Below are 57,671 nucleotides of genomic sequence, written 5' to 3'. Positions count from 1 at the left end.
ACGCCGGCAACCGAGGAATTTGCGCCGGCAACCCACGGATACGCGACCGCAATGAGTTTCGCGCCGACAACCCGAGTTTTCGCGCCGGCAACCGAGGATTTCGCGTCGGCAACCCATGGATTCGCGCCCGCAATGAGTTTCGCGCCGACAACCCGAGTTTTCACGCCGGCAACCGAGGATTTCGCGCCGGCAACCGAGGTTTTAACGTCTGCAACCCGGCAATTCGCGACGGCATCAGATTACACGCCGGGTTACACGCCGGGAACTTCAGTAATGTGCGCCTCCTTCATTAACGGCCCGTCCGTCGCATACGCTGTAAGAAACGAAGCACTGACTGGAGGCGAATCAGTTGGACATCCTGGATAAGGCAAAACGACATCGTGAAGAAGAGGACCGTCTAAAGTGGGAAGGGACATTCGCGGATTATCTGGAGATTTTAAAGGAACGGCCGGAAGTGGCGCAGAATGCACACTCGCGTGTTTACAATATGATCAAGAGCCACGGCATTACGGAAGTTGACGGGATTCGCAGATACGGCTTTTTCGGTGAGCAGATTTTCGGTCTCGAGGAAGCGGTGGAGCGGCTTGTCGAAGAGTATTTCCATCCTGCGGCAAAGCGGCTGGATGTGCGCAAGCGGATTCTGCTCCTGATGGGACCTGTCAGCGGCGGGAAATCGACGATCGTCACGCTGTTGAAACGGGGGCTTGAGGCCTATTCCCGGACGGATGAGGGGGCGGTTTACGCCATTAAGGGCTGCCCGATGCACGAGGACCCGCTGCATTTGATACCGCTCCATCTTCGCGAGGAATTCCGTCGGGCATACGGAATCCGGATCGAAGGGGCACTATCTCCTTTAAATTCAATGCGGCTTGATCGGGAGTTTGGCGGCCGGATCGAAGACATGCCGATCGAACGTATCTTCCTGTCTGAAGATAAGCGTGTCGGTATCGGTACGTTCACGCCGTCCGATCCGAAATCCCAGGACATTGCAGACCTGACCGGCAGCATCGACTTTTCGACCATTGCGGAGTTCGGGTCGGAATCGGATCCGCGCGCTTACCGGTTCGACGGGGAATTGAACAAGGCGAACCGCGGGCTGATGGAGTTCCAGGAGATGCTGAAGCTGGATGAAAAATTCCTCTGGCATCTGTTGTCGCTCACCCAGGAAGGGAACTTCAAGGCAGGGCGGTTTGCGCTCATCAGTGCTGATGAGCTGATTGTCGCCCATACGAACGAGACCGAGTATCGTTCGTTTATCGCAGACAAGAAAAACGAAGCGCTGCATTCCCGGATCATTGTCATGCCGGTGCCGTACAACCTGAAGGTTTCTGAGGAAGAGCGAATTTACCGGAAAATGATTTCGGACAGCGACATGGCCCATGTGCATATTGCACCCCATGCGCTCCGGGTTGCCGCCATCTTCTCCGTGCTGACCCGCTTGAAACCATCCAGGAAACAGGGTGCGGACATCGTTAAGAAGATGCGGCTCTATGACGGCGAGAACGTCGAAGGCTTCAGTGCGGTTGATGTCAATGAACTGAAGAAGGAGTTCTCGGATGAAGGGATGAGCGGGATCGATCCGCGGTATGTCATCAACCGCATTTCGTCCGCCATCATCCGGAAAGATGTCCCGGCCATCAATGCGCTTGACGTGCTGCGTTCGCTCAAGGACGGGCTGGCCGATCATGCATCGATCAGTGACGATGACCGGACCCGGTACATGGAATACATCGGTATCGCACGCCGGGAATACGATGATATCGCGAAAAAGGAAGTCCAGAAGGCGTTTGTCTACTCCTATGAGGAGTCGGCGAAAACCCTGATGGACAATTACCTGGATCACGTAGAGGCGTTCTGCAATAAAAACAAGCTGCGCGACCCGCTCACCGGCGAGGAGCTTCCGCCGGATGAAAAGCTGATGCGCTCGATTGAGGAGCAGATCGGCATTTCGGAAAACGCGAAAAAAGCCTTCCGCGAAGAGATTCTGATCCGAATTTCCGCCTATGCAAGAAAAGGCAAGCGGTTCGACTACAACTCCCACGATCGTCTGCGTGAGGCCATCCAGAAAAAGCTGTTCGCCGACCTGAAGGACGTTGTAAAGATCACCACTTCGTCGGCCACGCCTGATGAAGCGCAACTTAAGAAAATCAACGAAGTCGTCGCGAGGCTTGTGGATGAGCATGGTTATAACTCCACCTCAGCAAACGAGCTCCTCCGGTATGTCGGGAGCCTGCTGAACAGGTAAGTGATGGGAAATTGAGGGAAAGGCAGTAAGTCTGTATAGCAGGGGATCGCCGGGCCAGGGATAGTGGACGGCGCCCCTGCTATTTGTTCGTTCAAGCCACATATTCTGTCTGACCCGGCCGCTGCCCAAAATTGTTTTATATTCTTTCATAATTCAGAACATTGTCAAGCGTTCGCACCGTACTGCATAAGATAATGGAAACTCTAAAAGAGAAGAGGCGGGTGGAGCATGAACAAATATGGCCGGTTTGTCGTGTCGCAGGATGATTGGAGCCTCCACCGGAAGGGCCACGAGGACCAGAAGCGTCACATGGACAAGGTGAAAAAGGCAATCCGGGATAATCTGCCAGATCTGATCAGTGAAGAGAATATCGTGATGTCGGACGGGCGCAAGGTTGTGAAGATCCCGATCCGCTCGCTCGATGAATATAAAATCCGCTACAACCATTCGAAGTCGGAACATGTCGGCCAGGGAAAAGGAGACAGCCAGGTCGGCGATGTCATAGCGAAAGACGGCAGCGGACGCCCGGGACAGGGCAAGGGCAAGGAAGCGGGGGACGCACCGGGGGAAGATGTCTACGAAGCGGAAGTGTCTGTAGCCGAGCTGGAGGAAGCCCTGTTCTCAGAGATGGAGCTTCCGAACATGGAGCAAAAGGAACAGGCGGACATCGTCACTGATAAAATCACATTTAATGACATCCGGAAAAAAGGCCTCATCGGAAACATCGATAAAAAACGAACAATCGTCTCCGCATTAAAGCGGAATGCAATGGAAGGACGCAGCGGGATCATGCCGATCCTTGACGACGACCTCCGATTCAAGACTTGGGAAGACGAAAAACGTCCGGAGTCCAGGGCTGTTGTGATTGCAATGATGGATACCAGTGCCTCCATGGGCGCATTCGAGAAGTACATGGCAAGAAGTTTCTTTTTCTGGCTTACCCGTTTTCTGCGTACCCGGTACAGTTCCGTCGATATCGAATTCATCTCCCACCAGACCGATGCCAAGGTGGTGACAGAAGAGGAATTCTTCACCAAGGCCGAAAGCGGTGGTACACGATGCTCGTCCGCCTACCGGCTGGCAATGGAACTGATCGGTGAAAAGTACAGTCCGGCACGCTACAACATTTATCCGTTCCATTTCTCAGATGGGGAGAACATGACATCCGACAACAAGGAAGTGCTCCGGCTGACAGATGAGCTGCTGGGCGTCTCCCGCATGTTCGGATACGGGGAAGTGAATGAACATAGCCGCTATTCAACGATGCTGACGGCGCTCCGGACAGTGGACGATCCGAAGTTCAGGCACTATGTCCTGAAGGAAAAAGCGGACGTGTACCATGCGCTGAAAAGCTTCTTCCGGAAAGGGGAGGCGATCGGATCATGACCGATGCAAAGGCACTCGAGCGAGCAATCGCGGAAATCACCGAGGTGGCGGAAGGATTCGGGCTCGACTTTTATCCGATGCGCTATGAAATCTGCCCGGCCGATATCATTTATACATTTGGCGCATACGGAATGCCGACCCGGTTCAGCCACTGGAGCTTCGGCAAGCAGTTCCACAAGATGAAGCTGCAGTATGACCTCGGACTCAGCAAAATCTATGAACTCGTCATCAATTCGGATCCGTGCTACGCGTTCCTTCTCGACTCCAACTCGCTGGTCCAGAATAAGCTGATTGTGGCACACGTTCTGGCACACAGTGATTTCTTCAAAAACAATGTACGGTTCGCCAATACGCGGGGCGATATGGTGGAAAGCATGTCAGCGACAGCAGACCGGATCGCTGATTACGAAATCACCTACGGCAAGGACCGGGTGGAGCGGTTCCTCGATGCGGTGCTGGCCGTCCAGGAGCATGTCGATCCTTCACTGATCATTGTGGATTCCGATGGAGAAGCGGGGGAAAGTCCGCAACTCAGGACGACGCCATATGATGATCTCTGGGCACTTGACCGGGTTCCGGGCAAGGATGCCCGCCAGCAGACGCCTGCGAGAAAGAAAGTCCCGGAAAACCCGGAAAAAGACATCCTCCATTTTATCCAGGAACACGGACGTGAACTGGAAGGCTGGCAGCGCGATATCCTCACGATGATGAGGGAAGAAATGCTCTACTTCTGGCCTCAGCTTGAAACGAAAATCATGAATGAAGGCTGGGCGACATTTTGGCACCAGCGCATCATGAGGGAACTTGACCTGACCCCCGCCGAGACGATCGAATTCTCCAAATTGAATGCAGGGGTCATCCAGCCGTCCGCCACATCGATCAACCCGTATACGCTGGGGCTGCGGATTTTTGAAGACATCGAACGCAGATACGATCACCCCGATGATCGCATGAAGCAGAGGGGCGTCGAGCCGGGCAGCGGCAGGGAAAAAATGTTTGAAGTCCGTGAGATCGAGTCGGACACCTCGTTTATCCGCAACTACCTGACAAAGGAACTGGCGGAGCAGGAAGATATTTATCTGTTCGGCAAACGCGGCCAGGAATATCGGATTACGGAGAAGGATTTTGAGAAAGTGAGTGATCGGCTCATTTCCTCCAGGGTCAACGGAGGCTTCCCTTATATCGTCGTGGAAGATGGGGATTACCTGAGAAATGGCGAGTTGTACCTGGCCCACCGATACGAGGGAACCGAACTGGACCTGCCTTATCTTGAGCACGTGCTGCCACATCTGCATGTACTGTGGGGGCGTACCGTCCATCTTGAAACGATTGTGGAAGGAAGAAAAATCTGTTTCTCCTGTGATGGCAAGAAAGTGACCCGGCGGGCCTTATAAAAACATGAAAAATGATCCTCCTTTCTGTTATTGGAAGGAGGATTGTTTACATAATGGGATTATTTATTCGACAAGCAGTTTCTTGGCATGGCGGTGGGGCAGGGCGGTATGATGAAAAAGAGAGAAGGAGTGATCCGATGAATCTGATACGAGAAAACGCGAAGAAATTCGAAGGGATTCCCCTTTCAGTCCTCGACCTGGTTCAGGTCCGGGAAGAAGATACACCGGCTGATGCGATTGAAAACAGCGCAAAGCTGATCCGGCGTGCGGACGAGCTGGGCTATAACCGTTACTGGCTCGCCGAGCACCATAACTTCGAGGGCATCGCAAGCTCCGCAACAGCGGTCCTGATCGGCCGTCTTGCTTCGGAGTCGAAAGAAATCCGGGTCGGCTCCGGCGGGGTCATGCTGCCGAACCACGCGCCTCTGATTATTGCCGAGCAGTTCGGCACGCTTGATGCCATGTATCCGGACCGCATCGACCTCGGACTCGGCCGCGCGCCCGGGACCGATCAGCAGACGATGTGGGCGCTCAGAAGGAATTTAAAAGGCGGAGCGGACGAGTTCCCGAGGGATGTGGCGGAACTGGAAGCTTATTTCGAGGGCGGCGAGGACATGCCTGTACGCGCATTCCCGGGAGACGGACAGGATATCCCGATCTGGCTGCTCGGTTCCAGCGGTTTCAGTGCACAGCTGGCCGCAAGAAAAGGCCTTCCTTTCTCGTTCGCAAGCCACTTTGCACCGGGGTACATGGCTGCTGCGCTTGAGCTTTACCGGAACGGTTTCGAGCCTTCGGAGAAGATGAAAAAACCGCATGCCATGCCGGGCGTCAACGTTCTGATCGCCGATACGCAGGAAGAGGCGGAATACCTGATAACGACACATATGCAGCAGTTCCTCTCCATCATCCGGAACAACCGCGGCAAGATGCAGCCGCCGGTCGAGGACATCGAAGCACTGTGGACACCTTATGAACGTCAGTACGTCATGCAGACGCTTGATCCGCGGACCACGCTGTTCGGCACAAAGGACAAGGTCCGGGAAGGTCTGCTCAGAATGATTGAGGAGACGCAGGCGGACGAACTTATGGTGAATACCGTCGCCTACGACACCGACAAGCGGATCCGGTCCTACGAACTTCTCGCCGAAATGATGGATTGAAGAAAAGCCCCTCTGCTTGAGCAGAGGGGCTTTGTTTGGACTTATTTGGCTGCCACATCACCGACAGGAGCCGGATCGTTCTCTTTGATGTCTTTTTTCGACCAGATCGTGGCAATGATCGGCCCGGAAATATTGTGCCAGATGGCGCCCCACACACTCGGCAGTGCGGCAAGCGGGCTAAAGTGAGCGGTTGCCAGCGCGACACCAAGACCGGAGTTCTGCATGCCGACTTCAAGCGAGATCGCACGGCGGTCGTTTTCTTTCAGGCCGAATGCCCTGGCAAGCAGGTATCCAAACAAAAGACCGGCACTATTATGAAGGAATACCGCGATAAAGACAATGAATCCGGCGGACGCCACATTGCCTGCATTAGCCGCCGTAACAGCCGCGACAATGATCAGGATGGCGATGACCGAGATCAGCGGGACGACTGCAATGCTTTTTTGGACGAGTCCGGGAAGGAAACGCTGTACGATAAACCCGAGAGCAATCGGGATGATAATTACCTGGACAATGGAAAGGAACATTGATTTGGCGTCAACAGGAAGCCATTGGCCTGCCAGTAGAAGCAGGATTGCCGGTGTAGCAATCGGGGCAAGAAGTGTTGAAATCGACGTCATCGCGACTGACAGAGCAACGTTTCCCCTAGCCAGGTAGACCATCACGTTTGAAGCCGTTCCGCCCGGCACACAGCCAAGGAGGACGAGGCCTGCAGCCAATTCGGCAGGCAGCTGCAGGAGCGTGGCAATGACAAATGCTGTAAGCGGCATAACCGTGTACTGGAGCAGCACACCGGTGATCACGGGGATCGGATTCGTGAAGACCAGTTTAAAGTCAACAGGTTTTAATGTCAGGCCCATGCCGAACATGACGATTCCCAGCAGGATGGTGATATAAGCGCCGAAGGGAAGGAACGGATCAGGAACCAGGAAAGCGATGATGGCCGCTGCGATGACAAAGATGGCGAAGTTCCGGCCCGCAAATGAGCTGATGGTTTCAAGGACTTTCACTTACACATCCTCCTTGGGCGGGCTGAACAGTTTGCCCGGATTCATCAGGTTCTGCGGATCGAGCGCCCGCTTGATGGTTTCCATGACTGCCAATGAAGCGCCATGCTCACGCGCCTGGTATTTCAGTTTGCCCACACCGACGCCGTGTTCACCGGTGCAAGTACCGTTCCGGTCCAAAGCGTAACTGACAATGACTTCATTCAATTGCTCAGATTTCTTCACTTCCTCGGGATCGTTCATATCGATCATGAGGATAATATGGAAGTTGCCGTCACCCACATGGCCGGTGATCCCGCCGATGAGTCCCATTTTGTCCACGGTTTCACGCGCATGGTGAACCGCTCCGGCAAGTTCGGAAATCGGCACGCAGACATCGGTGACCATCATCTTGCGTCCAGGATGGCTGTGGATATAGGAATAGGCAAGGTGATGCCGGGCTTCCCAGAGCCGGTTCATGCCTTCCTGGTCCATCTCGAACTCCAGGTTGTCGCAGCCGAGATCCGAGACAATTTCCTCCGTAAACTCGATATCCTGACGGAGACCGGCCTCGTTGCCGCTGAACTCGAGAAACAGGGTCGGCTTAACCGGATAATCGGTCCCGGCGTGGCGGTTAACCTGTTGCATCGATGGCTCATCAACAAGTTCCACACGCGAAATCGGCACGCCGGCCTGCTGGATCGACACAACTGCAGTGACTGCTGCATCAATTGTCGGGAAGGAGGCTCTTGCCGCTGCGATCTGCTCGGGAATGCCATATATACGCAGGGTCAGCTCAGTGAAGCAGCCGAGCGTCCCTTCCGATCCGACAAACAGGCCGTTCAGGTGCAGGCCCGAGGCAGATTTGGCAGCAAGGCTTCCGGTATGGATGACGGTCCCGTCTGCCAGGACGACTTCGAGGTCACGCACCTGGTCGCGCATGACGCCGTATTTCACGGTAGTCGTGCCGCTGGCGTTTGTTGCTGCCATGCCGCCGATTGTGGCATCTGCACCCGGGTCAACGGAGAAGAAGAGCCCCCGTTTTTTCAGTTCTTTGTTTAGCTGGGTTCTTGTGACTCCCGGTTGTACCCTTACAAGAAAGTCGTCTTCCCGGATTTCAAGAATCTTGTTCATCAAGGAAAAATCTATGGTAATACCGCCTTGGTAAGGGATGACATGCCCTTCCAGGCTCGAGCCGAGACCGAACGGGACGATCGGTATCCGGTGTTTGGCGGCCGTTTTGACGACTGCACTCACTTCATCCGTCGTTTCCGGGAAGACGACAATGTCCGCCGGTCGGACGGTATGGTAGGATTCATCCCTTCCATGAAGGTCACGGACGGTGTCGTTTGCCGTCGCGCGTTCGTTTCCCAGCAACTCCCTGAGTTCGCCCAATATTAGATCGGTTGATTGTAATGCCAAAATACTCCACTCCTTTTCCTGTTGCAGCATGCCAAAGATGAATAATACTGAAAATTATACATGTACATTTACGAATTTCAAGGCGATTTAAAAAGTAGTCATTATTTTAACGACTTTCATTTATTAAATTTGAGTAAAGCCTTACAAAGAAGCAAAATCATTACATAATCGGGAACGAAATAGCCATCATAAGCAAAAAGGAAAGGAGGAAAAACACATGAACAAACTTCTGTTGGGTCTTGCTTCTCTGGCACTCGTTCTGGGTCTTGCGGCGTGCGGCAACAATAATAACAACGATCCGTCCACGACTTCGAACGGACACGAGGAGAACGATGTCGGAACCGACACAAATACCAACAAGAACGACAACAACATGGACAACGGTGCGATGAACGACAACGGGGATGGTAATAACGGGGAAGGGAACGCGAACAACCTGGAACACGATCGGGAGGCTGCTGACCGCGTCACCGCCGTTGACGGAGTGGAAGGTGCGACTGTCCTGATGTCCGGCCGGAACGCTTATGTCGCCGTTAATCTTACTGAAGGCACGGATGAGACCGATGAGTTGAAAAATAAGATCCGTGATGAAGTAAAGGCGGCCAAGCCAGATGTTGACAAAGTTTACGTATCGGCTGATCCGGACTTTACAAAGCACTTCGAGGATTATGGCAATCGAATCGAACAGGGAGAACCTGTTGAAGGATTCTTTGATGAATTCCGTGATATGGTAAAGAGAACATTCCCTGACACTAAGTGATTATTCATAGCATTTGAAGCAAAGCCGAAACGGGTCATTGGACCTGTTTCGGCTTTGCTTTGTTATTAAAGAATGGTTGTTTAGACTGGGCAAATGTGAACATTTATCGAATTTCACAAACTTGCTGTTTTTCGACAAACATTGCACAAAACGCGTTGTATGATGAACAAGCTGCTTAAAACCATCATAATCATACAAATACGGAGGCCAATTGGACATGTATGTGTCGAAGAAGATTTTGAAGAACCGGATTTTCTGCAGAAGAATGCTCATGTACTGGAAGGCTCGTCAACATGGATTGACTCATCCGAAAACCGTCAAGTGCAGTCAGTTGCTTGATGACCTGCTTAACAGGTACCAACAGTACGACCAACATTTTTCCTGATTCAGAAATATAAAGGAAGGCGCCGATCCGGTTATGGATCGGCGCTTTAACCTTATTATAAGAAAAAACCCACCGTAGTCCGCGTTGGATCAACGCAGACTGCGGCGGGCTTATAACGATTAGCGTCCCAGGGGAGATTCGAACTCCCGACCTACACGGGAGGCCTTCGCTATAAATTCGCTTCCTTTAACGGTAAGTGTACGGTCACTGCTCGAACTTCAGACCTATTGTATCATTATGGGCTTCTAGATGGCAGCAAGCGCTGATGCTATATCTTTGCTGGCACGTGACGGAAGCGTTCTAAGCGATTGTTGTAAAGCGTATGTTTGCCAGTTATGCCCGCGGTGCCACAGCAAAACTGCGGAATACACTAACGCATAGCCGAGCGCGGTACCTGTTTGTATGTTGTCTTTAGTGTTGTGTCGTGCAAAGAATATTCCTTTGTTAAATAATTACAGGTATAATGTTATTTGATATTAAAAATAGTGATTACTCAATTTAAATTATTGAAAGGAAGTTTTCAATTTGACTATTTATATCAAGCCATTCGAGAACATTGAGAACGTTAAATTGTCATTATATAGAAAAGACAATCCTCTTGCTGAATATCAGATACCAGAGGGGTTATTTGATAAAGAAGGAAGTTTCTTATTAATGCTTAAGGGAATCGATGTGTTTCATTGGAAGCGTCTTCTTAGGAATCGACTCCGTAGTCTTGACGTTGATTTTGCATACTCTATGTATTACTTCGAGAAAGGTATTCCGGATGATGAATGGGTTATCTCTCCCGGATTACAAGGGCAATCAACTCAATATTTTCCTCATTTCAGGGATGAACATTATAGTAATCAATATAATTTTAACTTTTTTGTGGATACATTCTTCCTTAAAGCTTTTACGGTATTTGAAACGATTGGTCACCTTCTATACAAATATGATGATTTACCGCTTAATAAAGATGACTTTAGGGACAAAGTAAGCTTTAACAGCGCTATTTATAAGTTGAAAGGAAAAAATGTTCCTCTGCAAGAGGAGTTGTATCGTATTAAAAAGTCCGAGAAATATAAGGAGGGTATCCGTATGAGAAATGATATTGCTCACAATCATCCTCCATATCAAATTACATCAGGAGTTACAATTAGTGGGAAAGCGGGTTCTTTCGGAGTTGGAGCATATGTCACATCAAAAGAAATTCGTCAAATTATGATAGGTTTGCTGGAGAGTATTAAGGAAACGTTTGAGGCATTAGAGACTCATTTAATACCAAATAAGAACTAAGGATATCTTTGTTAGGTAATGGTACTTTAGCACGCTAAAGCGTTTCTAATCGGCAATATGCGCCGAGCCTTAAGCCTTCCTAGCGCCTTTTAATCGCCTTTCTAAGCGTTCAAAGGGCGAGAGTACCCGGAAGGGCGCAAAAGGTCGCAGAGAGGCGCATACGGCGTTCTAGAGTTATGCTATGCCGCTATGAAGCCGGAGGAAGTCCGAAGCGGCGTTCTAGGGCGTTTGTAAGGGGGCATATAAGGGGCAGGCGGCAAAAGGTATAGAACGCCACAGAGAGGCTTATACGGCTTTCTAGGCGTATTCATGCCGTCTACTGCCGTTCGGACCGCTTATGGAACGCAGGGAAGGGGAGCATACAAAAAAAGGCCGATTCGCAGGTTCCGTAAGTAACCCGCGACCGCCTTCCTCCGTGATTAGATATTTTCAGTCGCTCTCTAGTATGGCGTCAGCCTCGGCCCTCTTACTTAGAAGAATATCTATCATTTCGCCTTTCCACTTATAAAAGCAATAACTTTTCCTCACTGTCATAACACCGTATTCCGCATAATCTCCGGTAGGTTGCCACCACTTGCCGTCTAAATTATATGATTTGCCGTATACCAGGGTTTGAATACCCAAATCCTGCATGAGTAAATTTAATCTATGGGGGTCAAGATATTTGTATTCATCAGTGGCTTCCTCCAGTATTTTCAGTATATCTGTAACCTTGTGAGTCGGTTCAGACACGAAAAGACCCCTTCCAGTTGTAATCACTTAAAGGCGCTTGCAACAAAGGGACGTTTTTCGATACATTTCTATGCTTCTTCCCATTACATAATTCCAAATGTTCCTTTTGACTTCTATCATGATACGGCTTTCTAAGCGTAAATAGACGTATCGCATATTGCCGCCCGGGCCGTTGCCTTATCGTAAGATCGTAAGAAGGCGCAGGAACGCCGGCAATAGCGTGGGGAGGCGCAAGGATTACGGGGCAGGCTTATAAGTATTGGCAATAGACGCTTTTGCCCTCGGGTTTGAAAATTTTGTAGCAATTTTTCGCGTACCCGGCGGCGGCCCCGCCATTTGACCTCCCCCCGGGGGTTGTCTGCCGCGGGTCTATTGCTTGCCCTGCGCTTGCCTGCGCTATTATGCCGCCTTAGGCCGATGGCCTTACCCCTTAAATGCCTCTATCGCGTTCTAACGGCGTCTATGGCGCTTTTAACGTTCAAAGAACGCACGCAGGCATTTTAGCCGTGTCTGTCGCGTCTGAGTGCCGATATTCATGCCGCCAAGCCAATCGTAGATGCTATTTATATCCGTATCCCCTAATCGCTCTATGCCGGTTTTCTTCGCATAGTCCTTTACATGGCGGTTGTAGTCCTCTAAAGTGCGCTCGCGCCGACTTTCAACGCGCATTTGCTTCTCGACGATTTCCAGCGCCTTCAAAATGGTTAAGTCGGCAACAGAAGAATTTCGCGGCAATTCTGCCGGCGGCCGCGTTACAAGCCCCTCTAATTCGCTGATGTCCACCGAGAATGCCGGTTTACCTTAGACATAAAAAATACGCCTCTTTCCGTTGAGTGTTCGAGTCACTGACCGACACTTTAAACGAGAAAGAAGCGTGATTTCATGCGGTTTAGACCGCATTTCAATAGCGTCCCAGGGGAGATTCGAACTCCCGACCTACAGCTTAGGAGGCTGTTGCTCTATCCTGCTGAGCTACCAGGACACGATAACGACGTTTCTTATTATACACGAAAGACCTGACATACAAAAGGGTAAATTTTCATTGAAGCTAAGGAAAGCTGGTGATCGGCAACCTGAAGCTTTATAATCCTCTCGCATTCCCGCAGTTGGAAGAACTCCGGTAAAGTTTCTAAGGATGCAAAATATCCTGACTATTCTACATGAATTTTGCCTTTACCGGCAAAAATTTTTAGATTATGATCGATACAGCGCTTTCATTTATGCTTCAAGGGGGAAACAGCATTATGAATTCTGTCGGTCAAAAGCAAGATAACGGCAATAAGCAACGGGAGTTTACTCTTTTCTGGGCTCTGCTCCCTTTGATCGTCATGATCGGGGTGATGCTCTACACAGTGGTGGAGCTTAAACAGGGTCCGCATATTCCATTGATCATCGGCACCGTGACGGCAGGTCTTGTCGCACTGAAGGCAGGATTCAAATGGAAGGAAATTGAGGAAATGATGTACAAGGGGATCCGTCTGGCGCTCCCGGCGGTGGTCATCATCATCCTCGTCGGATTGATCATCGGCTCCTGGATGGGCGGCGGAATCGTCGCTTCCATGATCTTCTTTGGCCTTAAGCTGCTCAATCCTTCCTTCTTCCTGGTTGCGATCTGTCTGATCTGTGCAATCGTCTCGATTGCAATCGGCAGTTCCTGGTCAACGATGGGAACGATTGGTGTGGCCGGCATGGGCATCGGGATGGCCATGGGGATTTCTCCAGGGATGGTAGCCGGAGCGGTGATCTCGGGGGCTTATTTCGGTGACAAGCTTTCGCCGCTTTCAGATACGACCAACCTTGCATCCGGTCTGACAAACACCGATCTGTTCGACCATATCAAGCATATGTTGTGGACAACCATTCCTGCACTGGTCATTGCGCTCGGGATCTACGCTCTCCTCGGTCAGAATGTCAGCGGAAATATCGACGCCGCACAGATCGCGAATACTTCCTCGGTCATGCAGGAAAGTTTCTTTATCTCACCATGGCTCTTGCTTGTCCCTGTTATTGTAATCGGAATGGTCGCCATGAAAGTCCCGGCAGTTCCGGCACTCGTTGTAGGTGCAGTTCTCGGATTTCTCTCTCAGGTGTTCGTGCAGGGAGACACTGTCACCGCAGCCCTCACCGCTTTGCAGGAAGGCTATGCGATTGAAACCGGGAATGCCCTCGTTGACGACCTGTTCAGCGGCGGCGGCCTGGACTCGATGATGTACACCGTAAGCATGACCATCGTGGCGATGACTTTTGGAGGGATCCTAGAGTACTCCGGTATGCTCAAGTCCATCATGAACCAGCTGCTGAAGCTCATCCGAAACACCGGCTCTCTCATTGCTTCCACAATCGGTGCTGCGTTCATCACGAATGCATCCTGCGCGGAGCAGTACATCTCCATCGTTGTGCCATCCAGAATGTTCGCAAATACTTACCGGAAGATGGGGCTTGCATCGAAAAACCTCTCCCGGGCCCTTGAAGACGGCGGGACGCTCACATCAGTCTTCATCCCATGGAATACATGCGGAGTGTTTATCCTCGGTACGCTCGGTGTCGGTGTTTTTGAATATGGCCCTTATGCTCTGCTGAACCTGCTGTGCCCGATCATTTCCATTATTTACGCATTCACCGGATTTACAATTGCCAAGATTGACGATGGAGGCGGCGGAACCGGCGGAAAGAAAGAACCTGCAGAAGTGAAAACAGAACTGCAGCACGTATAAATTGGAAAAGAAGCCCCTGCAGAGGGGCTTCTTTTTTTGATTCGCGGACATAATTTCATCATTCATGAACATCATTTCAGCATTCGGGGCTGCGATCTCGTCATTCGTCCGGACAGTTCATCTAAAAGATTAATGAATGACGAAACCCCGGTCATTAAGACTGCAACAAGTGTACTCGTATATGAGCGGGACTGCCAGGCGGCAATTCACAATGACCGGCCCATGAGTTAAATGACGATGGAAGGGGCGGATTCAGCGCTCCTTTTTTCTTTGGATGGCCAATGTCCCGTCCGGCAGGTATTCTGCATAAAACACATCCGACACAGATGTGATGTTTTGCTTTTTCAGTTCACCGATCACCCAATCAGGCGATAATCCGAGTTCGTCCATTTCATGGTTTGCCATCTGACCGTCCAGGATGATGGTGGTCGGAAGATTTCTGTGTACTTTCTGGGGAACCTGCAAATCCTCTTTTGTAACGGGAAGTTTTTCGGGTTTCAACATGACACTGAGCTGTCCGTTCGGCTCAAGAATGGCGTATTCCACTCCTGATATGGAAAATGCTTTTTTTTGGCGAAGCATCATGCTCAAGTCATTCATGTTCAGTCTGACCTGGGAAAGCACATCTTCCTGGACGATTCCCTTTCGGATAAGGATGGAGGGTTCGCCGTCGATAAGCAGTCGGGTTTTCTTTGATTTTAACCCGGCAACGCCAAGGAGGATGACTGCACCGCCCCAAACAATCAGGGCGATCAGGTCATGAAGGGTATTATCCCTGTCTGACCGGACTGCCAGGTCAGCAGTGATTGAACCGATGGTGATCCCCGCAATGTAGTTGAAGTAAGTCAGCTGGCTCATCTGTTTTTTGCCCATAATCCGTGTGAGGAGAAGAAGGGTGAAAAATGCAAACAGCGAGCGCAGAATGGTGACCAAGTATTCCAAATCGGACCACTCCCAAAATTGTTATCAGTATAGGGTGTGGATTTCGAATCAGACTATACAAAAAAGCACCGGCTTTCCAATTGGAAAGCCGGTGCCGTTAGCGGAGATGAGAGGATTTGAACCCCCGCGGCGCGTGAACGCCCTAACTGATTTCGAGTCAGTCCCCTTCAGCCTCTTGGGTACATCTCCATATTTTGATGACAAGAAAAATTATAGCATCCTGAAAAAAAGGACGCAACCCTTCTGGCCATATTTTTTTCAGCAGGGCGTAAGGTCATGTCCGACTGGTCAATCTGCCCCATAGCTTTATGAAGAAATCCTCTGAATTCAAGCCGATTGAACCACCACTTTATCCTGATTTCAAGGGGAGGTGAGACTGCTATGATGAAACTGTCTGAATAATGAGATGAAGGAGGCAGTCAGATGAAGAAGAAGGCAATTGCGTTTTCACTCGCTGCGATGCTGGCAAGCGGCGTTGCAATTCCAACAGCGGTGATCGCCCAGCCGATTGAAACCGGATATCAGGAAGCGCTCGATCAGTTTGACCAAAAAGCCATCCGAAAAATCGATGTGGACCGAATTTACAATCACATCGCGACACTTTCTGAAGCGCCGCGTGTGGCCGGGACGGAAGTGGAAAACCGATCTGTGGAATACCTTAAAAACGAGTTCGAATCGTATGGCTATGACGTAGAAGTACAGCCGTTCACGTACACCGGATACACGGAGCCTTCCCGAATTGACCTTCACGTTCCTGGCATGGAATCTGAGCTAAGTCCGGGCAACTTCACATATGGCGTTTCCGGCGATGTGACGGCTGGACTCATTGATGCAGGTATCGGCTCGCCGGCTGATTATGAACGCGTCAATGCTGAAGGGAAAATTGCAGTTGTCCGGCGCGGAGAATTCAGTTTCGCGCAAAAGGTCATCAATGCCTCGGAGGCAGGCGCTGCAGGTGTCATCATCTATAACAACAGCCCGGGTGCACTGAACGGTACGCTCGGCGGGCATGACGACCGCTATATCCCGGCTCTGTCGCTTTCACAAGCACAAGGCCAGGCACTATTGGAGCATCTGAAAGCCAACTCAGGAGCAGAGGCCCGAATTGTTGTGGAAGGGGCGGAAACAGGTGAGCATACGTCACATAACGTGATTGCCACCAAGCATCCAACCAACAAAAAGAAGGATACGGGCGAAGTGATCGTGATCGGCTCTCATATGGACTCGGTTCCCGATGCACCAGGCGCAAATGACAATGCCTCCGGTACAGCGGTGACACTGGAGCTCGCCCGTTCCATGAAGAACCTGCCATCCGATACGGAGATCCGTTTTGCTTCATTCGGAGCTGAAGAACTGGGCCTGATCGGTTCACGTCACTATGTCAAAGAGCTTTCCGAAGAGGAAAAGGACAGGATTGTCGCAAACTTCAACCTTGATATGGTCGGAAGCCGCGATGCCGGTGATCTGATCGTCGCTTCAGTGGACGGAGAACCGAACATCGTGACCGAACTGACCCAAAAGGCGAGCAAGAAACTGAACGGTGAGCCGACAACACGCGGAAGAAGCGGTTCGAGTGATCATGTGCCGTTCCACGAGGCCGGCATCCCGGCAGCTCTCTTTATCCATAGCCCGCTGGAGCCTTGGTACCACACGCCTCAAGATACACTCGATAAGATCAGCAAGGAAAAGCTTCAGGATGTCGCGGAAATCGTGGCTGCTGCCGTATACGACCGTGCCCGTTTTGACAACCAGAATCCAAAAGAGAAGATACGGGAGAAGTCGTCTGTTCCAAAAGAAGCGTTTTTCGAACAGCCAATCCGCTAAAATCGGCATTTTTGAACTGATCATGCTCACAGAGCCGTCAATCGGGAAATCCGGTTGACGGCTTTTTTTCTTTTTCCCCACACTGTATAATCCGGAAATAAGAGGAGGTGAATACGGTGGAGAAGCAAGTTACTGCCCATGAGGTCGCAAAATTGGCGGGGGTCTCACAATCTTCGGTTTCCAGAGTCTTCACGAAAGGCGCAAGTGTTTCCGAAAAGACACGGAAGCAAGTTCTCGAAGCCGCAGAACAGCTGGGCTATCGGCCGAACGAGTATGCCCGCAGTCTGATCATGAGAAAATCAAGCCTGATCGGTCTGGTCATGAAAGGGGTATCCAACCCTTATTATCCGCATGCTGTGAAGAAGTTCACCGCGGAACTGAAGAAACTGGGATATAGCGTGCTCCTGATCGATACGGATGATGTCGAACTGCAGATGCATGATATAGATGCCCTGCTTTCTTATCACGTTGCCGGAGTGGTCATCATGGACGCGACTGCTTCTTTTCAGACGGCAGAGATGCTGAAGCGTTTCCGGATACCGGCCGTGCTATTCAACCGTGTCGTTCCGGGTACCGGACTTCACTCGGTCAGCTGTGAAAACGAATCGGCAGCCAGGGAAATTGCCCGTTTGCTTATCGCACGAGGATGTAAATCATTTACATACGTAGGAGGCCGGGAAGGAGCTTCCACGCATATCGAGCGTCTGAAAGGATTTACCGAAGAACTTAGGGATCATGGATTTGGATGCCAAGTATTGCCGGGTGATTTTACTTATGCCACCGGGTACCGGAATGGTGCCGAAATGATCGAGTCCGGCAGGCTCACGGATGCGGTGTTTGCAGTCACTGATCTTATGGCCTACGGAATTTTTGATGCTTTCCGTGACCGGGGGGTCCTGATTCCGGAACAGGTCAAGCTGGTCGGATTTGATGACATCGAGATGTCTTCCTGGTCCCCTTACAATCTCTCTACATATGCACATCCGGTGGACCGGATGGTGGCACTCTCCATTGAGCTGCTTCTTGATTCCGAGCGGAGCCATGCGGCTGGGGAAGTGCATTATCTTCCAGGTGAGATGAAATTGCGGGGCACTACATAAAAAAACAGTCTTGACTGTTCCGATAATTTTAAGTAATGTTCTTTTTGAAAGCGCTTTTGCATACGTATTCACCCTTAATTGCATACGTATTCATTTCCTGAAAATGAAAGGAGTCCGACCATATGAAATACATCAAACAAGGCAAATCCTCTGAAGAAGTTAAACAGAGTGACGCAAAAGTTTCTGAAACGGTAGCTGCGGCACTTTCTGATATCGAATCACGAGGAGATGCAGCTGTACGTGAAATGTCTGCCCGCTTTGACAAATGGGAGCCGGAATCGTTCCGTCTGAGTGAAGAGCAGATTGAAGAAATCGTTGCCCGCGTGCCTGAACAAGTCATTGAGGACATCAAGTTCGCACAAAAGAACATCCGTGAGTTTGCTGAAGCGCAACTGGCTTCGCTTCATGATGTTGAAGTCGAAAACATCCCGGGCGTCATCCTCGGCCACAAAAACATTCCTGTCGACAGCGTCGGATGCTACATCCCGGGCGGCCGTTACCCGATGGTTGCCTCGGCCCACATGAGCGTACTCACAGCCAAAGTGGCAGGGGTCAAACGTGTGATTGCATGCACACCACCGATCAACGGAGAAATTCCTGAAGCGACGGTTGCTGCGATGCACCTCGCCGGTGCAGACGAAATCTACCTTCTCGGTGGCATCCAGGCAATGGGCGCCATGGCAATTGGTACAGAGACCATCGAATCGGTCGATATGATCGTAGGACCGGGCAATGCATTTGTTGCGGAAGCAAAGCGTCAACTGTATGGCCGCGTCGGCATCGACCTGTTCGCCGGCCCGACAGAAACCCTTGTCGTTGCCGATGAAACATCTGATGCGGAAATCATTGCGACCGACCTTCTGGGACAGGGTGAGCACGGTCCGACTTCCCCTGGTGCACTCGTGACGACAAGCGAAAAACTGGCACACGAAACACTCGAAGAAATCGAGCGCCAGCTCCAAGTATTGCCAACAGCTGATGTGGCACGTGTTTCCTGGGACGATTATGGTCAGGTGATCGTCGTTGATTCGATCGAAGAAGCTCGGGAAGTGGCGGATGAGATGGCTTATGAGCACGTCGAAATCCTGACAGAAGATCCGGATTACTTCCTCGAAAACATGACGAATTACGGCTGCCTATTCCTCGGTCCTGAAACCAACGTCGCCTACGGCGACAAGGTAATCGGAACTAACCATACACTCCCGACAAAAGGGGCAGCACGTTACACAGGCGGTCTCTGGGTCGGAAAGTTCATCAAGACGGTCACGTATCAGAAAGTGAAGCCTGAAGCCAGCGCCTACATCGGTGAGTATGCAGCGCGTCTCTGCCAGCTTGAAAACTTTGCAGGACATGCAGAGCAGGCCCTGCTCAGAGTCCGCAGGTACGGCGATCAAAAGAAAGACTAAAATTCACATTTTTCCGGTCCCGGGTCATGATGTCCCGGCGGCCGGGATACATAATTAGGGGGATTTGTTCATGCTCGGAATGATTGGTATGATCGGGGGCCTGATTCTGCTCATCTGGTTGACGATGCGCGGAATGAACCTTTTGATCGTCGCGCCGCTATCGGCGCTGTTTGTTGCACTGATGAACGGCCTGCCTCTCTTCCCGCAGCTTGCTGAGGAAGGGGCGGCCAACTTCCTGACAGGATATATGGAAGGATTCTCGGGGTTCATCATGTCCTGGTATCTGATGTTCCTGGCAGGAGCGATTTTCGGTAAGGTCATGGAAGACAGCGGTGCCGCTGATGCGGTATCCAAATGGATCGTAGACAAGCTGGGGATGAAACAGGCCGTTCTTGCGGTCGTCGCGGCTTGTGCAGTCCTCACGTACGGAGGGGTCAGCCTCTTCGTTGTTGCTTTCTCGGTATACCCGATGGCGGTCAGCCTCTTTAAAGAAGCAGATCTGCCACGCAGATTTATTCCGGCGGCACTTGCTTTCGGATCGACAACGTTCACGATGACATCTGCGGGTTCCCCGGAAATTCAAAACTGGATTCCAATTGAGTTTCTTGGCACATCACCACTCGCAGGATGGGAAGTCAGTCTGATTGTCGCCGTCTTCATGATGGTCTTCGGTTATTGGTGGCTCCGCAAGATGATCCGCAAGGCAGTTGCAAACGGTGAACATTTCATCGAGAGGGAGTCGGATCACAGGGAAGAACGGGACGAGCTTCCGCATCCGTTCCTCAGTCTCATTCCACTTCTCGTCGTACTGTTTGTTTCCTTTGGGTTCCACGATTCCCTGGGTACATCCGCGCTGATCATTGCGCTGTCGGGCGGGGTAATTGCAACCTACCTGTTGAACCGCAGGTATTTCAGAAACTTCGGGAACGCAGTCTCTGAAGGAACACTCGGCGCGATCGTAGCCATTGCAAATACTGCTGCTGTCGTCGGTTTCGGCGGTGTGGTCAAGACCACACCGGCATTTGCCACCGCTGTAGATGCGATCACCAGCATACCGGGCAGCCCGCTGATCGGCGGTGCAGTCGCGGTCGGCATCATCGCAGGTCTGACCGGGTCATCTTCCGGCGGACAGGCCATCGCATTGCCGCTTCTCGCCCCTCACTATCTGGATATGGGCGTCAACGCGGAAGCACTTCACCGTACTGTTGCCATTTCTTCCGGATCGCTTGACTCTCTGCCGCACGGCGGCTACACCGTCACGACAATCCGTTCGATTGCCGGCGAGACCCACAAGGATGCTTATCCGGCCATGGGTGCCATGACGGTCATTGTACCGCTCATCGGTGCAGCACTTGCCGTCATCCTGTTCTCACTTGGACTGGGAATCTGATAGATCCCCCGGCAGCATCTTTTGCTGCCGGGGGTTGTTTGATTAAATGGACTATTTAATGAAGGGATTGAATGGAATGGAAACATTATCGGTCATTGGCAGCGGTACAATGGGGCACTCGATTGCGCTGAATGCGGCATGGCGTGGAATGGACGTCAGGATGTATGGAACAAATGAAGAAGATATCCGAAGAGCGGAACAGGGCATCTTGCAGAAACTCCGTACCATGGCTGAGAATGGCCTGTTCAGCATGGAGGAATCGGCTGCCATCCGGAACAGGATCATCATTTCAGATCAGCTGGAGACGGTGGTCGACGGGGCAACTTTCGTCATAGAAGCCATACCAGAAAATCTGGAGCTGAAGCAAACGTTTTACGCCCGGCTGGAAGAGCTGATCGGAACGGATACCGTACTTGCCAGCAACACATCCGGCCTTCAGCCGTCTGACCTTGCCGCTGGCCTGCGTCATCCCGAGCGATTTATCGTGACCCATTTCTGGAATCCGGCACATCTAATTCCTCTGGTGGAAGTGGTGGGAGGCAAGCAAACGTCCGACAGCACAAGAGAGCGTGCCATGGATCTGCTGCAGGAGATGGAGAAAAAGCCGATTGTCGTAAAGCAGGAGATTCAGGGGTTCATCGGGAACCGTCTACAATATGCGCTGTTCAGGGAGGCGCAGGCCTTGCTCGATGCAGGCGTAGCCGACAAAGAAGATATTGACGCAGCCGTCACCTACAGCATCGGCAGGCGCCTGCCTGTTACGGGACCGCTCATGTCCGCAGATTTCGGAGGCCTGGATGTGTTCAAGTCCATCTCGGATTATCTGTTCAGTGACTTGAGCACGCTGCAATCCTCGGGCGAGACACTGGACTCACTGGTAGGCTCCGGAAAACTTGGTGTGAAGTCCGGCGAAGGTTTTTACGATTGGAGCGGCAGCCGAGGTGAAGAAGTAAGCGCCGAACGGGAAAACATGCTGATCCGCTTCCTAAAAGACGACGAACGGAAAGGATGAGAGGGATGAATAATCATTTTGGAGACCTGGAGGGAAAGTCCGTCCTCGTCACAGGGGGCAGCAAAGGGATCGGCCGATCGATCGCCCTTGCGTTTGCAGATCTTGGCGCAAACGTCACCATTGTCGGACGGAATCTTGATTCCCTTGAATCAACACGGAAGGAAATGTTGCTCAAGAGCTCCGACAGCAGCGCGATCCAGGCAGACCTGTCCGACATCAAAGAAACCCGCCGTGTAGCGGATATGACAGCCGAACGGTACGGCTCCATTGATGTCCTCGTCAACAACGCGGGCATCAACATTGCGAAACCGGCCTTTGAAGTGACTGAAGATGACTGGGACAAGGTGCTGGATCTGAATCTGAAGTCGGCATTTTTCATGTGCCAGGCTGCCGGCAGGCATATGCAGCGGCAGGGCGGCGGAAAAATCATCAATATCGCCTCCCAGATGGCTTTCGTCGGCTATTACAACCGGGCTGCCTATTGTTCGAGCAAAGGCGGGCTTGTCCAGCTGACAAAAGCCCTAGCGGTCGAATGGGCACCTCACCGGATTAACGTCAATGCGGTCGCTCCAACCTTCGTGGAAACGGAGATGACAAGCGGAATGATGGAAGATCCCGCATTTATGGAAGAAATCCGGAGCCGGATTCTCTTGGGGCATCCGTCGAAACCGGAAGATGTCAACGGAGCGGTGCTGTTCCTCGCATCAGCCATGTCCTCTTTTGTGACGGGGGACACGATTAAGGTCGATGGCGGCTGGACGGCCATCTGACCGGACAAAACGCCTGTGAATGTGTACACTTTTCCATAGGAAGGGGTGTTCTTTTTGCAGGAATTCATAACAAGCAGTGACTATCATTTTATTCTCCGGCAGGCCCGTACTGTCATGAATGGAAATATGAACGCCAACGATGAAGATGTGCTTGCAGCAGTCAGCATGATGGCTGTCGAGCGCGCAGAGCAATCTGCATCCGATGTACCGGACGAATTGGCGGAAGTCATCCGGACAATGGGAAACATCAGAGAGCGCGAGGATTATGATCGGTTCAGGGAACAGCTTCTCCCTTTTGTCAGGCCGATGGCTGAAGTGACAGACCGGGATGTGAGGAAGTTGTTCCCGAAAGTAAAGAATTTGCGCATGCCGAAGTTCTCGGAAGCGGTCCGCAAAGAACTCACCTATCTCGGCTGGAACGATCCCGGCACGAACCGGAAGTATATCGTGTTCGAGGAAGGTGACGGACTTACAGCTCTTTTCGGCCAATTCCGCCCTTCCGGCAAGAAAGGGGTCTGTTCGATCTGCAACGGGATCGATGAGACCGGATTGTTTCTGACCGAAACCCGCCATGCCGGAGGCGAGACCTATACAAAGCGAGGCAATTATATCTGCACTGACAGCATGGCCTGCAACAGGCGCCTCGATGACCGGGGACGGTTCGAGGAGTTTATCGGGACAGTTACGAAATAAGGGGGATACAGAGATGGAAGGAAAAGTATTGCTGATTACTGGAGCAGCACGGGGAATCGGATTCGAGATTGCGAAGGGATTCTCTGAAGCAGGGGCGAAAGTCGTCCTTTCTGATATGAATGAAGAGGGAGTCAAACAGGCGGCGGCAACACTGGGTGAAAACGCCGAAGGCATTGCCTGTGATGTCACGAAAGAGAAAGATGTCATCCGGACGATTGACTTTACGCTGGAGCGTTTCGGAAGAATTGATATTCTGATCAATAACGCCGGAATGCAGCACGTGGCGGATCTTGAAGACTTCCCGACGGAAAAATACCGCCAGCTCATTGACATCATGCTGGTCGGCCCGTTCATGGCAACCAAGCATGCGCTGCCTCATATGAAAAAGCAGGGCTGGGGCCGCATCATCAATATGGCGTCCATCAATGGCCTGATCGGATTTGCCGGAAAAGCAGCCTACAATTCCGCGAAGCATGGTGTCATTGGACTGACCAAGGTTGCCGCGCTCGAAACCGCTCAGGACGGAATCACCGTCAATGCGATCTGCCCGGGCTATATCGATACGGAACTTGTCAGAAATCAGATGGGCGACCTTGCCAAGACAAGGGGTGTCTCGGTGGAGGAAGTCCTGGGCGAAGTGCTTTATCCGCTCATTCCGCAAAAACGCCTGATTGAAATCGGCGAAATCGTTTCGCTTTCAAAATACATCGCAAGCGATGATGCCAAAGGCATGACCGGTCAGGCGGTCGTGCTGGATGGCGGCTATACGGCCCAATAAATGATGGAACCCTTTAATGAGCTGTTTCGGCAGGGCGCGTCTTGGGAATCATAAGTTCAGACGCACAAGTCGGGCAGACAGGAGGGATCCGCATTGGCCAATCAATTTCAGGACAGCCGTCCGTATCCGTATGATACGGATAAGCCGGAATGGGCGGCGTTCTGGATCGCGCTTGCGGTCATCGTGATTGTTGTCCTACTCGAAGCGATGATGTAAAAAACCGGCAGTCCCGCACAGGGGCTGCCGGTTTTTATATGTCCGCATCAGACTGTTTTCCGAATCTGGAAAGTGAAACGTTCTTCGTTCATGAATTTGCCTTCTGCAAAGCTGCGTTCGATAAATGTGGCACGGCCGTCACGGTCGACCAGAATCACGGTCTGGCACCTGGTGCCATATCCGCTCATGCGGATAAAAAGTGGGGAAAGCGAGCGCTCCAGTTCCGGTCCCACACCAGTTTCAGGAAGACGGTGATCCGGGAACGGCTCCGCTTCGCTCAAGATTTCAAAGAGACCATCCGGATCAATCGGACACACATCTTCCACGATCCGTGACAGACGCTCGACCCCCTGCTGGACCTTGGGCCACGGCGTGTCCAGCATGGCGTTGCTGAGGCCATGCGTGCCGGGCGGAATCTCCCTGAAACTTCCCGGAGCCTGGTTCGTCTCATACATCAGACGGCCCGGTGTCCCGGCGATGACATTATACAGGTCATACTGATCTGCACTTTCGGAGAGACGTTCCAGAGTCTTTTCCATCGGGACCGAATCATCAAGAAGGTCTGTTACGATGCCGCCTCTGGACCGGGCACCCGGAGGAGGGGGCACAGCCGGCTTCCGGACATTCGTCAGGGCCGCGAACCGGCCTGAATGAGTCAGTCCGAGCCAGGTGCCGCCGCCGGTCAGGTCCTTGCCGGCGACAAGCCCTTCCGGTTGTTCCCATACATGGGCCGGTGCAGCCGGCCGGTCGTAAAACTCATCCCGGTTGGCCGCAACGATCAGCGGGTAAACCGGATGCTCGCCGTGATTAAACAATACCAGGCACATGAATACCACCCCTTTGTCAGTTCCCAGTATACCCGACGGCGGGTATTGCGGCGAGAATTGAAATTGAATCTATTTTCGTGTGCCTCTCTTCCTTCAAGCGTGATAGAATGATGGTTAAATGTCGTATTTTACGTCAATCAGACGTTACATATCCACCAGTGGACGGAGTGAACAAACAATGAAATGCCCAAATTGTGGACATCAATCGGATCAATTTGAAGGAACTTGCCCAGAATGCGGAGAACGGCTTACACGGGGCAAGCGAAAAAAGAAAAGAAAAGGAATCATCGCCGGCACGGTCGCGGCACTGTTCATCCTGACGGGCGGCACATTTGGAGCGCTCCAATTTTTGGGTGAGGAAGAAGCTGCCGAAGAGCCGATTGCACCGGAGGAAGAGATCCTGCCGGAGACGGATGAAGCCGACGTGATCAAGGAGGAAGAGGAACAGCCGGAAGAGGCGGCGGAGGAAGAACAGGAGGCCGCGGAAGAGCAAGCCGAAGAGCCGGTTGTCAGTGAGGGGACGGTAGAACGCGCGATCCAGGAAGACAATGCCGTCGCGCAGGAAGCGATTATTCTTCCCGAGAAGATTGCCGGACAGGAGCGGGACGTCCAGCAAATCATCAAAGAGTCCCTTCCGAAGGTTTTCACGATCCTGACCGATGATAATATCGGTTCGGGTTTCCTCTATAAAGAAGGCGGGCTGATTGCGACAAATGCTCACGTCGTGAGCGGCTTTACCGATGTCACGGTCCGGAACAGCGACGGGAAAGAATCCCAGGGACGGGTGGTTGGCATCTCGGACCGCTCGGACGTGGCATTGATTAAAGTGGATGACTACGCAGACATCGAGCCTTTCCAATTGGAATCAGGCGTGACACCGATCGGGGCGGAAGTGATCGCCATCGGCAGCCCGCACGGTCTTTCCAATACAGTCACGACCGGAAAGCTGACTGCTCATGACCAGAACCTTGAATTGGGGTTCATCTATGAAAATATTTATCAGATCAATGCACGGATCGAAAGAGGGAACAGCGGAGGCCCGCTGATTGATGCCAAGACAGGCAAGGTGGTCGGCATTAACTCCCTCGTCATGCAGGACAACAGCCTTGTGGGCTTTGCCATTCCTTTATACAGCATGACCGGACTGCTGGATCAGTGGGCGGCAAATCCGATGTCTCCAGATCAGGTCGCAGGTGTCTTCGGTACGTATGATGAGTTTGAGGGCGGAGCCGCATCTCCTGAGGATGATCAGTTCGAAGGCGGATGGGAAGGCGACACATTCAACGAAATCGCTCTTGAGAACTTCATTCTCAGCTTTGGCCACTTCCAGACGCTCATGAAAGATGCCGCTGATTTCTTCTGGGTCGCGGATCTTGTCCAGCCGGAAAGCCCGGCCTATGATAAACTGACAACAGAGGCGAATGAGCTGTCCGGCAGCGGCATCAAGTATGAACTGGCCGGCCAGGAAGTCACGTCTGTGGAGATCTTTGATGATCATGCAATTGTGCATTCGACAGAAACAGAAAAAACAACTGCACCTGACGGAACGGTCAACGAGAACGAAGTGAACCGGGCCTATAAGGTCATCATCGACAGCAACGGCTTCTTCCAGGTGTCCGACGTCACAGTCGCCGAGTGAAGCAATAGGGGGAATCTTGATGGAAGAGTTAAAAACGATTGAGCAGTTTAACGAACTGAAACAGGAAGAACGCGTGGTGTTCATGTTCACCGCCGGCTGGTGCCCGGACTGCCACTTTGTCGATCCGTTCATGCCGATGATCGAGGCGGATTATCCTGAGTATACATTCGTCTCCGTGGACCGTGACAAATTCATCGATCTGTGCGGAGAGATGGATGTCTACGGAATCCCTAGTTTCGTAGCCTTCAGTGAAGGCGAAGAGACAGGCCGCTTCGTCAGCAAAGACCGCAAGACAAAAGAGGAGATCGAGTCCTTCCTGAACGGTCTCGCTTCCTAAACGATCATAAAACGCCTGCCGGGATGGCAGGCGTTTTTTATTGTCCAAAGACCCCGATTACCCTATAAGGTTATGGAAAACCCAGGTGTAATCTCAATCAGGGAACGTGTAATCTCAGTCAGGGAACGTGTAATCTGAGACAGAGAATATTTAATTTCGCTACAAGAATGGTAGATTGAGGCTGTCGACATATCGGATAGGCGGCATATCGTTAATAGTCCAAGGTCTCGATATTCCTTATATGGCGATTGTCGGATCTGCTGATACGGAAGAACAAACGCCTGCCGTCATGGCAGGCGTTTTTACATTTCATGTCTCCCTAGACTGCAATGCATTATTGCCCTGCCGTTTGAACATCCGGCTCCAGTGATGCCAGCCGTTCACGGATGCGGCGTTTGCGGTAAAGGATGGCACCGGCCTCGGCGAGTTCGGAAATGGTGTTCCGATTGGTGATGGCGCCGAATACGAGCCCTGCCACCGGAATCAGCTGGAACATTTTTTTCATCCCCCAGCGGTCACGGAACGACATGACGACTTCCCGCCATCCCTTCAGCTCGGAAACAATTTCGCGCCGGGCTTCTTCGTTCCCGCCGTCCAGGTAATCCATCTGTTTCAGGATGGCGTCCTTGCCATGGCTGTCGGATGTGACAAACTGCATCACCTTAACGATGAATAGCCGTTCCTTGGGGTCGGCAGGATCGAATCCGTAGCACATGGCAATGTCCTGGAGGGTCTTCAGCTGCAGTCCGAGCAGCACCGGAATGTCGAGCGACAGGGTAAAGATGCCGCCAAAGCCGGTCGATGCCCCCTGTACGGTCGCGATGTTCGTCCTGGTGCCGGCCACACGGTCCGCGGCCTCATCCATCGCGGAAACCGGCATCCGGCGTGCATCAGTGAGTGTGCGGACCTGCTCGTTATTGAAATAGTTGGCGACCGCTTTTTCCGAGCTCAGGTACCCCCCGCCAGTCTGGACGAACTTGCCCAGCTCGTCCAGCGCCTTGCCGACCTTGTCCCGGATGAAGTCAGGGGTCACCTTGTCCAGTAGGGCGAAGGGAATCCGGCCGATCCGGTCCCAGATTCTGATCTTTCCCTGGTCCTTTTCCCATTTGCGGATTTGTTCCAGTTTCTGTTCAAGCCATTGTCTTGATTCCATAAGCAGCAGCCTCCCGTACGGTTTGTCTGTTCTGTATACGTCTCCTATACCCTAAATGTTTCAACGGAAGCTGAAGCGGGGCTGGAATGGTTTGCCTGTGAGTGCCGTTCGGATACAATAGAACAGGAATCCAATCAGAAATCAGGTGTTGCCAATGAATCACGTAATCATCATAGGGGGAGGAATCCTGGGAGCTTCCGCCGCCTACCATCTTGCAAAGTCCGGTTATTCGGTCACCGTCATCGACCGCGGGGAGCCGGGTCAGGCGACGGGTGCCGCGGCAGGTATTATCTGTCCGTGGCTGTCACAGCGCAGAAACAAGGCCTGGTATGCGCTGGCCAAAGGGGGAGCGGCCTTTTATCCGGATCTGATCCGCTCCCTTGAACAGGACGGTGAGACGGAAACCGGATACCGCCGAGTCGGGGCGGTAAGTGTACATACGGACCCGGCAGTGCTCAATCTGGCGGAGGAAAGGGCCATCACCCGCAGAGAAGAGGCTCCGGAAATCGGAGAGATCATGCGGCTCAGCGAAGAGGAAACGCGGGAAATCGTCCCGATGCTTGGCGAGGGATTTGCTTCGGTCAGGATCAGCGGGGCTGCACGAGTCAACGGCGGCCAGCTCCGTGACGCCATGTTGTCGGCCGCCCAAAAACATGGAGCGTCGTTCGTCCTCGGTTCCGCAGTAGTTTCCGCTACAGACGGTAAAGTGAACGGAGCGGTTGTTGACGGAGAGCTCATCCGGGCGGATACGGTGATGGTGACAGGGGGAGCGTGGGCTGCAGAGGCGGTTGCGCCGCTGGGCCTGAAACTTGAAGTTCATGCCCAAAAAGCCCAGATCCTTCATCTGAGGCTTGAGGAAGAGCCAACGGGGGAATGGCCGGTCATCATGCCGCCGCGCCGCCACTATATTGTGCCGGCGGACGGCGGAAAGGTCATCGTGGGAACAACACACGAGGATGAACATGAATTTGAGATGACTCCGACTGCCGGGGCCATCCATGAAATGCTTGACAAGGCTTTTGTCACCGCTCCGGCTCTCAAGGAAGCGGTATTCGAGGAAGTAAACGTGGGCTACCGTCCGTTTACGGCGGACAATCTTCCCGTAGCCGGCAGGCTTGGCGGCATCGAGGGGCTATATTTCGCGAACGGGCTCGGCTCTTCGGGGCTGACTGTAGGTCCCTACCTCGGTGCCCAGCTTGCCAAGATGGCAACAGGGGAAACGCTGGACATCGATCCGGCATTGTATAGCCCGGACAAGACGATTTCAGGGGGATAAGGGGGAGAGACAATGGCGGCAACGGCTGCTTCGCTAAAACGGGCATCGGATCCCGTCTATCCGGTCATGTTCGCCATCGGCGGATGCCATCTTCTGAACGACGCCATTTCTGCGGTAGTACCTGCGATGTATCCGATCCTGCAGGCGGAAAACGGCTACAGTTACTTTCAGCTGGGCCTGATCACATTCGTGCTCCAGATGCTTTCATCGGTCATGCAGCCGGTTGTTGGCATTATCAGTGACAAAAAGCCGCGTCCTTGGATGCTTCCGGCGGCCATGGCGCTTGCATTTATTGGTGTTCTGCTGCTAGCCTTCTCGCCTGAGTACTGGATGCTTCTTGTCGCGGCAATGTTCCTCGGTCTGGGATCGGCGATTTTCCATCCGGAGGGTTCCCGGGTGGCCTTCCTTGCCGGCGGGGCAAAGCGCGGCATGTCGCAGTCGATCTTACAGGTCGGCGGGAACAGCGGCCAGGCCCTTGCTCCGGTCATCACGGCTCTGATCCTGATCCCGCTCGGACAGGCGGGGGCAGCATGGTTCCTGATCCTTGCCGCGGCAGGGGTTCTGATCCTGTCCCGTGTTGCTCGCTGGACAAGCGATCGGCTTAAGGAAGAAGATGCTGCAGCCAAAGGGAAGAAACGCCAGATTGCCGGCATCTCGGGACTGACACCGGGCAAGGTGAAAGCCGGAATTGCGCTTCTCCTGATTGTCATCTTTGTCCGGTCATTTTATGTGGTCAACATGCAGGGTTACTACGTCTTTCACCTGACCGGTGAATACGGCCTGACCGTCCGTCAGGCGCAGTACTTTATCTTCATGTTCCTGGCGCTGGGCGCAGCCGGTACGTTTTTCGGAGGGCCGTTCGCAGACCGGTATGGAAGAAAGCGGATCATTGCGGCTTCTGCCCTGATTCCGATACCGCTTGCCGTGGCCTTGCCGCATCTGCCGATCTGGCTTGTCGCGCCGGTGCTCGGCATCATCGGCTTTGTGCTGATGTCGAGTTTTTCGGTATCTGTCGTCTATGCCCAGGAACTTGTTCCGGGGAAGATCGGTACGATGGCCGGCCTGACCGTCGGATTTGCATTTGGCATGGGGGCGATTGCCTCCGTCGCAATTGGAGCATTCATGGACCTGGCGGGAGTCTATACGACGATGATCATCATCAGCCTCCTGCCGATCCTCGGGCTGGTCTCCCTGTACTTGCCGGATGAACGCCGGGCTGCACCTGCTTGAGGGAAAAAAGACGAACATTCGGATTTAGGGGAGTTACGGGATACCGAAGTGCCGAAAACGCTTCCTGTTTTCGGTGAATTCCGTATATTAATGTCCGGCTTGAAAACTTTCGTTACCGTGATATACTAAGCCCAATCAATATCAGACGCTCATATAATCGCAGGAATATGGCCTGCAAGTTTCTACCGGCCCGCCGTAAACGGGCCGACTATGAGAGGCAACGGAAATCAGAGATGGGGGACAACCCCGTCTTGTTTCTTTTCCACCGGAATCAGACCGGCGGTCATGCCCCTCCAGAGGGGATGACCGCCGGTTTTTTGGTTTCGTGCCAATGAGCGCCGTGGTAAAAAACGGGAGGAATCTCTTTGAAACAGCTTCACGACAAAATCACTTCGGAAGGCCGCGTCCTTTCGGAAGAAGTGCTGAAGGTGGACTCTTTCCTGAACCACCAGATCGACCCTATGCTCATGCAGGCGATCGGGGAAGAATTTGCAAGCCGGTTTGAAAACGAAGGGATCACCAAAATCCTGACGATTGAGTCGTCAGGCATCGCGCCGGCGGCAATGGCGGGGCTGACGATGGGGGTTCCGGTCGTCTTCGCAAGAAAGCGGGCATCCCTCACCCTCACGGAAGGGCTGATCAGTGCCGAGGTTAAATCGTTCACCAAACAGACGGTGAATACGATTTCTGTCTCGGGTGATTATGTAACCTCACAAGATACCCTCCTGATCATTGATGATTTCCTGGCAAACGGACAGGCTGCCCTTGGCCTTCTGGATATTGCAGGCCAGTCCGGGGCATCGGTTGCCGGAGTGGGAATCGTCATCGAAAAAGGCTTTCAGCAGGGCGGCAAGCTGCTTCGGGATCAGGGAGTCCGGGTTGAATCACTCGCCATTATCGACTCTCTGGCAGACGGGAAAGTCTCATTCCGTGGGGAGGCTGAGGTCCGATGAAACAAGGTATCCGTGAAACGACGCTTGGAATCCAGCATCTTCTGGCCATGTATGCAGGCGCAGTCCTGGTCCCCCTGATTGTGGGCGGGGCCATCGGGCTAAGCGCCGAACAGCTGACCTACCTCGTCGCGGTCGATATCTGCCTGAGCGGGGTGGCGACGCTCATGCAGCTCGCTTCCAACCGCTTCTTCGGAATCGGGCTGCCGATTGTGCTCGGCTGTACCTTCACAGCTGTCGGCCCGATGATCGCGATCAGCGGGGAATACGGGCTGTCGGCGCTTTATGGCTCCATCATCCTATCGGGACTGTTCGTTGTCCTTATCAGCCCGTTCTTCAGTATGCTAAGGAACTTCTTCCCGCCCATCGTCACCGGTACGGTCGTCACCATCATCGGGCTCACTTTGATCCCTGTTGCCATCAATAACATGGGTGGCGGAATGGGTTCGCCGGACTTCGGCTCTGCCGCAAACGTGTCACTTGCTTTTGCGACACTGCTGATCATTATTCTGATCTATAAATTTGCCACGGGCTTTATCCGGGCAATTTCGATCCTGCTCGGACTGGTGGCCGGTACGCTCATGGCATCTGCAATGGGCATGGTCAGCTTCAACAACGTCAGGGAAGCATCCATGTTCCATATGCTCGAGCCGTTTTATCTGGGTACACCGTCGATTGTTTGGCCTGCAGTCATCACGATGTGCCTTGTGAACATTGTCTCTCTTGTGGAGTCGACCGGTGTCTATTACGCACTGAGCGACATCACAGGAAAAAAGATTACCAGGAAAGACCTGTCCCGCGGTTATCGTGCCGAAGGGCTCGCAGTCATGCTGGGCGGCTTCTTTAACGCTTTCCCGTACACAGCCTTTTCTCAGAACGTCGGACTGGTCCAGATGACCGGAGTCAAGACACGCCGCGTCATCGTGATTACAGGGATCATGCTGATCGCGCTTGGCTTCCTGCCTAAGGTCGCTGCACTCACGACGATCATTCCAACTTCCGTATTGGGCGGCGCGATGCTCGCCATGTTCGGCATGGTCGCCACACAGGGCATCAAGATGCTGAGCAAGTGCATGGGCGAGTCTCAGGAAAACGCGCTGATTGTGGCGTGCTCGGTCGGCCTTGGTCTTGGCGTCTCCGTCGTTCCGGACCTGTTCACTGCCTTGCCGCAGGGCGTCCAGATCCTGACCAGCAACGGCATCGTGGCCGGGAGCTTCACCGCCATTGTGCTGAACATTGTCTTCAATATGCTACCCTCAAAGTCGGCAGTGCCAGCCAAAAAAGGCGCTGCTGCCGTGAAGGAGAGCGCGCAAGAAGCTTCATAATGATGAAAGAAACCGCACTGTCATTGTGGCAGTGCGGTTTTGCGATTCAGGCATTACACTCCGCTATCTCATTAATCAACTAAAGGAATTCAGAACTTCCATACAAAGCGGTGCTGATAAAATAGATGACGTTCAAGAGGGAGGGGATCTGATTTGAAGAAAATCAGGCAAGCTGTATTCAATGATTATCTGCTGATCCTCTTCGGATCGGCGCTGGTCGGTCTAAGCTACAATCTGTTTCTGCTTCCGGCGAGGCTGGCCGCCGGAGGAGTATCCGGAATCAGCACCATTATATATGAAATTTATGGACTAAATCCTGCTTATGTCCAATGGCTGATCAACATCCCGCTGTTTATCCTCGCGGTGATTCTTGCAGGGAAAGAGTTCAGCATGAAGTCATTGGTCGGTACCTTATTTGTCCCGTTCACCATCTGGGTGACGGGCGGTTTCGACCTTGGTGTGGAGAATCCATTGTTGTCTTCCATCTACGGCGGTATCCTGCTCGGTGTCGGGCTTGGCATCGTCTACCGGGGCAACGGCTCCACCGGCGGGACAGCATTGGTTGCGCAGATTCTGAAGAAGTTCACAGGGGTTTCAAGCGGATTTGCCCAGCTGATCGTGGACGGAGCGGTGGTCCTGACCTCGGCATTCGTTTTTGATTTTGAACTTGCGCTGTTTGCGCTCATGTCCATCTATGTAACCAGCAAAGTCATTGACTTCGTCCAGCTCAGAACTTCTCCTCAGAAACTCGTTCTGATCATCACCGAGAGGGAGGAAGAAGTGAGGGCGATCATCCGTGACGAAATCGACCGCGGGCTTACGAAGGTGCGGGTGACCGGCGGGCATTCCAATCGGGAGCGCACGATGATCCTCTGTGTCGCCGAACAGTCTGAAGCGGTGTATCTGAAAAAGATGCTTAATGAAAAAGAACCTGCATCGTTTGTCATTTTTGTGAACGCGTCCGAAATTATGGGCCACGGTTTTTCAAAGGAACGGATCTACGAGTAAATTCGCCAGAATGGCTTTCTGCAAGGGATCCGGACCACCGCTTTTCCTGTTTATGGAGGGCGGAGGAGGGGAATGATGTAGTTGCCGTACTTTCCGATGGTTTGCACAATTTCGGAAATGAATTAGTAGGACATTAAGCATTTACAATGGTATAGCCTATTTGATATTTTTAATAACGACAACGTCTGAAGTCAGACAACACTAATCGATCCGCCTTCCACCCGCGACGGCCGGATTTGAAATGATAGGGGATTAGTCATGAACATTTTGTGGGGCCTGTTGGGTATGGCCGTTGTTCTCGGTATTGCTTTTCTGCTGTCAACCGGGAAAAAGTCGATCAACCCTCGGACAATCATAGGCGGACTTGCACTTCAGCTGCTGTTTGCATTTATCGTCCTTAAGTCGGAGATCGGCCGGAAAGTGCTGTTGAAGGTGACCGAAGCGGTCAACAATGTGATCGGCTACGCCGGGGAAGGGATTTCGTTCCTGTTCGGGCCGCTCGCTGACGGCAACGGAGAGGTGGGCTTCATCTTCGCCTTCCAGGTACTGACCATCATCATCTTCTTCTCGTCTCTGATTTCAGTTCTTTACTACCTTGGCATCATGCAGTGGATCATCAAACTGCTCGGCGGCGGACTTTCAAAGCTGCTTGGGACGAGCAAGACGGAGTCCACTTCGGCAGCAGCGAATATCTTCGTCGGGCAGACGGAAGCGCCGCTCGTGGTCCGGCCTTTCCTGAAGAACATGACCAATTCGGAACTTTTCGCGGTCATGACCGGCGGACTGGCTTCCGTAGCCGGTTCCACACTTGCGGGATACGCACTTCTCGGTGTGCCACTTGAGTACTTGATCGCAGCAAGCTTCATGGCTGCTCCGGCAGGCCTGATCATGGCGAAAATCATCATTCCGGAAAAAGAAAAGCCGAAAGATGATGAATTCGTCATGGAGAAAGATACCGGTGCGACCAACGTCATCGATGCTGCAGCAAAAGGGGCAGGAGACGGGTTGTCACTGGCGCTGAATGTCGGCGCGATGCTTCTTGCATTCATCGCACTCATCGCACTGCTGAACGGTCTTCTTGGCGGAATCGGATCTTGGTTTGGCGCCGAAGACCTCACGATTCAGAGCATTCTCGGCTTGGTATTCTCGCCACTGGCGTTCGCCATCGGCGTTCCATGGCAGGAAGCAATGCAGGCAGGCAGCTTCATCGGTCAAAAGCTTGTGCTGAACGAGTTTGTTGCGTATACATCGTTTGCGCCTCAGATCGCTGAGCTTTCCGACAAGACAGTCATGGTTGTCAGCTTCGCACTCTGCGGATTTGCCAACCTGAGCTCGCTTGCCATCCTTCTCGGCGGTCTTGGCGGCATGGCTCCTGAGCGCCGCCCGGACATTGCGCGCATGGGAATGCGTGCCGTTGCCGCAGGGATGCTTGCATCGCTGCTTAGCGCATCGATCGCCGGCATGTTCATATAATCAATAGACATTGGAAAAGGGATGCGTCCGCAGAAGCGGAGCATCCCTTTTTTAGTGGCAATGTTCAGTTGAAGCCAATCGTTTTCCGTTTTTCTCCCCCGTTTTGCTCAGGGGGTTCTTTGCCGCGGTATGAATCCACTCACATGCTAACCCAAGCAACGCAATCCCTACCTGCTATTGCGTCCTTGCGGCCCTATAGCCGCGCCAGCGTGAATGAGTGTCCTCCGCATCATGCGAATGGACGCCAGTTCAAACCGATTCCGTTCAAGATGAAGCATCACAAGACATCATATTACCAGATGTAGGATGGAAAGTCAAGATGAAGGTTTCAGATCAATTGCTGCTCGGCATACTCCCTGTAAACCGGATGGGAATCGAATAATTCCTGGTGGGTACCGATTCCGGTCACTTGTCCGCCTTCGATAAAAATGATGCGATCCGCATCTACGATCGTGGACAGGCGGTGGGCGATGGCAAACGTTGTGCGCCCGGTCATAAGGCGCTGTAGGGCTTCCTGTACAATACCTTCCGAATGACTGTCCAGACTTGCGGTGGCCTCGTCCATCATGAGGATTTTCGGATCCCGGAGAAATGCCCGTGCAATCGCGATGCGCTGTCGCTGCCCGCCGGATAGCCGGATACCCCGCTCACCGATTTCGGTATCGAGACCGGACGGGAAACTTCTGATAAATTCTGAAGCAAACGCCATATCGGCTGCCAGCCAGATTTTCTCCTCGGGGATGTCATCCTGTTCGATTCCGTAGAGAAGATTATCCCGGATCGTCCCTGACATCATCGCACTTTCCTGCGGAACATAGCCGATCTGTCTCCGCCAATTCTCAAGTGACAGGGCAGTTATCGGAGTATCTCCGATACGGATCATTCCGCTGTCGGGTTCGTAAAAGCGTTCCAGCAACGCAAACATCGTGGATTTTCCGCCGCCGCTCGGACCGGCGAATGCAATCATTTCACCGGGATTTGCCCGGAAGGAGATGCCGTTCAGAACAAGTTCACCGGGTGAGTAGGAGAAGCTGACGTTTTCCGCTGTGATCGGAAGGCCCGCCACATCCACGGCATCACCCTGTTGTCCCGGCTCCGGATCCAGGTTGAGGATCTGAATAATCCGTTCTGTCGCCCCTTTGGCTTTCTGCAGCTGGGTAAAGAACATGGCAAATGTCGTGACCGGGAAAACAATCTGGAACAGATAGAGAAGAAAGGCGACCAGCGTACCTGTGGACATCGATCCTTCCGCGACCCGCACCCCGCCATAGACGATGATGAATGCAATGACCGCCCACATGATGAGTCCCATCAGAGGACCGATCACTGCGTTGATGCGGGCTTCCCTGAGCCCAAACTCAAACAGCCTGAGAATCCCGGCCGTGCCTCTTTTCTCCTCATCTCCCTCGGCATTCGAGGCTTTCATCAGACGGATTTCACTGATGGTCTCCTGGATGCTTCCGCTGAAGGCGGCAGTCTCATCCTGCATTCCCCGGGAAATTTTGGCCATCCGCCGGCCGAGGGGAATCATGAGTGCCATCGTGACCGGAATCGAGATCAGCATGACAAGGGTCATCTGCCAGTCGAGGACATTTTCCCGCGTAGGTCTGCCACCACCTTCTGCCCGGTGTAACCGAGGAGATAGGTGGCCACCCCGTCGATGGCGGTCTGGATGAGGAATGCGGCGACAATCGCTGCAATCAGCAGAGGACTGAGTGATTCAAGGGAGAACCCGTCCACCAGTTCTTTTGTCAGAAGCGGGATCACAAGACCGACAACGGTCGTGATCAGAAAACCGGCGATGCCGAAGCAGAATGCCGCCTTAGGGATGCCTGTGGTGCGGATCAGGCGTATGAACGGCTTTAGGCCATGATCCTGCTTTTCCGTGTTTATTGATGCCATGTGCAGGCTCCTTTCATATATATTCTTTTTACGAACGGGATTGCAGAAAAGATTCATGCCAGCCAATGAACAGCCGCATTCAGTGTTTTCCGCCTTCTGAAGATCTTCCTTTTTTTATGGTATACTGTTAAGCATTGTGAGTTTCTGGCCATTTACCGGAGAACGGGTAGGATTATAAATGATTGGCGCTGAGGGAATTTCAGCCCGGATGATCAACAAAATGAGCAGGAAGAGTCAAGTCTGAATACTTGTCGGATCTTCCTGCTTCATATAGGATAAAAAAAGAATTTCAACGGAATGGGGCAATATACCATGAAACAATCGATCTACGGATTGACCTTCGAACAGCTTCAGCAGTGGATGGCTGACCACGGCCAGCAGAAGTTCCGTGCTGCGCAGGTATGGGACTGGCTGTACAAAAAGCGGGTCAAGTCGTTCGATGAAATGAAAAACGTCAACAAGGAATGCCGGGCCGTTCTAGACGAAGCATTTACCATCCGGACAATGGACATCGCCGTCAAGCAGGAGTCCAATGACGGAACGGTCAAGTTCCTGTTCCGCCTTGCGGATGGAAACCTGATCGAAACTGTTCTGATGCATTTCAGCTACGGACAATCGGTTTGTGTGACGACCCAGGTCGGCTGCAACATCGGCTGCAGTTTCTGCGCGAGCGGGCTGTTGCGTAAGAGCCGTGACCTGAACGCCGGCGAGATCGTCGAACAGATCATGAATGTCCAGGAGCACCTTGACGTGCTCGGAAAAGGCGAGCGGGTTTCCAACATCGTCGTCATGGGCATCGGGGAGCCGTTCGACAACTACGATAACCTGATGAACTTCCTCCGTGTCGTGAACGACGGGAACGGGCTCGGCATTGGAGCGCGCCACATCACCGTTTCGACAAGCGGCCTCGTGAAGGGCATCCGCAAGTTTGCCGACGAAGATCTTCAGGTCAACCTTGCGCTTTCGATCCATGCACCGAACAATGAGCTCCGCACGAAAATCATGAAGATCAACAAAGCGTTCCCTCTGGAGCAGGTCATGGATGCCATCGACTACTTCCTGTCCAAGAAAAACCGGCGCATCACGTTCGAATACATCCTTCTTAGTGACGTAAACGACCATGTCGAGGAAGCTCAGCAGCTGGCCAAACTTCTACAGAACAAAAAGCACCTGAGCTATGTCAACCTGATTCCGTACAATCCGGTTGAAGAGCATGACCGCTACAGCCGCAGCACCCCTGAGGCAATCGCCGCCTTTGAAAAGACACTCAAGTCCAAGGGCATCCATTGCGGTGTGCGCCTTGAGCAGGGCACCGACATCGATGCCGCTTGCGGGCAGCTACGCAGTAAGCAAATCAAAAAAGACGTCTCCTGACGGTAACGGCACGGAATTCATTTTCCGTGCTTTTTTCTTTGCCCGGATTCCGGTATCGTTGAAGGAAAGGGGGAGCTTCCAATGAAAGATGAAAACCTAATATTCCGTCCTGCCGTGCGTTCCGACCTTGAGGGGATCGTCGGCATGCTGGCAGACGACAATCTGGGCCGGACACGGGAAAACCCGGAATTGCCGCTTGAGCGTTCTTACGAAGAGGCGTTCCGCGCCATTCATGAGGATCCGAATAATGAGCTGATCGTGGCCGAAGCGGATGGTAAGTTGGCAGGAGTCCTGCAGCTCACCTTTCTTCCTTCCATCACATACAGGGGAAGCTGGCGGGCGATGATTGAAGGCGTCAGGACGGCATCCACCATGAGGGGAAGAGGAATCGGCAGGGAACTGATCCTCCATTCCATCCGACTTGCTGAGGAAAAGGGCTGCAGGCTGATCCAGCTGACCACAGACAAAAGCCGGCCGGATGCCATCCGGTTCTATGAAAGCCTCGGATTCAGTCCGACACATGAGGGCATGAAACTGCGTCTGGATAAGGGGGACGGGAAGGAATGAAATCGGTTTTCGCTTTTGAAACCCCAGGGGAAGGGGCCGCTTACGAAACGACCGTCAAACGGCTTATGATGCGGCTCGGCTCCTACGAAGCGTTTCTCCGCAATGCGTTCGGCCTTACGGAAGTGCCGAAGGCCGTAGTGTGGACGAGCGGGGAGCTTGCGCGGGATGTGTTCGGGAATGTTCCGATTCCGGCCTATACCCGGGAGAATCTGATTTTCATGTGCCCGGATCAGGAGGAATGGAAGCAGATCATGTTCGAACAGATGGACGGAGAGGACCTTCCTGAGGTGAGGTCGTTCTATGAATCGGTCGGCGAAGCGCAGCTGCTGGATATCCTCGCCCATGAACTGACCCATCATCTGGACCTGTTCCCCGACGATTTTGAGGATGAGCGCACGGATGCGATCTGGTTTGAGGAAGGCATGTGCTTTTACCTGCCGCGCCGGCATCTGCTTGGCGATCCATACTTCGGTCAAGTCAGAGCAACTGAGCGGGCACTATACGATGCTTTGAGGAACCGTTACGGAAAACATTCACTTGATGATTTCGGAGCGGCTTCCTATGAGGGTACCCTGCCTTCGATCATGTTTGATTACTGGCGCAGCTTTCTCGCGGTATGTGAATTGGTGGAACGGGAGAACGGCAGTGCACATGCGGTGTTCAAGAAGTACAACAGCTGGCATGAAGGGGGAAGGGAACTTCCGCTAACCGAATACTTCGAAATAGAAGTCTGATTGAACTGAAGATTCCGACTATAATAGATTCTGTCATAACCCGAACCGCGGCACATATGTATATATAGGCTGCGGTTCTATTTCTTGGTGCGCGGCAAAATAATTTCCACCAAAGAAGAGATAGAAGTTGAAATGTTCCGTGCTTTCTGACAATATAGAATTGCAGGTAGAAAGCGCATACAAGAATGGGAGGAATGAACAAATGGTAGAAGTGATCAAGTCCCGAGTTTATGCGAAGCCGAACACGGAAGGTGCGAAAGTCAACTTCCGGGAGAAGTACGACAACTATATCGGAGGCCAGTGGGTGCCGCCGGCAAAAGGTGAGTACTTCGACAACATTACCCCGGTGACGGGCCAGGTGTTCACGAAAGTGGCGCGATCCACGGAAGAGGACATCGAGAAGGCCCTTGATGCTGCACATGCCGCCAAGGATGCATGGGGCAAGACTTCAGTCCAGGAACGATCCAGGATCCTCCTGAAAATCGCGGACCGCATGGAAGAAAACATTGAAAAGCTGGCAGTCGCGGAAACATGGGACAACGGCAAGGCCATCCGTGAGCCGCTGAACGCAGACATTCCGCTGGCCATCGATCATTTCCGTTACTTCGCGGGCGCACTGCGCTCCCAGGAAGGCGGCATCAGCCAGATCGATGAACATACGGTCGCCTACCATTTCCATGAGCCGCTCGGCGTGGTCGGCCAGATCATTCCATGGAACTTCCCGATCCTCATGGCAGTCTGGAAGCTCGCTCCGGCACTTGCTGCAGGAAACTGTGTTGTCCTGAAGCCGGCCGAGCAGACTCCTGCGTCGATCATGGTGCTGGTCGAGCTGATCGAAGATCTGCTTCCTGCGGGCGTGATCAACGTCGTCAACGGATTTGGCCTTGAAGCAGGCAAGCCGCTTGCGTCCAATCCGCGCATCAGCAAGATCGCGTTCACCGGCGAGACGACGACCGGCCGCCTGATCATGCAGTATGCATCCCAGAACCTTATTCCGGTCACGCTCGAGCTGGGCGGCAAGTCGCCGAACATCTTCTTTGAAGACGTGTTTGAAGAAGACGATGCCTTCCTCGACAAGGCGGTCGAAGGGTTTGTCATGTTCGCTCTCAACCAGGGCGAAGTGTGCACATGCCCATCACGCGCGCTGATCCAGGAATCCATCTATGACAAATTTATCGAGCGCGCCATCAAACGCGTCGAGGCGATCAAGACCGGCAACCCGCTGGACCCGGATGTCATGATGGGTGCACAGGCATCCAACGAGCAGTTGGAGAAGATCCTCTCCTACCTGAAGATCGGCAAGGAAGAAGGCGCGGAATGCCTCACAGGCGGAGAGCGCAACCAGCTCGAGGGCGACCTGGAGGAAGGCTACTACGTCAAGCCGACGGTCTTCAAGGGCGACAACAAGATGCGCATCTTCCAGGAGGAGATCTTCGGACCTGTCGTGGCGGTCACGACGTTCAAGGACGCCGAAGAGGCGCTTGAAATCGCGAACGACACGCTCTACGGCCTCGGTGCGGCTGTCTGGTCCCGTGACACGAACACCGCCTACAAGATGGGCAGAAGCATCCAGGCCGGCCGTGTCTGGACGAACTGCTACCACGTCTATCCGGCACACGCGGCATTCGGCGGATACAAAATGTCCGGCATCGGCCGCGAAACACACCAGATGATGCTCTCGCACTACCAGCAGACGAAGAACCTCCTCGTCAGCTACGACGAGAACAAACAGGGCTTCTTCTGATCTGATCCGGAAGGAGGGTCTCGAATGGTCGAACGCGTCACCGCAACGGCTGAAGCGATCGAACTGATCCGGAAACTACAGAAAAAGCACGGACCGGTCATGTTCCACCAGTCCGGAGGCTGCTGCGACGGATCGTCCCCGATGTGCTACCCCGAAGGCGACCTGCTGATCGGCAGCCAGGATGTCCTCCTCGGCGAAATCGGCGGTGCCAAGTTCTACATGAACAAAAACCAGTATGACTACTGGAAGCACACCCAGGTCATCATCGATGTCGTCGACGGCCGGGGCGGCATGTTCTCCCTGGAAGGGGTGGAGGGGAAGCGATTCCTTTCGCGCTCCCGCGCCTTTACGAAAGATGAGACTGAAGCGCTCGGTATTTAAAAGTGACACCCGCCATTAATGAATGGCGGGTGTTTTTGTGTTTGGATTGGGGACATATTGTGTCAGTTTAATAACAGGATGCGTAAGGCGAGTACGTCCGATGCTCAAAAAGAAGAAGGATGTCATGAGGATATCCTAGTATTCAGCCACCGGTTAGTTATCAAGCACGAGACGCAACATCCGGGTGAGAATAATTTTCATTTGAAGACCGAAATGTCCAGTGGGTGTGCACGGAATATAGAGCTTCAGCATTTCTTCTAGATGTGGAGTGACGATGATTCACCCAGGCGCACTGCATTTGTTATGCGTAGGACGCTGTATGACATCACGCTTCTTATCATCGGCCAGAGGAAGGAATGAAATGTCGGGTCGAGAGGAGGGAGGAGAAGGCATGAACTTGTAGAAAGACGAGATCGCCGACTGAATTGTAAAAGACGGGAAATTAAAAAAAGGTGGAAGGGCAGCCGCACGGATTTGGCAAACAGACCGTAACCTGGCAGCAAGGGAAGCCCTCGCATGTTGAAGTGAACTATAGCGAAAAAGTGGATTGACGTTATCGGACAAGCCGAGACCCGATCGAACCTCTGGGGAGGGGTTTCGAACGGCGTCTTTTCGATTGGGGGGGATATACATGGGCGAATTGACATTTGATGGTCGTGAGAAGCTTGAAATTGATATAATGGACCTACCAGCGAACTGTGTTGCGGTTATTTCGCAGGGAGACAAAGGTCCGTGAACTGCCGGAGTTTGGGGAATACAAGATTGTTACGATAAGCGAAAGCGGCGGGAAGAGGGGGAGGAATTCTGAAGAAATTGCTCGATAAGTTGTTTGAAATTCTACAAGTAGCTAGAAAACCTCTTAAACATGCTGTTTTATTTTTGGCGACTTATGAACTTCTGGTCGCCATACTACCGGCTAAATACAATGGATTAATTGCAGGATTTGGAGCATGGGCACTTATTGTCTATTTAGCGATTGGTGGTCTATGGGGTGCGAGTAAAGTATCCGCTATAACCGAGAAACGGACACTTGAAAATGATTATGGGAACAAGCACAAAAATCTTTATTATTGGTTAAGTGATCCTGATTGGGAAAAGTCCACTATATATGGATGGCTAAAGGAAGAAAAAGATATTAGTTTAACCGAAAATCTTGTCAGTATTAAAAAAACTATTATCAAGAATGTTGGTGAAGATATCAACGATTACTACTTACTAAAGGGTTACTTAGAATTTCATGCAAAGAATAATATACTAAATAATTTCCAGAAAGTAATAGGAGTAATTATACTTGGTGGCATTAGTGGTTTTGTAACGCAAATAGGAATTCTTGAAAATCTATTCAATTTTTCTGTGGTAAAACAACCAAATAGTATTGAAGTAGTTGAGAATATTATACAAGTTGCTAGTGTCACATTAATTTTTACAGTTACGTTTCTATCTATAAAGCATGAGTTTACAAAAGATAAGAGGAAAATGGATTTATTAATTACTATTGTGAATGTCATTATTAAAGAAAGAGAAGTTGAAAATAAAAATTAATGCTTTGTATTCTAGTCAACGCTAGGGAGGTTTATATTTGCGGCGGGAAGAGGGAGAAGAGTTTTGAATGTCAAAGGCATTTATATTGTTTTTGTATTCATTCTATTTTCTTGTGTTGGCAATATGGGTCCTCAAAAAGAAACATGGACTTGGGATAACCCTTGGAGAATAAAGTAAACACATGGAGCGCCTAATTGGGCGTTATCTTCATTTAAAGGTTTTCCTCTCCCTTTGCAGAAACAATAAATATCGAAGGGGGAAATGGTCTTGAACTGGGATTTACTAATTGGTTTAATCATTGGACTTTCAGGCTCTATATTGGGTTTAGCGGGTACCATTTGGACAAACAAACAGAATCATGATCACGAAATCGAAATGGCAAAATTAAGTCAGACTGAAGAAATGAAGAGGTTTGTATTAGACAATTCATTTAAAGAGTATGAGTTCCGAACGAATCTTGGAGAGAGACTTGCCAAAAATTCCGGAAAGGATTTGAGCGTATATCCATATGACATGTATTTAGTTTCATATTCGAAGATTGCAGACTATTTACAGATTGAGCAACCTTCTATAGAAGACTTGGAGAAACTAATACAGCAAATTCTTGAAATACAGAGCTTGTATGAAGGTTACAATCACCACCGGGACTTAACGCCACCACATTGAATAACCATAGTTAGTTGCGCCCTGGCTGTATAGCTCATTGAGCTGCTGCCGGTGCTCCAGATTTGCATTGGTCGACGGTGGTGTCGTGAAGTCGACATATAGCAACGGAAGTTCTACGCAGACACCAATGTTGCGGGACGCTGAACTGGGCGGACAGAAGGTTCTCGTTTTCCGACGAATAATGGATATAAAGCCAGGATGTCCTCCTCGGCGAAATCGGCGGTGCCAAGTTCTACATGAACAAAATCCAGTATGACTACTGGAAGCACACCCAGGTCATCATCGACGTCGTCCACGGACGGGGCGGCATGTTCTCCCCGGAAGGGGTGGAGGGGAAGCGATTCCTCTCGCGTTCCCGCGCCTTTACGAAAGATGAGACCGAAGCGCTCGATATTTAAAAGTGAAACCCGCCATTAATGGATGGCGGGTGTTTTCGTGTTTGGGTATTGCTCTTCTTGACAGTTTGAAATTGATATAATGAAACTATCTGCGAACTGATTTAAGACTAGGCGGTGACTACAATCAGTTACTCAACAGCACATTGGCTAGTGGGGATATTAGCAACAATCGCTTTCGGGACAATTGCAACTGTGTTCTTATTGGACACAAATGGAGGTGTGCCTCCCATCTTAGTTGCTTTTTTTAAACCTATTGTTCTGATTACCTTGTTTCCAGTTGCATTGCTCATCTTTGGTCTATTGATCGCGAAGGGAAAGAAGGAAGAAAAGATTTCTACTAAGAGTCTCGGTCGATCAGCCCTTATTATAGCTGCCATTTTTACATTTCGATGGATGACAGGATACTTCGATTAAAACGAACGGTCATGTAGTAATGATTAAAGCATGAACCGATGAACACCATACCAGCGTTTTTGGGTTAGTAGCGAGCCAAGCCAAATATAGGCGCTTTTCAAGCATAGATCCTTCGGGGTGCTTTTTTTATATCACACAAAGGATCGCCTTATGGGGTTGGTGATGTAAGTGAAACACACAGAAACAAATACGCTTTGCATTTAAGCGTATTCGTCAGGTGAATGAGCGATATACGGTTCAACCTGAAAAATCTTGCTAACGTACGTACATCTGTTCTACCATGAAGAATAAGAGAGGTGATTCCATGGCGGAACATATTTTTAAATTGAAAGCGGATTGGCCGGGTCTCCGGAACGATGTCGGTGTCATCGAATCGGGCAATCTGAAGACGAAGATTTCCATCCCTCCGGAAATGGATGGCCCGGGAGTCGGGACGAATCCGGATGAGATGCTGCTTGGGGCGGCGGCGACCTGTTATATCATCACGCTTGCTGCCATGCTGGAGCGTTCCGGCATCGAAAAGGAGTCGCTGATAATGGATTCCGAGGCGACCGTGGACGTGACAAATGGGGTCTTTACCTATAAGAGGATTGTTCACAAACCTAGGCTGGTGCTTGCTGCGGGGACTGACGAGAAGAAGCTTTCCCTTGCCAGGCGCCTTACGGAAAAGGCGGAGACGTCCTGCATGATCAGCCGGGCCATCAAAGGGAATGTCGAGATTGGTCTCGAGGCTGAAGTCCTGCGGTCCGGAGAATCTGACTGAGCCGGAAAACCGGTCCTGTGCGACAGGCCTTAGATGGTCTATAATCATATGAATAGAAAAGACTCGGATGAAAAGGTGGGAAAAAGATGAAATTCTTCCATACGGCCGACTGGCATCTGGGCAAGATCGTCCAGGGGGTGCATATGACGGAGGATCAGCGCCATGTCCTTGAGCAGCTGACCGAAGCCGCACGGACGGAACAGCCGGATGCGATCATCATTGCGGGTGATCTGTACGACCGGGCTGTTCCGCCGACCGACGCAGTACGCCTGCTCGATGATGCCCTCTCGGAAATCGTGCTCGGTCTCGGAATTCCGGTCATCGCGGTATCGGGCAACCATGACAGCCCTAACCGCCTTCATTTCGGCAGCGGCTTTATGAAGGAAAAAGGGTTTCATATGACCGGTATCCTCGAACCGGATGCCGCTCCGGTCATTCTGGAAGACGAGCATGGTGAAGTTCATTTCCACTGTGTGCCGTTTGCCGACCCATCGGTCGTTCGTGCGCTATATGAAGATGATACGGTTACGAACCATGATGAGGCGATGCGTTGCCTGCTGGAACGCCGCTGCGGGGATCTCGATCAGGCAGCCCGCCATGTGATGATCGGACATGCCTTCGTGACACCCGGCGCGGAGCCTGAGGAGAACACAAGCACATCCGAACGCCCGCTGTCTGTCGGCGGGGCGGAGTATGTAGATGCGGGGCGCTTCGGCAAGTTCCATTACACTGCACTCGGCCACCTTCATCGTGCCCATTCTGTCGGAAGCCCGGTCGTCCGCTACTCCGGATCCCCCCTGAAGTATTCGATTTCCGAGGAGACCCACAACAAGGGCTTTCTTTGCGTGGAACTGGACGGCGAGGGGCAGGTATCTGTCGAACACCGTCCGCTGAACCCCCGGCGTGACATGAGGACGGTGGAGGGGACGCTGGCAGAGATTCTTGAGATGCCGCATTCGGAAGACTATGTGTTCGTCCGGCTGCTCGATGAGACACCTGTTCTGTATCCGATGGAGCGGATCCGGTCCGTCTTCCCGAACGCCCTTCATGTATCCCGTGTGATGCCTGTCCGTCCTGACAGAACGGACATACCGGGCAGACGGACGGAAGAGATGGATGATGCCGCCATGTTCCGGGCATTCCACAAGGAAATCACCGGCAGTGCGCCTGATGAGGAGACCGAAGAGCTCTTCCGGAGCGTGCTGGATGAGCTGCTGGCGGATGAGCGCGAGACAATGAAGGAGGCGGTGAAACGATGAAGCCGCTGATGCTGAAGATGACGGCGTTCGGACCGTATAAGGAATGCGAAACGATCGACTTTAGGGAACTGGGGGACCGGGGGCTGTTTGCCATCTCGGGTCCGACCGGTTCCGGGAAAACCTCGATTTTCGATGCCATCTGCTACGCCCTGTACGGCAAGGCGAGCGGTGAAGAACGTGAAGACCGGAGCCTCCGTTCCGACTTTGCGGACGACCAAGTACATACGGAAGTCGAACTCTGGTTTGAATCGGCTGGAGATACGTACCGGATCATGCGCCGCATGCCCCATGTGAAGGCCGGAAACAAAAGCGCGACCGGTGACCGGATCGAGCTGTTCAAGGTCGACGGGGAATCGGAAAAGCCGGTAACGGACCGACAGATGACGACCGAGGTGAACGCGAAGGTGGCCGAGCTGATCGGATTCAGCCACGACCAGTTCAGCCAGATCGTCATGCTGCCGCAGGGTGAGTTCCGGAAACTGCTCACTTCCGATACGGAAAACAAAGAAAAGATCTTCCGGAAGATTTTCCGCACGAAGAAATACAAAGACATGGAAGCCGTCCTGAAAGAGCGGAAGTCTTCCGTTGAGGCGGATTGGAAGGAAGCATCAGGCCGGATTGCCTGGCAGGCCAGGCATCTGCTGGACACGCTGCCAGACCTCAGTGAAGAACTGGCCGCCAGCCTTTCCGATGAACACCCGAACGCAGGGAAAGTGATCGAGGGGCTATTCGGTGAACAGGAGCGCCGGCTCACCGAGACGGACCGGCTGACAAAAGAAGCGGAACAGCTGGAGGCCGGTCTCACGGAAGCCAACCGGCGGCTGACGAATGCTCAAGAGCTGAACAGCCGGCTGGAAGAGTGGGAAGAGAAGAAGCGGCAATTATCCGCTCTGAATAGCCGCCTCCGGGAAATGGAGGAAAAACGCCGAGCCGTCAATCTTGCACGCCTCGCAGCGAGGATCCGTCCCGCTGAAGAAAAAATGTCGGATGCGGAGCGGGAACGAAAACAGGCGAAAAAGTCTGTGGAGCAGGCAGAGCTAGCGCTTTCCGCGGCAAAGGAATCAGAAAAAGAAGCCGCCTCACGGGCGCTGCAGATCAGAGAACAAGAACCGCAGATCGACGCCAAACGACGGGCAGCGGAGCGTCTTGAGGAAGCACGGCCGCGCCTAGATGAGCGTGATCAGGCACTGCGTGAACTGGCCATTGCACAGACCGGACAAAAGAGGTTGTCGGAAGAGATGGAGTCCCTCCGCACGGGCGCCGCAAAGCTCCGTGAAAGACAGGAAACCCTTCGCCAAGAAATCTCGGCCCTTGAAGAAGCCCTTGCCGGAACAGATGAACTCCATGAACAGCTCACGGCAGTTGAGCGCGACTGCGAATTTCTGGAGGAACATCTCCGACTCCTGGAGATTGTCAGAAAAGCTGGGCACGATGCAGAGCGTGACGAGCGCCGGAAGGATGAAGCGGAATCGGTGCTGCAAGGGCTGAAACAGCAGCTCCGGGACAGCCAGGCGGCATCACTTGCTGCTCATCTTCATGATGGATCACCCTGCCCGGTATGCGGCAGCACCGAACATCCTACGCCGGCTGATACAGCAGACGGCCCGGATGCCGAGGAGCTTGAAGCGGCCGAATCGGCATTTCTTAATGCGCAGTCAATTGCGATCCGCTCGGCAAGCACCCTCAAGCTTCAGAACGAACAGCTGGAGCAATCTGCAGGCCGTCTGGCAGGACGCGGTCTGAAAGCAGCCGGTGCCGCCAACATCCTGGCAGGCAGAAAGGAAGAAGCAGAGCGGCTGCGTGGTGAAATTTCCACTGCTAAGTCACGCCGAAACCGCCTTTCGTCACTGCGGAAGGATGAGGAAACCCTTCGGGAAAAGGCGGAAGAAGTTGCAGGCAGGCTGACACGGCATACAGAGGAGCTGGCGGGCACGGCAAGCCGGATTGCCTCCCTTGAAGCGACAATCAGCGGCCTGGAGCGATGGATTCCGGAAGGCTACGATGATGTCCGATCACTTGATGAGGCTCTGACAGAGCTCCGCGACATGATCGGAAGGCATGAACGCATGAAGGAAAAGCTGGAAACAGCCGCTACAGAAGCGGCTGACAAACGGAAGGCGGCGGAACAGTCGTTGACTTTCGCTGTCAATCAAGGTGAAAAAGCGGAGAGCCAGCTCCGGGAGGCAGAAGCCGCCTTCCGGGAAAAGCTTGCCGCCTCCACCTTCAGCTCTGCGGAAGCCTATCATGCGGCGCTCATGCCTGATCATCTGGCGGATGAGGCAGAAGAAGCCATCCGTGCGTTCGAGAATGACCTCCATGCCGTGAAGGTGAGGGAAAGCGAACTTGCCGCTTCTCTGGAGGGAAGTGAGAGGGCGGACCTGGAACAGCTCAGGCAGCTTGCCGAAGAAGCAAAGATTTCATATGACCTGGCACAGGAACGTCTCATCCATTCCCGAAATACATTGAACACGGTCAAAAAAGGTATTGCCTCCATGAGGGAAGCGGCAACCGACGCGGAAGCGCTAGAGAAAAAGCTCGGCAAGGTGGCCGGCCTCCATGACCTCGTGCGTGGCCAGAACGCCGATAAGCTGTCATTTGAGCGTTACTTTCAGATCGAATACCTGGAGCGGATCCTGCTCGCTGCAAACGAACGGCTGAAGGAACTATCAAATGGTCAGTTCGAACTGTTACGGAGCGACCGGCAGGAAGCCCGCGGGCGACAGAGCGGCCTGGGTATTGATGTGTATGATGCGTACACAGGACAGGCAAGGGATGTCCGGACACTTTCCGGCGGCGAGAAGTTCAATGCATCGCTATCCCTCGCCCTTGGAATGGCGGATGTCATCCAAGGCTTTGGCGGGAACATCCGTGTCGACACAATGTTCATCGACGAAGGGTTCGGATCACTCGATCCGGAGTCGTTGCAGAAGGCGATCGAAGCGCTTGTCGGACTGCAGCGGAACGGCAGGGTCGTCGGTGTGATCTCCCATGTCGAGGAACTCAAGTCCGCTATGCCCGCGGTCCTCAAAGTCACCAAATCCAAGGCGGGCCACAGCTCGACCGAATTTGTATTGAAGTGAAGAGGAGCCTTCATCTGCACTGTGCGGATGAAGGCTTCTTTTTTGTTTGGCTATGCTCAGACATATTTTTCTGGTATGTACAACCGCATATAAAGATAACCATCCTCCATATCGTCTGTTATTTTAAAGCCTATGTTGCTCCAAAATCTTTGTGCGGTTCTATTTTCTGGATTAACCGGTAAGGAGATTCTTCTTGCATTAAATTCTTCACACAAATATTTAATACAAAGTTTAGCCGCTGCTGATCCATAGCCTCTTTTTTGAAAACGGTTATCTATCATAAAATTTATGATTTGGGGGTTATTTTCACCAATATACATTGAAACAAAACCCACCATTACATTATCGGCATAAATTGCAAAAGGGCGTGAATCATCATAAAATACCCATGCTTCGGCTAATGACCACGCTACAGAATCTACAAAGTCCAAATTGGTATCAGTTGTATGCATGTTTAAACATTCTTCGTAATTTTCACTATTAACTTTTCTTAACTCTAGCAAAGCAATATCACCCTTCAAACGTAGTTATGACTGTTTATTGATACGTGCTGAGCGAGTTGTAAGTTTCATTAATTGGAAATAAACAACTTTCTACTATCATTTTTCTTTAGGGAAGGACACCGAATGCATCAGTCGAATAAGAGTGGGGAAGGGGGAGTAGGCATGGATTGGAAGGCATTTGAACAGTTTGCAGAGAAAATACGGGTTGTGGAAGAAATCCCGGGAATGGCGATAGGTGCTGCGCGGAACGGGGAGCACCTTTTTGTGAGCGGCTTTGGGACGATTGAAGCAGGAGGAGAAGCAAACATAACGCCCGATACGGTTTTCGGAACGGCATCCGTGACCAAGTCGTTCACGGCGCTCGCTATACATATCCTGGCCGCGGAAGGAAAGCTCTCGCTTACGGACCAGGCAGTCCAGTATCTGCCGGAAGCAGAATCGGTACCCATTATCAGAGCTGCTGAGATACGGCATCTCCTCTCACATACAACCGGCATGCCGCCGGTGAGGCGGCGTGAAGAAATAGAGGGCTTTGTTGTACATATCAGGTATCTGGAAAATCTGGACCTGAAACCGATCGGTGAACCTGGCGAGCGGATCAGCTATTCAAATGATGCATTCCTGCTGCTTGGCGCAATCATTGAACAGGTGTCAGGCATAAATTACCGGGAATTCATCATGGAACGCATTGTCCAGCCTGCCGGTATGAAGAGAACCACTTTCACGCCACCCGGGCAGGGAGTGCATTCGAACACCGCTGTTCAATACACGGAGAAACTTCTACCGGTGAATTGGCCGTCACTCGGCAATTATGCAGTCGGCGGCGGTATCCGCTCGACGGTGAATGATTTGCTCGTCTACGGAAGATTGTATACGGACCGTGCATTCCGTGAATCTGTGATCGGAAATGTCGATACAGCGGGGATGCAAGAACGTGTTGCCATGGTCGATGAAAACACATTCTACGGCCATGGCCTGATGGTTACGCCTGACTTTGGAGGCGCCGACCTCGTCCACCACGGAGGAGGCCAGCCGGGTGTCTCTTCCTCATTTGGCTTCCTTCCCGAAAAGGGAATCACCGTTGCCGTCCTCACGAACCGGACGGGTGTGCCGGCGGAAACGCTGATGAAGGGCGCCATCTATACAGCGCTTGGTCGTTCTCCTGAGGAGTCGATGGCTCCTCTTCCCGAGATTCCAGTATCATCGGATGAACTAAAGACATTCACCGGACATTACCGAAACGACGAAGATCCGGACGGCTTCCGGATCGATGCGAATGACAGAGGACTGGTGATGCTGACCGACGGGCGCACAGACCATCTGCGGCCGGTGGCACCTGCACAATTCCAAAATGCTCGTACCGGTAAGCTTGTCAGGTTCGAAGTAGAGAGCCATGGGGAAGATGCCATGGCATTCACAGGGCTGCGGGTGTATTGGAAAGAAGCCGGAAATAAAGAGTGAACGACGCGAAATGGTGGGTTGCGGTCTCGAAATAAGGCGCTGAAGGCGCGAAATCCCGAGTTGCCGACGCGAATTTCAGTGTTGCCGACGCAAAAGGCCCCGCCCCCTAAACCAATTAGTAAGGACGATCCAAAGCCTAGGTGCTCCAGTTCGATGCGAGGAGTCATGGGGAAGTTGCCATGGCATTTACAGGGCTGCGTGTGTATTGGAAAGACCGGTTGGATTCTTGAAGCACAATGACATCTTTCCTACATTCTCATTAAAGCGAACAAAAGCCTTCATCCACATCAACCGGATGAAGGCTCTTTTTTTAATTCACCTATATGAATCATGAATTGGCTGAAACAGGTCCTCCGTTGCATTTCTGACTACAGAAAAGTGCTCAACATTGTAATGACCGTGAAGCGTTTCGTTATGATGCTTGATGATTTGTTCTGCACTTAAATCGCCACTGTCTGTAGTTGAATGTCCGTCACCTACTAAGGTGGTATCCAAACCGCTTATAGTTGCCGATCTGACTGCACTGTCAATACAATACTGTGTTTGGCACCCCATGATGACCACATGCTCAATATCTTGAGATTGCAGGTGATTCAGTAACCCTGTTCCATGGAAAGAATTCGTTGCAGTTTTATCAAAAATCCTCGAATCTGCTGGCACATTTATTTCTTCGTGAACTTGAAATCCTTTCCCTTTCCCTTCAGCCACATCTAAATCTCTTACAAAGACAATGGGAACATTCGATTTTTTTGCTTTTTCAATGACTAAGTTAATATTCCTGATCAGTTGCTCTTTATTATAAACAGCACTTTCTTCTTGATTTCCTTCGATTAACTCTTGTTGTGCGTCAATAATTAATAATGTTTGATTCAAATGATTTTCCCCCTTTCGAATATAAGATTCCCCTGTCCCCAAGGATTTTTTATTATTAATTCCTAATATTTAGATATTAACATCATCTTTATGGAATTGAAATGATGATTCTTGACGCTGATAAAATGCTTGAGGATAGCTGGGGGAGATGCCGACGTGAAAACAGGAGATGTGGACGCGAACTCTGATGTTGCAGTCGCGAACCTTTGAGTTGCCGACGCGAAACGAGATGTTGCCGACGCCAATTGATAGTTTGCCGACGCAAAAGCACCCCCGCTCCCTCCAAATAAAAAAGACGATCCGAACAGCTTACGCTCCGGATCGTCCGTTTACCTATTCAGTTCTCCGGTACCGGCTCATAGCGGGATGGGTCCGGGACGAAGTACAGGATGATGCCGCCAATGATGAACAGCACGACGAGGCTAAAGACGCCGGCGTTCGTGTTGCCTGTCATCTGGGCCGTGACACCGACAAGGAGAGGGCCCATGATCGAGGCGAACTTCCCGAAGATGTTGTAGAAGCCGAAGAATTCGTTGGAGTTCTCTTTCGGGACCAGCCGTCCGAAGTAGGAGCGGCTGAGCGCCTGGATGCCGCCCTGTGAGGTGCCGACGAGCATGGCGAGCACCCAGAAGTCGGCGACGGAGTCCATCGAGTAGGCATAGATGCAGACGAAGGTGTAGACGGCGATGCCGACATACAGGATCTGCTTCGTGCCGAACCGGTCGGCAAGCCGGCCGTAGAGGATCGCAAACGGAGCGGCGATCACCTGGGTCACGAACAGGATAATCAGCAGGCTGTTGGCATCGATGCCAAGGTCCGTGCCGTACGCGGTCGACATGGAGATGATCGTGCCGACACCGTCGATGTAGAAGAAGTAGGCAAGCAGGAACAAAAACAGGCCGCGGTATTTCCTGATTTCCCGGAACGTGTTGCCGAGGCGTTTGAATGCCTGCGCGACCGGTTTCGGCTCGGGTTCAATAAAGTGGATCTGATGCACATGCCGGAACATCGGCACCGAGAAGAAGAGCCACCATGCGGCGGTGATCAGAAATGCCGCCCGGCTTGCATTAGTCACGGAAAGCGGAATGACACCGGACTGAGACAGCAGGATGATCGCAATCGAGATGATGAAAGGAATCGTGCTCCCGATATATCCGATTCCGTAACCAAATGCCGAGACACGGTTCATGCGTTCCGAGGTGGACACGTCGGTAAGGAACGAGTCATAGAACACATTCGCCCCTGTCGAGCCGAGTGCGGCAAATGTGTAGACGACGAGCAGCATCAGCCAGTTGTCCGCAGGGATGAAAGCGAGTGCGGCTGTCGCACCGGTACCCAGGATGAAGAAGCCGGTAAAGAACTTTTTCTTCATGCCGCGGTAATCCGCAATCGTTCCGAGTATGGGGGCCAACATGGCCAGAATGAACGTAAAGATGGAGATGGTGTAGCCAAGGTAAGCGGTCGAGTCGGTTGCGCTTACTCCCGCATTGGTCGCTGCGGCCTTATAGAACAGCGGGAAGACGGCAGTGGTGATGATGATGGAATAGGCGGAGTTGGCCCAGTCGTAGAACGCCCAGCTTTTCTCTTCTTTTGTCAGCCGGAATTTCAAGTCGTTCCCCCCTCGAAAATATCGTCACTTGCTACCATTGTATCAATATGGCTTCCGGGAAAGGTTAAGTTTCTGAAAATTTTTCCTGTAAATAGGGAGGGAAACAGCAGGATTGGTTCCGGACCTCTATTTTTAGTATGATGGAATTGTCTATACACCGGATAGGAAGTGGGTAACATGGGGCATCTCATCGTGTCGGGCCTGACGAAGACCGTCGGGGACAAGACACTGTTCAACGATATCAGCTTTACCATCAACGAAGGGGACCGGATCGGCCTGATCGGCATCAACGGTACCGGCAAGTCGACGCTTCTGTCGATTATCGCAGGAGAGCTTGATGCGGACTCGGCATCGTTCGATCATCCGAATGACTACCGGATCGCCCATTTGCCGCAGGATCCGCGTCCGGACCCCGAGCTCACCGTGCTTCAGACCGTGTTTGGAGGGGACTCCCCACTGATCCGGCTGAACCGGGAGTACGAGGAAGTGCTTCGCGCGCTCGGGAACGATCCGGAAAACACCGCGGTCCAGGACCGGTTTGCGAAGCTGCAGAACCGGATGGACGCGGATGGAGGCTGGGACCTGAACGCACGCGCAAAAACCATTCTCTCGAAACTGGGAATCTCCGATTATGAAGCAAGAATGGGAAGCCTTTCCGGAGGACAGCGAAAACGCGTGGCACTAGCCAGGGTGCTGCTCGAGCCGGCAGGTCTCCTGCTTCTTGACGAACCGACCAACCATCTGGACGTTACGTCGATCGAGTGGCTGCAGGATTACCTCAAGCAGACCGGCGGCGCAATGCTGTTCATCACGCACGACCGCTACTTTCTGGATTCGGTCGCGACCAAAGTCTACGAGCTTGCCGACCGGACGCTATACAGCCACCGGGGGACCTACTCGGACTTCCTTGAGGCGAAGGCGCTCCGGATCGAGCAGAATGAGGCAACCCTCGAGAAAAACAAGAACCGCTACCGGAACGAGCTGAAATGGATCCGAAGGGGTGCAAAGGCCCGTTCGACCAAGCAGAAGGCACGGATCGGCAGGTTTGAGGAACTGTCCGAGAAAGTGAAGAAAGAGGACGGCCCGGATCCGCTTGACCTGTCGCTTGCTGCATCCCGCCTCGGCAAGAAAGTGCTCGAGGGGGAGCGGATTACAAAAGGGTATGGCGGCAGGGATATCATCAAAGACTTCTCGTTCCTTCTCCAGGGCGGAGACCGCGTCGCTGTAATCGGACCCAACGGAGCGGGCAAGTCTACGCTCATGAATCTGCTGGCCGGTTCCATTGAGCCGGACAGCGGCGTATTGGACCGGGGTGAGACGGTGAAGATTGCACACTTCACCCAGCATCTGCCCGAGATGGATCCAAATCAGCGGATCATCTCCTATGTCACGGAGGCCTCGAACGATATCCGAAGGCAGGACGGCACGCGTTATTCCGCCGTGCAGATGCTCGAGCAGTTCCTTTTCCCCTCCAGTGTCCACGGGACGCTGATCGGCAAGCTGTCCGGCGGCGAACGGAAGCGGCTGTATCTGCTTCGGCTCCTGATCGAGCAGCCGAACGTTTTGCTTCTGGATGAGCCGACCAATGATCTGGACCTGGAGACACTGTCGGTGCTTGAAACGTTCATCGACTCATTCCCTGGGGTAGTCGTGACGATCTCACATGACCGTTTCTTCCTTGATCGGACCTCCCGCAAACTCTGGATTCTGGATGGGTCGGGGGATGTCACGCAGGAACTCGGTCTTTATACTGACTACCTGGAGAAGTCAGCAAAGCTGGATAAAGAAGCAGCCACCCAGCCTGCAGGTGAGGAGAAGCCGGTACAGCAACCGGATAAGCCGAAGAAAAAGAAGATGACTCTCGGTGAGAAAAAGGAATGGGAAGAGATCGGCAGCAAGATCGAGGCGGCCGAGCAGGCGATCATGGAAGCGGAAGAGGCGCTCGCTGATGCGGGTGCGGACTACGGGAAAGTGAGTGAAATCTCCGCCCGGCTTGATGAGCTGAATCAGCAGTATGAGGTCCTCATCGAGCGCTGGAGCTATCTCGAAGAAATCGCCCAAGCATGATTGACACAGGAGGCATGGGAACATGAAAATAATCACAATCGAACCGACGCCGAGTCCGAACTCGATGAAAGTGGTCATCGACAGGGAACTGCCGTTCGGCAAGGCATTCAACTATAAACCGGATAACTTGGAAGAAGCCCCGGAATTTATCCGTCAGATTTTCGAAATCGAAGGCGTGAAGGGCATCTATCAGGTCATGGACTTCCTCGCGATTGAGCGGAGCGGCAAGTATGACTGGGAACCGATCCTGGCAGGCGTCCGCGAGGTGTTCGGTGAAGAGCAGGAAGCCGGCACCGGAGCAACTGAAGCGGACGAACACTTTGGTGAGGTATACATCCACGTCCAGCAGTATAAAGGAGTCCCAATCCAGGTGAAGGTGTTCGATGACCAGGTAGAGGAACGCTTCGGGCTTGGCCAGCGGTTTGTTGATGTCATGAGTGCGCTCATGGAAGGTGATGATGAGAACTACATCCTTCAGCGAAAATGGGCGGATTACGGCATCCGGTATGGCGACAAGAAAGAG

At 52.4% G+C, this 57,671-nt stretch carries 48 protein-coding genes, 2 tRNA genes, 2 pseudogenes and 1 riboswitch (1 of these 53 cut by a window edge); of the genes and pseudogenes, 39 read left to right on the top strand and 13 right to left on the bottom strand.

What is annotated here, in order from left to right; translation table 11 throughout:
* Positions 1 to 349 precede the first annotated feature (349 nt).
* From AV656_RS03160 to AV656_RS03145, 4 genes are all read left to right on the top strand, one after another.
* Positions 350 to 2,245 carry a PrkA family serine protein kinase gene (locus tag AV656_RS03160; RefSeq protein ID WP_063178713.1) on the top strand — a complete coding sequence of 632 codons (1,896 nt, stop codon included), beginning with the start codon at positions 350 to 352 and terminating at the stop codon, positions 2,243 to 2,245.
* A 228-nt stretch (positions 2,246 to 2,473) separates the two neighbouring features.
* The gene (gene yhbH / locus AV656_RS03155) at positions 2,474 to 3,631 is read left to right on the top strand and encodes a sporulation protein YhbH (protein WP_063178710.1); all 1,158 of its coding nucleotides are present in this window, start codon (positions 2,474 to 2,476) and stop codon (positions 3,629 to 3,631) included.
* Positions 3,628 to 5,025, top strand: a complete 1,398-nt coding sequence (locus AV656_RS03150) for a SpoVR family protein (RefSeq protein ID WP_063178708.1) — start codon at positions 3,628 to 3,630, stop codon at positions 5,023 to 5,025. Before yhbH ends, AV656_RS03150 begins: the two co-directional genes overlap by 4 nt.
* A 137-nt stretch (positions 5,026 to 5,162) precedes the next feature.
* Positions 5,163 to 6,185: an LLM class flavin-dependent oxidoreductase gene (locus tag AV656_RS03145; RefSeq protein WP_063178706.1), complete on the top strand. Its 1,023-nt coding sequence runs from the start codon at positions 5,163 to 5,165 to the stop codon at positions 6,183 to 6,185.
* A 41-nt stretch (positions 6,186 to 6,226) separates the two neighbouring features.
* Here the strand turns inward: AV656_RS03145 and AV656_RS03140 are convergent, their stop codons facing one another.
* Positions 6,227 to 7,195, bottom strand: a complete 969-nt coding sequence (locus tag AV656_RS03140) for a bile acid:sodium symporter family protein (protein ID WP_063178704.1) — start codon at positions 7,193 to 7,195, stop codon at positions 6,227 to 6,229.
* Positions 7,196 to 8,569 (bottom strand): FAD-binding oxidoreductase, encoded by a 1,374-nt coding sequence (locus tag AV656_RS03135; protein ID WP_419865546.1) that lies wholly within the window; start codon positions 8,567 to 8,569, stop codon positions 7,196 to 7,198. It abuts the gene before it with no gap.
* A gap of 241 nt (positions 8,570 to 8,810) precedes the next feature.
* Between AV656_RS03135 and AV656_RS03130 the strand changes: the two genes are divergently transcribed.
* From AV656_RS03130 to AV656_RS03125, 3 genes are all read left to right on the top strand, one after another.
* The gene (locus tag AV656_RS03130) at positions 8,811 to 9,353 is read left to right on the top strand and encodes a YhcN/YlaJ family sporulation lipoprotein (RefSeq protein WP_063178700.1); all 543 of its coding nucleotides are present in this window, start codon (positions 8,811 to 8,813) and stop codon (positions 9,351 to 9,353) included.
* Between the two features lie 217 nt (positions 9,354 to 9,570).
* The gene (locus AV656_RS16045; RefSeq protein WP_082818581.1) at positions 9,571 to 9,738 is read left to right on the top strand and encodes an aspartyl-phosphate phosphatase Spo0E family protein; all 168 of its coding nucleotides are present in this window, start codon (positions 9,571 to 9,573) and stop codon (positions 9,736 to 9,738) included.
* Positions 9,739 to 10,263: 525 nt separating this feature from the next.
* Positions 10,264 to 11,016 (top strand): Cthe_2314 family HEPN domain-containing protein, encoded by a 753-nt coding sequence (locus tag AV656_RS03125; RefSeq protein ID WP_063178698.1) that lies wholly within the window; start codon positions 10,264 to 10,266, stop codon positions 11,014 to 11,016.
* Positions 11,017 to 11,445: 429 nt separating this feature from the next.
* Here AV656_RS03125 and AV656_RS03120 read toward each other — a convergent pair whose 3' ends face one another.
* The 3 genes from AV656_RS03120 to AV656_RS03110 form a co-directional block, all read right to left on the bottom strand.
* Positions 11,446 to 11,748 (bottom strand): hypothetical protein, encoded by a 303-nt coding sequence (locus AV656_RS03120; RefSeq protein ID WP_063178690.1) that lies wholly within the window; start codon positions 11,746 to 11,748, stop codon positions 11,446 to 11,448.
* 471 nt (positions 11,749 to 12,219) lie between these two features.
* Positions 12,220 to 12,531 carry a hypothetical protein gene (locus tag AV656_RS03115; protein WP_156484783.1) on the bottom strand — a complete coding sequence of 104 codons (312 nt, stop codon included), beginning with the start codon at positions 12,529 to 12,531 and terminating at the stop codon, positions 12,220 to 12,222.
* A gap of 125 nt (positions 12,532 to 12,656) precedes the next feature.
* Positions 12,657 to 12,730 (bottom strand) — tRNA-Arg (locus AV656_RS03110).
* A gap of 262 nt (positions 12,731 to 12,992) precedes the next feature.
* Here AV656_RS03110 and nhaC point away from each other — a divergent pair.
* Positions 12,993 to 14,462: a Na+/H+ antiporter NhaC gene (gene nhaC / locus AV656_RS03105; RefSeq protein ID WP_082818580.1), complete on the top strand. Its 1,470-nt coding sequence runs from the start codon at positions 12,993 to 12,995 to the stop codon at positions 14,460 to 14,462.
* Positions 14,463 to 14,714: 252 nt separating this feature from the next.
* Here the strand turns inward: nhaC and AV656_RS03100 are convergent, their stop codons facing one another.
* Positions 14,715 to 15,404 (bottom strand): YetF domain-containing protein, encoded by a 690-nt coding sequence (locus AV656_RS03100; protein WP_063178688.1) that lies wholly within the window; start codon positions 15,402 to 15,404, stop codon positions 14,715 to 14,717.
* 101 nt (positions 15,405 to 15,505) lie between these two features.
* Positions 15,506 to 15,593: transfer RNA gene (locus tag AV656_RS03095), tRNA-Ser, on the bottom strand.
* 234 nt (positions 15,594 to 15,827) lie between these two features.
* On the opposite strand from AV656_RS03095, the gene AV656_RS03090 reads away from it, so the two are divergent.
* The 9 genes from AV656_RS03090 (at position 15,828) to AV656_RS16655 (ending at position 24,593) form a co-directional block, all read left to right on the top strand.
* Entirely contained in the window at positions 15,828 to 17,228 is a 1,401-nt protein-coding gene (locus AV656_RS03090; RefSeq protein ID WP_063178687.1) for a M20/M25/M40 family metallo-hydrolase, read from the top strand.
* 116 nt (positions 17,229 to 17,344) lie between these two features.
* The gene (locus tag AV656_RS03085; protein WP_063178686.1) at positions 17,345 to 18,328 is read left to right on the top strand and encodes a LacI family DNA-binding transcriptional regulator; all 984 of its coding nucleotides are present in this window, start codon (positions 17,345 to 17,347) and stop codon (positions 18,326 to 18,328) included.
* 122 nt (positions 18,329 to 18,450) lie between these two features.
* The gene (hisD, locus tag AV656_RS03080; RefSeq protein ID WP_063178684.1) at positions 18,451 to 19,734 is read left to right on the top strand and encodes a histidinol dehydrogenase; all 1,284 of its coding nucleotides are present in this window, start codon (positions 18,451 to 18,453) and stop codon (positions 19,732 to 19,734) included.
* Between the two features lie 70 nt (positions 19,735 to 19,804).
* Complete coding sequence (locus AV656_RS03075) at positions 19,805 to 21,124, top strand: GntP family permease (RefSeq protein ID WP_197462191.1); 1,320 nt, start codon at positions 19,805 to 19,807, stop codon at positions 21,122 to 21,124.
* A gap of 76 nt (positions 21,125 to 21,200) precedes the next feature.
* Positions 21,201 to 22,136 (top strand): 3-hydroxyacyl-CoA dehydrogenase family protein, encoded by a 936-nt coding sequence (locus tag AV656_RS03070; RefSeq protein WP_063178937.1) that lies wholly within the window; start codon positions 21,201 to 21,203, stop codon positions 22,134 to 22,136.
* Between the two features lie 5 nt (positions 22,137 to 22,141).
* Positions 22,142 to 22,906 (top strand): SDR family NAD(P)-dependent oxidoreductase, encoded by a 765-nt coding sequence (locus tag AV656_RS03065; RefSeq protein ID WP_063178682.1) that lies wholly within the window; start codon positions 22,142 to 22,144, stop codon positions 22,904 to 22,906.
* Positions 22,907 to 22,960: 54 nt separating this feature from the next.
* Entirely contained in the window at positions 22,961 to 23,599 is a 639-nt protein-coding gene (locus AV656_RS03060; RefSeq protein ID WP_063178680.1) for a FusB/FusC family EF-G-binding protein, read from the top strand.
* Positions 23,600 to 23,612: 13 nt separating this feature from the next.
* A complete protein-coding gene (locus AV656_RS03055) occupies positions 23,613 to 24,377 on the top strand; it encodes a 3-hydroxybutyrate dehydrogenase (protein ID WP_063178678.1) in 765 nt (254 codons plus the stop codon).
* A gap of 93 nt (positions 24,378 to 24,470) precedes the next feature.
* Entirely contained in the window at positions 24,471 to 24,593 is a 123-nt protein-coding gene (locus AV656_RS16655) for a hypothetical protein (protein WP_269447377.1), read from the top strand.
* A gap of 47 nt (positions 24,594 to 24,640) precedes the next feature.
* Here the strand turns inward: AV656_RS16655 and AV656_RS03050 are convergent, their stop codons facing one another.
* Positions 24,641 to 25,420, bottom strand: coding sequence for an NRDE family protein (locus AV656_RS03050; RefSeq protein WP_063178676.1), 780 nt, complete (start codon positions 25,418 to 25,420; stop codon positions 24,641 to 24,643).
* A 178-nt stretch (positions 25,421 to 25,598) separates the two neighbouring features.
* On the opposite strand from AV656_RS03050, the gene AV656_RS03045 reads away from it, so the two are divergent.
* Positions 25,599 to 27,059, top strand: coding sequence for a trypsin-like peptidase domain-containing protein (locus tag AV656_RS03045; RefSeq protein WP_063178674.1), 1,461 nt, complete (start codon positions 25,599 to 25,601; stop codon positions 27,057 to 27,059).
* Positions 27,060 to 27,078: 19 nt separating this feature from the next.
* Positions 27,079 to 27,396, top strand: coding sequence for a thioredoxin family protein (locus AV656_RS03040; protein WP_063178672.1), 318 nt, complete (start codon positions 27,079 to 27,081; stop codon positions 27,394 to 27,396).
* A gap of 334 nt (positions 27,397 to 27,730) precedes the next feature.
* Here AV656_RS03040 and AV656_RS03035 read toward each other — a convergent pair whose 3' ends face one another.
* Positions 27,731 to 28,555, bottom strand: a complete 825-nt coding sequence (locus AV656_RS03035) for an EcsC family protein (RefSeq protein WP_231877228.1) — start codon at positions 28,553 to 28,555, stop codon at positions 27,731 to 27,733.
* Between the two features lie 148 nt (positions 28,556 to 28,703).
* On the opposite strand from AV656_RS03035, the gene AV656_RS03030 reads away from it, so the two are divergent.
* From AV656_RS03030 to AV656_RS03005, 6 genes are all read left to right on the top strand, one after another.
* Complete coding sequence (locus tag AV656_RS03030) at positions 28,704 to 29,825, top strand: NAD(P)/FAD-dependent oxidoreductase (RefSeq protein ID WP_063178668.1); 1,122 nt, start codon at positions 28,704 to 28,706, stop codon at positions 29,823 to 29,825.
* 12 nt (positions 29,826 to 29,837) lie between these two features.
* Positions 29,838 to 31,055, top strand: a complete 1,218-nt coding sequence (locus AV656_RS03025) for an MFS transporter (RefSeq protein WP_063178666.1) — start codon at positions 29,838 to 29,840, stop codon at positions 31,053 to 31,055.
* A gap of 129 nt (positions 31,056 to 31,184) precedes the next feature.
* A riboswitch (purine riboswitch) is annotated at positions 31,185 to 31,286 on the top strand.
* Positions 31,287 to 31,420: 134 nt separating this feature from the next.
* On the top strand, positions 31,421 to 32,008 hold the full coding sequence (locus AV656_RS03020) for a xanthine phosphoribosyltransferase (RefSeq protein ID WP_063178664.1): 588 nt from the start codon (positions 31,421 to 31,423) through the stop codon (positions 32,006 to 32,008).
* A complete protein-coding gene (locus AV656_RS03015; protein ID WP_156484782.1) occupies positions 32,005 to 33,330 on the top strand; it encodes a nucleobase:cation symporter-2 family protein in 1,326 nt (441 codons plus the stop codon). The genes AV656_RS03020 and AV656_RS03015 overlap by 4 nt, the downstream gene beginning before the upstream one ends.
* Positions 33,331 to 33,483: 153 nt before the next feature.
* Positions 33,484 to 34,338 (top strand): YitT family protein, encoded by an 855-nt coding sequence (locus AV656_RS03010; protein ID WP_063178662.1) that lies wholly within the window; start codon positions 33,484 to 33,486, stop codon positions 34,336 to 34,338.
* A 258-nt stretch (positions 34,339 to 34,596) separates the two neighbouring features.
* Complete coding sequence (locus tag AV656_RS03005) at positions 34,597 to 35,811, top strand: NupC/NupG family nucleoside CNT transporter (RefSeq protein WP_063178660.1); 1,215 nt, start codon at positions 34,597 to 34,599, stop codon at positions 35,809 to 35,811.
* A 328-nt stretch (positions 35,812 to 36,139) separates the two neighbouring features.
* Here the strand turns inward: AV656_RS03005 and AV656_RS03000 are convergent.
* Positions 36,140 to 37,713 (bottom strand): annotated as a pseudogene (locus AV656_RS03000) (ABC transporter ATP-binding protein).
* Positions 37,714 to 38,025: 312 nt separating this feature from the next.
* Here AV656_RS03000 and rlmN point away from each other — a divergent pair.
* From rlmN to AV656_RS02940, 11 genes and pseudogenes are all read left to right on the top strand, one after another.
* The gene (gene rlmN, locus AV656_RS02995) at positions 38,026 to 39,087 is read left to right on the top strand and encodes a 23S rRNA (adenine(2503)-C(2))-methyltransferase RlmN (protein ID WP_063178658.1); all 1,062 of its coding nucleotides are present in this window, start codon (positions 38,026 to 38,028) and stop codon (positions 39,085 to 39,087) included.
* Positions 39,088 to 39,168: 81 nt separating this feature from the next.
* A complete protein-coding gene (locus AV656_RS02990) occupies positions 39,169 to 39,654 on the top strand; it encodes a GNAT family N-acetyltransferase (RefSeq protein WP_063178656.1) in 486 nt (161 codons plus the stop codon).
* Positions 39,651 to 40,388, top strand: a complete 738-nt coding sequence (locus AV656_RS02985; RefSeq protein WP_063178653.1) for a hypothetical protein — start codon at positions 39,651 to 39,653, stop codon at positions 40,386 to 40,388. Before AV656_RS02990 ends, AV656_RS02985 begins: the two co-directional genes overlap by 4 nt.
* A 202-nt stretch (positions 40,389 to 40,590) precedes the next feature.
* On the top strand, positions 40,591 to 42,132 hold the full coding sequence (gene adh, locus AV656_RS02980) for an aldehyde dehydrogenase (protein ID WP_063178651.1): 1,542 nt from the start codon (positions 40,591 to 40,593) through the stop codon (positions 42,130 to 42,132).
* Positions 42,133 to 42,156: 24 nt separating this feature from the next.
* Positions 42,157 to 42,513: a DUF779 domain-containing protein gene (locus AV656_RS02975; RefSeq protein WP_063178649.1), complete on the top strand. Its 357-nt coding sequence runs from the start codon at positions 42,157 to 42,159 to the stop codon at positions 42,511 to 42,513.
* An 813-nt stretch (positions 42,514 to 43,326) separates the two neighbouring features.
* Positions 43,327 to 44,055, top strand: coding sequence for a hypothetical protein (locus AV656_RS02970; protein WP_063178647.1), 729 nt, complete (start codon positions 43,327 to 43,329; stop codon positions 44,053 to 44,055).
* Between the two features lie 267 nt (positions 44,056 to 44,322).
* Positions 44,323 to 44,721 (top strand): hypothetical protein, encoded by a 399-nt coding sequence (locus AV656_RS02965; RefSeq protein WP_063178645.1) that lies wholly within the window; start codon positions 44,323 to 44,325, stop codon positions 44,719 to 44,721.
* 194 nt (positions 44,722 to 44,915) lie between these two features.
* Positions 44,916 to 45,119 (top strand): annotated as a pseudogene (locus AV656_RS02960) (DUF779 domain-containing protein); the annotation flags it as partial.
* 718 nt (positions 45,120 to 45,837) lie between these two features.
* Positions 45,838 to 46,296, top strand: coding sequence for an OsmC family protein (locus AV656_RS02950; protein ID WP_063178640.1), 459 nt, complete (start codon positions 45,838 to 45,840; stop codon positions 46,294 to 46,296).
* Between the two features lie 86 nt (positions 46,297 to 46,382).
* The gene (locus tag AV656_RS02945; protein WP_063178638.1) at positions 46,383 to 47,555 is read left to right on the top strand and encodes an exonuclease SbcCD subunit D; all 1,173 of its coding nucleotides are present in this window, start codon (positions 46,383 to 46,385) and stop codon (positions 47,553 to 47,555) included.
* Positions 47,552 to 50,635 carry an AAA family ATPase gene (locus tag AV656_RS02940; protein ID WP_063178636.1) on the top strand — a complete coding sequence of 1,028 codons (3,084 nt, stop codon included), beginning with the start codon at positions 47,552 to 47,554 and terminating at the stop codon, positions 50,633 to 50,635. Before AV656_RS02945 ends, AV656_RS02940 begins: the two co-directional genes overlap by 4 nt.
* A gap of 56 nt (positions 50,636 to 50,691) precedes the next feature.
* Here AV656_RS02940 and AV656_RS02935 read toward each other — a convergent pair whose 3' ends face one another.
* Complete coding sequence (locus AV656_RS02935; RefSeq protein ID WP_063178634.1) at positions 50,692 to 51,138, bottom strand: GNAT family N-acetyltransferase; 447 nt, start codon at positions 51,136 to 51,138, stop codon at positions 50,692 to 50,694.
* Positions 51,139 to 51,300: 162 nt separating this feature from the next.
* On the opposite strand from AV656_RS02935, the gene AV656_RS02930 reads away from it, so the two are divergent.
* Complete coding sequence (locus AV656_RS02930; protein WP_063178632.1) at positions 51,301 to 52,599, top strand: serine hydrolase domain-containing protein; 1,299 nt, start codon at positions 51,301 to 51,303, stop codon at positions 52,597 to 52,599.
* Positions 52,600 to 52,914: 315 nt separating this feature from the next.
* On the opposite strand, the gene AV656_RS02925 is transcribed toward AV656_RS02930, so the two are convergent.
* Both AV656_RS02925 and AV656_RS02920 read right to left on the bottom strand, forming a co-directional pair.
* The gene (locus AV656_RS02925) at positions 52,915 to 53,472 is read right to left on the bottom strand and encodes a cysteine hydrolase family protein (RefSeq protein ID WP_063178630.1); all 558 of its coding nucleotides are present in this window, start codon (positions 53,470 to 53,472) and stop codon (positions 52,915 to 52,917) included.
* 337 nt (positions 53,473 to 53,809) lie between these two features.
* Complete coding sequence (locus AV656_RS02920; protein WP_063178628.1) at positions 53,810 to 55,081, bottom strand: MFS transporter; 1,272 nt, start codon at positions 55,079 to 55,081, stop codon at positions 53,810 to 53,812.
* A 177-nt stretch (positions 55,082 to 55,258) separates the two neighbouring features.
* Here AV656_RS02920 and AV656_RS02915 point away from each other — a divergent pair, with 177 nt between their 5' ends.
* Positions 55,259 to 57,148: an ABC-F family ATP-binding cassette domain-containing protein gene (locus AV656_RS02915; RefSeq protein ID WP_063178626.1), complete on the top strand. Its 1,890-nt coding sequence runs from the start codon at positions 55,259 to 55,261 to the stop codon at positions 57,146 to 57,148.
* A gap of 22 nt (positions 57,149 to 57,170) precedes the next feature.
* Positions 57,171 to 57,671, top strand: the 5' end (the start) of a protein-coding gene (locus AV656_RS02910) for a conserved virulence factor C family protein (RefSeq protein WP_063178624.1). Its footprint extends 633 nt past the window's final position; the window shows 501 of its 1,134 coding nt (coding positions 1-501); its start codon is at positions 57,171 to 57,173; the stop codon falls past the right edge of the window.

The sequence above is a fragment of the Bhargavaea cecembensis genome, assembly GCF_001619585.1.
GTDB classification, from domain to species: Bacteria; Bacillota; Bacilli; order Bacillales_A; family Planococcaceae; genus Bhargavaea; species Bhargavaea cecembensis_A.
This window is presented reverse-complemented; position numbering and strand designations above follow the sequence as displayed.

Coding starts and splice junctions, on each gene's coding strand:
- AV656_RS02930 (WP_063178632.1), top strand. CDS start 51,301: ATGGATTGGAAGGCATTTGAACAGTTTGCAGAGAAAATACGGGTTGTG.
- AV656_RS03065 (WP_063178682.1), top strand. CDS start 22,142: ATGAATAATCATTTTGGAGACCTGGAGGGAAAGTCCGTCCTCGTCACA.
- hisD (WP_063178684.1), top strand. CDS start 18,451: ATGAAATACATCAAACAAGGCAAATCCTCTGAAGAAGTTAAACAGAGT.
- AV656_RS02990 (WP_063178656.1), top strand. CDS start 39,169: ATGAAAGATGAAAACCTAATATTCCGTCCTGCCGTGCGTTCCGACCTT.
- AV656_RS02940 (WP_063178636.1), top strand. CDS start 47,552: ATGAAGCCGCTGATGCTGAAGATGACGGCGTTCGGACCGTATAAGGAA.
- AV656_RS02975 (WP_063178649.1), top strand. CDS start 42,157: ATGGTCGAACGCGTCACCGCAACGGCTGAAGCGATCGAACTGATCCGG.
- AV656_RS03025 (WP_063178666.1), top strand. CDS start 29,838: ATGGCGGCAACGGCTGCTTCGCTAAAACGGGCATCGGATCCCGTCTAT.
- AV656_RS03015 (WP_156484782.1), top strand. CDS start 32,005: ATGAAACAAGGTATCCGTGAAACGACGCTTGGAATCCAGCATCTTCTG.
- AV656_RS03075 (WP_197462191.1), top strand. CDS start 19,805: ATGCTCGGAATGATTGGTATGATCGGGGGCCTGATTCTGCTCATCTGG.
- yhbH (WP_063178710.1), top strand. CDS start 2,474: ATGAACAAATATGGCCGGTTTGTCGTGTCGCAGGATGATTGGAGCCTC.
- AV656_RS03090 (WP_063178687.1), top strand. CDS start 15,828: ATGAAGAAGAAGGCAATTGCGTTTTCACTCGCTGCGATGCTGGCAAGC.
- AV656_RS03040 (WP_063178672.1), top strand. CDS start 27,079: ATGGAAGAGTTAAAAACGATTGAGCAGTTTAACGAACTGAAACAGGAA.
- AV656_RS03005 (WP_063178660.1), top strand. CDS start 34,597: ATGAACATTTTGTGGGGCCTGTTGGGTATGGCCGTTGTTCTCGGTATT.
- AV656_RS03030 (WP_063178668.1), top strand. CDS start 28,704: ATGAATCACGTAATCATCATAGGGGGAGGAATCCTGGGAGCTTCCGCC.
- AV656_RS03130 (WP_063178700.1), top strand. CDS start 8,811: ATGAACAAACTTCTGTTGGGTCTTGCTTCTCTGGCACTCGTTCTGGGT.
- AV656_RS02945 (WP_063178638.1), top strand. CDS start 46,383: ATGAAATTCTTCCATACGGCCGACTGGCATCTGGGCAAGATCGTCCAG.
- AV656_RS16045 (WP_082818581.1), top strand. CDS start 9,571: ATGTATGTGTCGAAGAAGATTTTGAAGAACCGGATTTTCTGCAGAAGA.
- AV656_RS02950 (WP_063178640.1), top strand. CDS start 45,838: ATGGCGGAACATATTTTTAAATTGAAAGCGGATTGGCCGGGTCTCCGG.
- AV656_RS03050 (WP_063178676.1), bottom strand. CDS start 25,420: ATGTGCCTGGTATTGTTTAATCACGGCGAGCATCCGGTTTACCCGCTG.
- nhaC (WP_082818580.1), top strand. CDS start 12,993: ATGAATTCTGTCGGTCAAAAGCAAGATAACGGCAATAAGCAACGGGAG.
- AV656_RS02915 (WP_063178626.1), top strand. CDS start 55,259: ATGGGGCATCTCATCGTGTCGGGCCTGACGAAGACCGTCGGGGACAAG.
- AV656_RS03045 (WP_063178674.1), top strand. CDS start 25,599: ATGAAATGCCCAAATTGTGGACATCAATCGGATCAATTTGAAGGAACT.
- AV656_RS03055 (WP_063178678.1), top strand. CDS start 23,613: ATGGAAGGAAAAGTATTGCTGATTACTGGAGCAGCACGGGGAATCGGA.
- adh (WP_063178651.1), top strand. CDS start 40,591: ATGGTAGAAGTGATCAAGTCCCGAGTTTATGCGAAGCCGAACACGGAA.
- AV656_RS03145 (WP_063178706.1), top strand. CDS start 5,163: ATGAATCTGATACGAGAAAACGCGAAGAAATTCGAAGGGATTCCCCTT.
- AV656_RS02985 (WP_063178653.1), top strand. CDS start 39,651: ATGAAATCGGTTTTCGCTTTTGAAACCCCAGGGGAAGGGGCCGCTTAC.
- rlmN (WP_063178658.1), top strand. CDS start 38,026: ATGAAACAATCGATCTACGGATTGACCTTCGAACAGCTTCAGCAGTGG.
- AV656_RS03150 (WP_063178708.1), top strand. CDS start 3,628: ATGACCGATGCAAAGGCACTCGAGCGAGCAATCGCGGAAATCACCGAG.
- AV656_RS03070 (WP_063178937.1), top strand. CDS start 21,201: ATGGAAACATTATCGGTCATTGGCAGCGGTACAATGGGGCACTCGATT.